General features: G+C 58.2%; 43 protein-coding genes (2 of these 43 only partly in view). 20 read left to right on the top strand and 23 right to left on the bottom strand.

Annotation, left to right across the window (positions count from 1 at the left end):
• Positions 1 to 688, bottom strand: the 5' portion of a protein-coding gene (locus tag Mal65_RS13340; RefSeq protein WP_145304896.1) for an alpha/beta hydrolase family protein. 122 nt of this gene lie to the left of the window's left edge; the window shows 688 of its 810 coding nt (coding positions 1-688); its start codon is at positions 686 to 688; its stop codon lies beyond the left edge, outside the window.
• 241 nt (positions 689 to 929) lie between these two features.
• A complete protein-coding gene (locus Mal65_RS13335; RefSeq protein ID WP_196784820.1) occupies positions 930 to 1,277 on the bottom strand; it encodes a hypothetical protein in 348 nt (115 codons plus the stop codon).
• Between the two features lie 556 nt (positions 1,278 to 1,833).
• Here Mal65_RS13335 and floA point away from each other — a divergent pair.
• Complete coding sequence (gene floA / locus Mal65_RS13330) at positions 1,834 to 2,853, top strand: flotillin-like protein FloA (protein ID WP_231131363.1); 1,020 nt, start codon at positions 1,834 to 1,836, stop codon at positions 2,851 to 2,853.
• 109 nt (positions 2,854 to 2,962) lie between these two features.
• Here floA and Mal65_RS13325 read toward each other — a convergent pair whose 3' ends face one another.
• Positions 2,963 to 3,331, bottom strand: a complete 369-nt coding sequence (locus Mal65_RS13325) for a DUF1499 domain-containing protein (RefSeq protein WP_145298364.1) — start codon at positions 3,329 to 3,331, stop codon at positions 2,963 to 2,965.
• Positions 3,332 to 3,474: 143 nt separating this feature from the next.
• Here Mal65_RS13325 and Mal65_RS13320 point away from each other — a divergent pair, with 143 nt between their 5' ends.
• Positions 3,475 to 4,761, top strand: coding sequence for a replication-associated recombination protein A (locus Mal65_RS13320; RefSeq protein ID WP_145298361.1), 1,287 nt, complete (start codon positions 3,475 to 3,477; stop codon positions 4,759 to 4,761).
• Here Mal65_RS13320 and Mal65_RS13315 read toward each other — a convergent pair.
• Positions 4,715 to 5,836: a hypothetical protein gene (locus tag Mal65_RS13315; RefSeq protein WP_145298358.1), complete on the bottom strand. Its 1,122-nt coding sequence runs from the start codon at positions 5,834 to 5,836 to the stop codon at positions 4,715 to 4,717. The two genes, Mal65_RS13320 and Mal65_RS13315, sit on opposite strands and share 47 nt — an antisense overlap.
• Positions 5,790 to 7,310, bottom strand: coding sequence for a zinc ribbon domain-containing protein (locus tag Mal65_RS13310; protein WP_145298355.1), 1,521 nt, complete (start codon positions 7,308 to 7,310; stop codon positions 5,790 to 5,792). The genes Mal65_RS13315 and Mal65_RS13310 overlap by 47 nt, the downstream gene beginning before the upstream one ends.
• Before the next feature lie 427 nt (positions 7,311 to 7,737).
• Here Mal65_RS13310 and Mal65_RS13305 point away from each other — a divergent pair, with 427 nt between their 5' ends.
• On the top strand, positions 7,738 to 8,997 hold the full coding sequence (locus Mal65_RS13305) for a dockerin type I domain-containing protein (protein ID WP_145298353.1): 1,260 nt from the start codon (positions 7,738 to 7,740) through the stop codon (positions 8,995 to 8,997).
• A gap of 181 nt (positions 8,998 to 9,178) precedes the next feature.
• On the opposite strand, the gene Mal65_RS13300 is transcribed toward Mal65_RS13305, so the two are convergent.
• The 5 genes from Mal65_RS13300 to Mal65_RS26495 form a co-directional block, all read right to left on the bottom strand.
• Positions 9,179 to 10,471 (bottom strand): IS4 family transposase, encoded by a 1,293-nt coding sequence (locus Mal65_RS13300; RefSeq protein WP_145298350.1) that lies wholly within the window; start codon positions 10,469 to 10,471, stop codon positions 9,179 to 9,181.
• 578 nt (positions 10,472 to 11,049) lie between these two features.
• Complete coding sequence (locus tag Mal65_RS13295) at positions 11,050 to 11,583, bottom strand: hypothetical protein (protein ID WP_145298347.1); 534 nt, start codon at positions 11,581 to 11,583, stop codon at positions 11,050 to 11,052.
• A gap of 36 nt (positions 11,584 to 11,619) precedes the next feature.
• Positions 11,620 to 12,693: a hypothetical protein gene (locus tag Mal65_RS13290; protein WP_145298344.1), complete on the bottom strand. Its 1,074-nt coding sequence runs from the start codon at positions 12,691 to 12,693 to the stop codon at positions 11,620 to 11,622.
• A 74-nt stretch (positions 12,694 to 12,767) separates the two neighbouring features.
• Positions 12,768 to 13,841, bottom strand: a complete 1,074-nt coding sequence (locus Mal65_RS13285) for an Ig-like domain-containing protein (RefSeq protein ID WP_165701251.1) — start codon at positions 13,839 to 13,841, stop codon at positions 12,768 to 12,770.
• A gap of 61 nt (positions 13,842 to 13,902) precedes the next feature.
• A complete protein-coding gene (locus Mal65_RS26495) occupies positions 13,903 to 14,610 on the bottom strand; it encodes a hypothetical protein (protein ID WP_165701250.1) in 708 nt (235 codons plus the stop codon).
• A 679-nt stretch (positions 14,611 to 15,289) separates the two neighbouring features.
• Between Mal65_RS26495 and ltrA the strand changes: the two genes are divergently transcribed.
• The 4 genes from ltrA to Mal65_RS13265 all read left to right on the top strand — a co-directional run bounded on the left by ltrA (position 15,290) and on the right by Mal65_RS13265 (position 23,725).
• Positions 15,290 to 16,696 carry a group II intron reverse transcriptase/maturase gene (gene ltrA, locus Mal65_RS13280; RefSeq protein ID WP_231131361.1) on the top strand — a complete coding sequence of 469 codons (1,407 nt, stop codon included), beginning with the start codon at positions 15,290 to 15,292 and terminating at the stop codon, positions 16,694 to 16,696.
• Between the two features lie 1,137 nt (positions 16,697 to 17,833).
• The gene (locus Mal65_RS13275) at positions 17,834 to 20,215 is read left to right on the top strand and encodes an arylsulfatase (RefSeq protein ID WP_145298339.1); all 2,382 of its coding nucleotides are present in this window, start codon (positions 17,834 to 17,836) and stop codon (positions 20,213 to 20,215) included.
• Positions 20,216 to 20,332: 117 nt separating this feature from the next.
• Positions 20,333 to 21,991, top strand: a complete 1,659-nt coding sequence (locus Mal65_RS13270) for a sulfatase family protein (RefSeq protein ID WP_196784819.1) — start codon at positions 20,333 to 20,335, stop codon at positions 21,989 to 21,991.
• Positions 21,992 to 22,102: 111 nt separating this feature from the next.
• On the top strand, positions 22,103 to 23,725 hold the full coding sequence (locus Mal65_RS13265) for a hypothetical protein (RefSeq protein WP_145298336.1): 1,623 nt from the start codon (positions 22,103 to 22,105) through the stop codon (positions 23,723 to 23,725).
• 100 nt (positions 23,726 to 23,825) lie between these two features.
• Here Mal65_RS13265 and dnaB read toward each other — a convergent pair whose 3' ends face one another.
• The 3 genes from dnaB to Mal65_RS13250 all read right to left on the bottom strand — a co-directional run bounded on the left by dnaB (position 23,826) and on the right by Mal65_RS13250 (position 28,879).
• Positions 23,826 to 25,271: a replicative DNA helicase gene (gene dnaB / locus Mal65_RS13260; protein ID WP_145298333.1), complete on the bottom strand. Its 1,446-nt coding sequence runs from the start codon at positions 25,269 to 25,271 to the stop codon at positions 23,826 to 23,828.
• A gap of 116 nt (positions 25,272 to 25,387) precedes the next feature.
• Positions 25,388 to 27,298 (bottom strand): DnaA/Hda family protein, encoded by a 1,911-nt coding sequence (locus Mal65_RS13255; protein WP_165701249.1) that lies wholly within the window; start codon positions 27,296 to 27,298, stop codon positions 25,388 to 25,390.
• 552 nt (positions 27,299 to 27,850) lie between these two features.
• A complete protein-coding gene (locus tag Mal65_RS13250) occupies positions 27,851 to 28,879 on the bottom strand; it encodes a GNAT family N-acetyltransferase (protein ID WP_146438563.1) in 1,029 nt (342 codons plus the stop codon).
• A 233-nt stretch (positions 28,880 to 29,112) separates the two neighbouring features.
• Between Mal65_RS13250 and Mal65_RS13245 the strand changes: the two genes are divergently transcribed.
• Positions 29,113 to 30,477, top strand: coding sequence for a PDZ domain-containing protein (locus Mal65_RS13245; RefSeq protein ID WP_165701248.1), 1,365 nt, complete (start codon positions 29,113 to 29,115; stop codon positions 30,475 to 30,477).
• A 381-nt stretch (positions 30,478 to 30,858) separates the two neighbouring features.
• A complete protein-coding gene (locus Mal65_RS13240; RefSeq protein WP_196784818.1) occupies positions 30,859 to 32,979 on the top strand; it encodes a carboxy terminal-processing peptidase in 2,121 nt (706 codons plus the stop codon).
• Positions 32,980 to 33,442: 463 nt separating this feature from the next.
• On the opposite strand, the gene Mal65_RS13235 is transcribed toward Mal65_RS13240, so the two are convergent.
• Positions 33,443 to 33,934: a thioredoxin family protein gene (locus Mal65_RS13235; RefSeq protein ID WP_145298321.1), complete on the bottom strand. Its 492-nt coding sequence runs from the start codon at positions 33,932 to 33,934 to the stop codon at positions 33,443 to 33,445.
• A 337-nt stretch (positions 33,935 to 34,271) separates the two neighbouring features.
• Here Mal65_RS13235 and Mal65_RS13230 point away from each other — a divergent pair, with 337 nt between their 5' ends.
• Complete coding sequence (locus tag Mal65_RS13230; protein WP_145298318.1) at positions 34,272 to 34,673, top strand: carboxy terminal-processing peptidase; 402 nt, start codon at positions 34,272 to 34,274, stop codon at positions 34,671 to 34,673.
• Positions 34,674 to 35,187: 514 nt separating this feature from the next.
• Positions 35,188 to 37,872, top strand: coding sequence for a peroxiredoxin family protein (locus Mal65_RS13225; protein ID WP_145298315.1), 2,685 nt, complete (start codon positions 35,188 to 35,190; stop codon positions 37,870 to 37,872).
• 493 nt (positions 37,873 to 38,365) lie between these two features.
• Here the strand turns inward: Mal65_RS13225 and Mal65_RS13220 are convergent, their stop codons facing one another.
• The 3 genes from Mal65_RS13220 to Mal65_RS13210 all read right to left on the bottom strand — a co-directional run bounded on the left by Mal65_RS13220 (position 38,366) and on the right by Mal65_RS13210 (position 42,084).
• Positions 38,366 to 39,421 carry a hypothetical protein gene (locus Mal65_RS13220; RefSeq protein ID WP_196784817.1) on the bottom strand — a complete coding sequence of 352 codons (1,056 nt, stop codon included), beginning with the start codon at positions 39,419 to 39,421 and terminating at the stop codon, positions 38,366 to 38,368.
• Between the two features lie 255 nt (positions 39,422 to 39,676).
• Positions 39,677 to 40,999 carry a DUF58 domain-containing protein gene (locus tag Mal65_RS13215; protein WP_145298312.1) on the bottom strand — a complete coding sequence of 441 codons (1,323 nt, stop codon included), beginning with the start codon at positions 40,997 to 40,999 and terminating at the stop codon, positions 39,677 to 39,679.
• Between the two features lie 8 nt (positions 41,000 to 41,007).
• Entirely contained in the window at positions 41,008 to 42,084 is a 1,077-nt protein-coding gene (locus Mal65_RS13210) for an AAA family ATPase (RefSeq protein WP_145298310.1), read from the bottom strand.
• A 116-nt stretch (positions 42,085 to 42,200) separates the two neighbouring features.
• On the opposite strand from Mal65_RS13210, the gene Mal65_RS13205 reads away from it, so the two are divergent.
• The 4 genes from Mal65_RS13205 to Mal65_RS13190 all read left to right on the top strand — a co-directional run bounded on the left by Mal65_RS13205 (position 42,201) and on the right by Mal65_RS13190 (position 45,701).
• Entirely contained in the window at positions 42,201 to 42,584 is a 384-nt protein-coding gene (locus Mal65_RS13205; RefSeq protein ID WP_145298306.1) for a response regulator, read from the top strand.
• Positions 42,585 to 42,896: 312 nt separating this feature from the next.
• On the top strand, positions 42,897 to 43,829 hold the full coding sequence (locus Mal65_RS13200; protein ID WP_196784816.1) for a polysaccharide deacetylase family protein: 933 nt from the start codon (positions 42,897 to 42,899) through the stop codon (positions 43,827 to 43,829).
• A 95-nt stretch (positions 43,830 to 43,924) separates the two neighbouring features.
• Positions 43,925 to 45,085, top strand: a complete 1,161-nt coding sequence (locus Mal65_RS13195; RefSeq protein WP_145304890.1) for a glycosyltransferase — start codon at positions 43,925 to 43,927, stop codon at positions 45,083 to 45,085.
• Positions 45,086 to 45,095: 10 nt separating this feature from the next.
• Positions 45,096 to 45,701 (top strand): lysophospholipid acyltransferase family protein, encoded by a 606-nt coding sequence (locus Mal65_RS13190; protein WP_145298303.1) that lies wholly within the window; start codon positions 45,096 to 45,098, stop codon positions 45,699 to 45,701.
• A 223-nt stretch (positions 45,702 to 45,924) separates the two neighbouring features.
• On the opposite strand, the gene Mal65_RS13185 is transcribed toward Mal65_RS13190, so the two are convergent.
• Positions 45,925 to 46,683, bottom strand: coding sequence for a metallophosphoesterase family protein (locus Mal65_RS13185; protein ID WP_145298301.1), 759 nt, complete (start codon positions 46,681 to 46,683; stop codon positions 45,925 to 45,927).
• Positions 46,684 to 46,794: 111 nt separating this feature from the next.
• Complete coding sequence (locus tag Mal65_RS13180) at positions 46,795 to 47,553, bottom strand: metallophosphoesterase family protein (protein ID WP_145298298.1); 759 nt, start codon at positions 47,551 to 47,553, stop codon at positions 46,795 to 46,797.
• Positions 47,554 to 47,976: 423 nt separating this feature from the next.
• Here Mal65_RS13180 and tsaB point away from each other — a divergent pair, with 423 nt between their 5' ends.
• The gene (gene tsaB / locus Mal65_RS13175) at positions 47,977 to 48,855 is read left to right on the top strand and encodes a tRNA (adenosine(37)-N6)-threonylcarbamoyltransferase complex dimerization subunit type 1 TsaB (RefSeq protein ID WP_145298295.1); all 879 of its coding nucleotides are present in this window, start codon (positions 47,977 to 47,979) and stop codon (positions 48,853 to 48,855) included.
• Between the two features lie 46 nt (positions 48,856 to 48,901).
• Here the strand turns inward: tsaB and Mal65_RS13170 are convergent, their stop codons facing one another.
• The 3 genes from Mal65_RS13170 to Mal65_RS13160 form a co-directional block, all read right to left on the bottom strand.
• Positions 48,902 to 49,201 carry a hypothetical protein gene (locus Mal65_RS13170; RefSeq protein WP_196784814.1) on the bottom strand — a complete coding sequence of 100 codons (300 nt, stop codon included), beginning with the start codon at positions 49,199 to 49,201 and terminating at the stop codon, positions 48,902 to 48,904.
• 512 nt (positions 49,202 to 49,713) lie between these two features.
• Entirely contained in the window at positions 49,714 to 50,340 is a 627-nt protein-coding gene (locus Mal65_RS13165) for a hypothetical protein (protein WP_231131360.1), read from the bottom strand.
• Between the two features lie 23 nt (positions 50,341 to 50,363).
• Positions 50,364 to 51,527 (bottom strand): peptidylprolyl isomerase, encoded by a 1,164-nt coding sequence (locus tag Mal65_RS13160; protein ID WP_196784813.1) that lies wholly within the window; start codon positions 51,525 to 51,527, stop codon positions 50,364 to 50,366.
• Positions 51,528 to 51,911: 384 nt separating this feature from the next.
• Here Mal65_RS13160 and Mal65_RS13155 point away from each other — a divergent pair, with 384 nt between their 5' ends.
• From Mal65_RS13155 to Mal65_RS13140, 4 genes are all read left to right on the top strand, one after another.
• Entirely contained in the window at positions 51,912 to 53,900 is a 1,989-nt protein-coding gene (locus tag Mal65_RS13155) for a tetratricopeptide repeat protein (protein WP_165701246.1), read from the top strand.
• A 92-nt stretch (positions 53,901 to 53,992) separates the two neighbouring features.
• Entirely contained in the window at positions 53,993 to 54,946 is a 954-nt protein-coding gene (locus Mal65_RS13150; protein WP_390621848.1) for a MotA/TolQ/ExbB proton channel family protein, read from the top strand.
• Between the two features lie 30 nt (positions 54,947 to 54,976).
• Positions 54,977 to 55,417: an ExbD/TolR family protein gene (locus tag Mal65_RS13145; RefSeq protein WP_145298278.1), complete on the top strand. Its 441-nt coding sequence runs from the start codon at positions 54,977 to 54,979 to the stop codon at positions 55,415 to 55,417.
• Complete coding sequence (locus Mal65_RS13140; protein WP_196784812.1) at positions 55,414 to 57,387, top strand: prenyltransferase/squalene oxidase repeat-containing protein; 1,974 nt, start codon at positions 55,414 to 55,416, stop codon at positions 57,385 to 57,387. Before Mal65_RS13145 ends, Mal65_RS13140 begins: the two co-directional genes overlap by 4 nt.
• Positions 57,388 to 57,415: 28 nt before the next feature.
• On the opposite strand, the gene Mal65_RS13135 is transcribed toward Mal65_RS13140, so the two are convergent.
• Positions 57,416 to 57,671: the final stretch of a right-handed parallel beta-helix repeat-containing protein gene (locus Mal65_RS13135; RefSeq protein WP_145298275.1), read on the bottom strand. Its footprint extends 1,997 nt past the window's final position; the window shows 256 of its 2,253 coding nt (coding positions 1,998-2,253); its start codon lies beyond the right edge, outside the window; its stop codon occupies positions 57,416 to 57,418.

The following is a 57,671-nucleotide window of genomic DNA, read 5'->3' as shown; positions in this document are numbered from 1 at the left end:
CGGCACCGGGCCGTTGGTTGATCAGCGACTGGATGCGAATCGCCTGGTCGTAACCGACGGTCTCGTCGACCGGCGAATGCAGAATCATCGTCGGCAGATCGATCGACGCGATCGCGGCGGTCAAATCGTGCGTGCGAAAGTCTTCCACCATCTGGCGATCGATCGCGTATCGAAAACCGCCGATCGTGACTTCGCCGCGACCTTCCCTTTCGATCCGGCCGTCCATGTGCACCAGCAAATCCGCCAAGTGCCGCGTGTCGCTCGGGGCGGCCAGCGTGACCAGGCAAGCCAATTCCGCAAGCGGCCCGTCATCGGTCCGATTTCCAGCCGCCATCATCGATGCCGCCCCGCCGAAGCTGTGCCCGACCATGGTTCGTACCGGACCAAGTTGATCGGCGGCGAACCGGGCCGCTGCTTGCAAATCGGCCAAGTTGGTGGCAAAGTTGGTCTGCGCGAAATCCCCTTCACTGCCGCCCAATCCCGTCATGTCGTACCGCAGCACGGTCAATCCGGCGTCCGCCAAACGCCTGGAAATCCGGACGATCGCCTTCAAGTCCTTGTTGCAGGTAAAGCAGTGATTGAAAAGCACCACCGGAGCGTCCGGATGCGAATCGTCACGATCGACGATCCCGGCCAACGGAAAACCGGCCCCGCCGTCGAAGCGGACGCGAAATGAATGACGTGGCAAAACAGGCGTGATGGGTTTGGTGGATCGCAGGAACGGAAATCGGCGCGGCAATCGTACACCCAAACCGGCCAAACCACCGCCCCCGACCTGCGGCTATCCGCAACGCCATCGTTGCCGGCCAGGCGAACTGCGGGTCCAAGAAGCCCTCAGCTTCGGAAGCAAGCCGGGGGACGGATGCCCGCCGCGACCTATTGATGTCGGGCGAGTTCCGATGAAAACGGATTTCCCTGGCGAAGCGAGCCTAGGAAGGGTCCGGCGAAGAATCCTGTTGATCCTGCATCTGTTCTTCGATGAATTGGAACCGTTCACGGAACAGAAAGCGGTCCCACAGGCTGGGACGACGCAGATTCGGATCGTCGCTGTCGACCAGATTCTTTTTGCCACCGGGCGTCCGCAGAACTAAGCGGCCGTCGGATTTGACCTGTTCAACCACCCAGTACTTATCGACCAAGTAGTTGTACGATTCGCCCTTGGGTGTGGCCACAACTCTAGCCGCTCTCAGTCCGGGTTTCGAACTGATCTTGCTCTTGCGATACACGGCCCAATCCCCGGCCGTCCATCCCATCGTGTTGCTTCGTAATCCAATCATTTGGTTCACCCTTCGATTCACGCAGCGTCATCCGCGCTGGTGTGTCTATTGAAGCTTACCCCCTTGACAGTTTGGGGACAAAGCTAAATAGCGTTGAATCGACAAAATGCATGGAATCCTCACCTTCTTCGCCAGTTTTTCCACACGCCGCCAACGTCTTCGTCGTTTCTTGATCCTGTCTTGGTCGGAATTTTGCCGGACAACTGTCAAGGCGAACACGAATGCAACGAACCACAAGGTAACGAACGTCCTACGAAGGCGTCGCCCCGTCGGTGCGGCATTGTCAACATTCGCTCCCTTGGTTGTCGTTCAAACGTGGTCGCCTAGCATTGGCAAACCGCAGAGCAGCAAATCGCAGACCGGGCGCAGCAAATGAACAATGATTGCTTCAGTACTCGCATTCCGTTCCGCAAGCCGCTTGTCGTCACCGTGGCGACTGCGGTGACCGGCGATGGTGTACACTTCCCCTTGATTCGCCGCGAACAATGCATCGAAACCCCACCGCGGATCAATGCCATGATCCCGAACACGCCAACCATTTCGTTATGAGACCCCGATGACCATGTTGACGACTTCGTTGATCGACTGCTTGCAAAGCGCGCAATTGATTGCTCAGACCGGGCGCGGCATTTTTGGCGTGATTGTTTTGGCCGCCATCTTCGTCGGCGTGTTCTTGCTGGCCGTCCTGGGATTCTTTTTCATCCGTTACGGCAAGCTCTGGTTCCAGGCTTACATGTCGGTCGCCGACGTCAGCCTGGTTTCGCTGATCCGCATGCACTTCACCAAGGTCAACCCGAACGTGATCGTGCAGGCAAAGGTCATGGCGGCCCAAGCCGGGTTGAACATCGATCGACGTGACGGGATCAGCACACGTCGCTTGGAAGCCCATTACTTGGCCGGCGGAAACGTGATGAACGTGATCCATGCGATCATCGCCGCCCACCGTGCGGAAATCCCCTTGGATTTTGATCAAGCCAGCGCGATCGACTTGGCGGGACGCGATGTCCTGGACGCGGTCCAAACCAGCGTGTACCCCAAAGTCATCGAATGCCCAGATCCCAAACGCAGCGGCAAAGCAACGCTAAGTGCGATCACCCAGAACGGGATCGAATTGAAAGTCCGCGCCCGCGTGACGGTGCGAACCAATCTGGAACAGTTGATCGGCGGGGCGACCGAGGACACGGTGATTGCCCGCGTGGGCGAAGCCATCATCAGTTCGATCGGATCGTCCGATACGCACTTTGATGTGCTGGAAAACCCCGACATGGTCAGCCGCGTGGTGTTGGAACGCGGCTTGGACGCCCAAACCGCTTTCGAAATCGTCTCCATCGACATCGCCGACATCGACGTCGGTGAAAACATCGGCGCCCGTCTGCAATCCGATCAAGCCGAAGCCGACACGCGGGTCGCACGGGCTCGGGCAGAACGACGTCGAGCCGAAGCGATCGCGGAAGAACAGCAAATGAAGGCTCGCGTGGCGTCGAATCGTTCGCGTCTGGTTTTGGCCGAAGCGAAAGTGCCCGAGGCGATGGCCGAAGCATTCCGCGCCGGACGCGTCATCGGCGACAACAACTGATCCCGTCGACATCGTCGGCTTTCGATCCGCGAAAGCAGCGTCCCCAAACGGTTACGTTTTTCGAAACGCGATACCACGTCGTCGTCACTTTCGAAAACCGACGGCCGCCTTAGCCCATGATTCCGTGACGCAGTTCTTTCAGATTGCGTTTGTTTTGGCCAAAATCGCCTTTGCCGACTCGTGATTGGCTTTCCGCGTGAACCAGGCAACCGTTGGCATCGGGAACGATTTCCACGTTGATGTCGTCGACGAATCCGAACAGCTGGGTCTTCCGCGTCAGGTGCAAATGACAACGACCGTCGCGGCCTTCGTGTCCGATCACCGACCAGTGACTTTGCAATTGCGTCCAGCTTTCCAGGCGTTGTCGCATCGCATCGACGGACAACGCCATCGCCACCGGACGCAAATCATGGTCCTTGGATTCCGCGTCATAGCGGGCGTAATTTTGGGTCAGCCCTTTGATCCAGTTGTCCAACATGATGTTTGCCGTGACGATGGAAAGCGATCAATTCATCCTATGTCAGAAACACCGCTTCTGACCGTTCCAACCGTACGGGTTCGCAAACCTTGGCCGCCAAAAAGCAATCGCCTTCGTTATTCGATGACGTCGAACAAGACAACATGAACGCCGTGGCGCCGCTGGCGGCCCGCATGCGACCGGACAGTCTGAATCAGTATATCGGTCAATCCCAGATCCTGGGCGACGGCAAATTGTTACGTCGTATGATCGATTCGAAACGGCTGGGGTCCATCATCTTGTTCGGGCCACCCGGCACCGGCAAAACCACCCTGGCGTATTTGTTGGCGAAAGAAACGGGAACGGAACTGCGTCAGTTAAGCGCGGTGTCCAGCGGCGTCAAAGATGTCCGCGAAGTCTTGGCCGAAGCCGGTGACCGAATTGCCGCCGGCGATCCGCCCTTGGCATTGTTCATCGATGAAATCCATCGCTTTTCCAAGTCACAACAAGACGCCCTTTTGCCCGACGTGGAAGCCGGCATTGTGTCGCTGATCGGCGCGACCACCGCCAATCCACACTTTGCCGTCAACGGTGCGTTGATCAGCCGCAGCCAGTTGTTTCAATTGACCTCGTTGACCCCGGACGACGTCGAAACCCTGCTGCGACGTGCCCTGCAGGATCCCGTCAAAGGTTTGGCCGATCACGACGTCCGTGTCGACGATGACGCGATCGCTTTCCTGGCCGAAGCCTGTGAAGGCGACGCGCGTCGGGCGCTGACCGCACTGGAAATCGCCGTGGGCAGTGCGGGTGACGGCAAAGTCGATCGCGCCGCCGCGGCCGAATCGATGGGCAACCGTTTGGCGGGTTACGATGCGACCGGTGATGACCATTACGACCTGGTCAGCGCGTTGATCAAATCAATCCGTGGCAGCGATGTCGATGCCGCGATGTACTGGCTGGCGCGAATGCTGGAAGGCGGCGAGGACATTCGGTTCCTGTGTCGGCGTTTGGTGATCCTGGCCAGCGAAGACGTCGGCAACGCGGATCCCCAAGCACTGACCATCGCCGTTGCCGCGATGCAAGCGTGCGAGTTCGTCGGTTTGCCGGAAGCCCAACTGACGCTCAGCCAAACCGTCGCCTATCTGGCATTGGCCCCGAAAAGCAACGCCGCAACGCGAGCCATCGGTGCGGCCCGCCGTGATGTCCGCGATCGACCGATTCTGGCGGTTCCGGCGGCACTACGCGACGCCCATTACAGCGGTGCGAAAACGCTGGGGCATGGCGAAGGCTACGTCTATGCGCATGATGCCGAGGGCGGGATTGCCGCGCAAGATTACTTGGGTGAAGACCGGCGATATTACGAGCCGACCGACCGCGGATTCGAAGCCACGCTGGCCGAGCGTCTTACGAAGATTCGTCAAATTTTGGGCGATCGCGGAGCGTCTGGCTGACCCGACGAAGCACTTGTTGTTCGTCATCGCTCAGACTGTCGAACCCGTCGCGATGCAGTCGATCCAAGATGTCGTCCAACCGCGCCACGTCCATCGCTTCGCCGACTTCGCGCTGGTGTGCGTCTCGCAACCGACGCTCGTTCTTGCGATCGGTGATTCGTCGCCGCACTTCGTCCAACAACGTTGCACAGGTCTCACTCTCTTCGCGAGACAACGTCGACACCGCAAAACTGTCCAGCCAAGCCGTCAGGTCTTTCCCGCCGGACGATCCCCACAAAAACGCGCCCACCAAAGCCACCACCGACCACATCGGCAACCGTCCGCCCGGTGATCCGGTCGCCATCGCCAGTGCCGCGACGAACAACAGAAACGCAAGAACGCGGATCAGCTTTCGCATCACGACCAGCTTGGGCTCAATCTGGATCGACTGGTTCAACGTTCCGACCATCGACAGCAAACCGATCCGCCCAAGCGTTCGCGGCATCGGGATCAGCTGGCACAGCATCTGAAACCAAATCAATGCACCGGAGGCTTTCCATGCATCGTCGGCGCGACTGAATCCCAACGCCATCCACGACACCCAGCCACCAGATTCACCGGCACCGTCAAAACTGGATTCCGGATGCGACGCGCCGACCAACCACAACACGAATCCCATCGCCGCTAAAACTTGCAAGACGATCACCACCAACAGTGCCGTCCGCTGGGGATGCCACCGGTGCACCGGCAATTCTACGCCGATGATGCCCAGCACCAACGAACGCAGCCGCAAACCGGCGAAAGCACAGAACCCGATCGACACGGCCGCCTGGACGATCAGACCGCTGAACCAGACCGCCACGCCCGTGATCGACGCGGCGACCAGATCGGAATTTCCCGGCCGACCGGCCAGCACGCTGACAGCCCCGAAAACGGCCGCCGCGGCAAAGAAAACGCCGTACGAAATTCCGACTCGTGTTCCCGCGATCCGTCCGGCGGGGATCGAAGCCGTCGAATCGTCGACCGACCAATGCGACGGCCGATCGCTGTCATCCGGCTTCGCCGTCCGGTTCGGGGATCGTTTCGGAAGGCTCATGGTCGTCCGGGGAAGAGATTTCGTTAACCGTTTGGCCGATGCTGTAAGCCAGCCGGCCAAGCATTGCAAAGTACAGGAACGTGACAACCACCGTCGCCGACACCGCAGCGAACACGCCGTAGGGCGATCCATTAACGGTGAACATCAGATACGACAGGTATAGCACGACGAAAAGCAGCCCGGCCGAAAAATAGAAGCCGCCCCAGGCTTCCCGGCACCGCGTCGCGCTACGGGCAACCTCCGGCGAAAACGGGGCGAAGACACTTTGCATGTCCAGCATCGAAAGCAATACGAACGGGAACAACGCATAGATCGACGCCATCACCAAAAACAACGTCACCAGCGCGTTGCTGCCGAAAACGGCCAGCCCCAAAAATGCCGCCGGGGCACTGACCAGCCCGATCGCCGCAACACACGTCACCAACGGACCGAACCACGTCATCGGGTCCAGCACCTCGGGCCACCCCGTGATCTCATCCGCCTCGTTGGCCACCGCTTCCATGATCGCGAACCCACAAGCCAGGGTCATCGCGGCAAAGATGATCACGCCGACGAACAACCCCATCGGCAAAATCGGCACCATCCAAAAGGCCGCCACCAATGCGGACGCACCGCCACCCAAAACGCTCATCAGAACCGCGTACATCACCACCGACGGGTCCTTGAAGACGCCGAAAACGTCGGCGAACCAGGCCATGATGTCGGGCGTGTCGTAGTTTTCCGGTTCCTCCTCGATCTCTTCTCGCTCGGCCGAATCCAACAACTCCTTGGCCGACTTCATGAACGGATCCGCCGGTCGTGAAGACTCCGCCGTGTTGCTAAAGGAAAACGACTCAACCTGGTCCAAGTCCACCTTGGGCTTTTGAACGACCTTGGGCGGCGGCGGAACGACAATCGGCGAATGACAGTCGTAACACTGAATCGTCTGGCCGGCTTGGTCCGCCGTCACATCGGTCGGCGAATCACACACCTTGCAGCGGACCCGATACTGGGTTTCGTACTGCACCGGCACCGCGGTGGGTGACGTTCCCGGCGTTGATCCCGATCCGCGAGTCGTACTGGGCGGCGGCAAATCAGGCAGATCCGGAATATCCCCGAACAGGTCATCCCCATCGCCGCCCGATCCGTCCCCGAACAAATCGTCTCCCTCGGGTAAGTCTCCGAACAACGGGTCGTCATCGACTGGCGCATCCGGCGGCGTCGGCTTTGGTTTCGCTTTCGGCGTTGCGGGTTTCTTCGATGCCGTGGCAGGATTCAGGGGCTTTTTCGCTTTGGCCGCTGGCGGGGCGTCGGCCTTCGGCGTCACGTCATCCAGATTCAGCCAATCGTCATCATCGTTGGCTTGCGGCGCGGCGCCGGGGACCAAGAACGTCATCTGACAATGCGGGCAACGAACCTTCTTTCCCGCATGGTCGCTGCTGATCCGCACCGACTTGCCGCACGAGGGACAGGAAAGTCGTTGCTGGGTCGACATGGCCGAGGATGAGTTTTCGGGGACGAAGAGGCGAAAGAGGAGATCCGACCTGCCCGAAAATGAGCGCGGTTTCAATCGGATCGTCGCGAAGTCGCCATTGTAAGGCCGTCGCGTGGTCGCTCCTACACTTATCGGGCCGAATCCGCCGGCCAAGGGGGCGCTGAAACGGGTTTGCCTGGGCCAGATTGGACCGTCCAGACCAAACCGGCGGTCAGAAAATGAAGCCATGGGGAAGAAAAAGCGTTCACCGGCCTCTGCCCCACAGGCCGGTCGCTGCGAGACCTTAGCAACATCGGACGCCCAGCACCACCCACACGGGGTTTTTGGCCACCCCGAAAATTGACATTCTTCTCAGGCTGCGGTACCGTGCGCGCCAGGCGGGACAGGGGTTCCGTCGATTCGACTCGAAGCACGGGAGAACATCGGGATGTTCATGAAAGAGTCTTTGACCAAAGGTATTCGTTCCTCGGCCGCCCAACGTCGTCGCCGCCGGCTGCGTTTGGAATGTCTTCAGGGCCGACTTTTGATGGCCGGTGACTTGACCAATGAAGTCAATCCGCTGGACGTCAACGGTGACGACCAAGTCAGCGCGGGCGACGCACTGCTGGTCATCAATCATCTGCAACGCAGTGCCCACGCCGAGGGCGAACAGGCATCGCTGTACTACTTGGACGTCAACGGTGACGAATCGGTGACCGCTGGCGACGCCCTGATGGTGATCAACGGGATCGCCCGCGACCAATCGGATCCGTCGCCGCCACTGAGCGTGGACGTGGAAGACGGCACGCCCGACGAAGTGATGCACAGTGGCAATGTCGAAGTTAAACGATACGGCAAAGACGTGCATCTGAATTTCACCGGTGACGACGGCGACTTCGTCGTCACGATGCCGGAACCGGGAATCTTGGAAATCGATCGTTTCCGTGATTTCGAACCGACCCCGGAAATTGATTCGCAGGCCGAAGGCGAACAAATTGCCGAAGAACAATTCCCCTATCGCGTCCCGTTGGGCGACGACCTGTTCATCAAAATGTACGGCGCCGGGACGATCGTCGAACTCAGCGGTGTCGATGTGCCCGACGACTTGATCGTCGATGCCAAAGCGGAAGACACTATTTTCCTGGTCTATGGGACCCGCGTCCATGACGACTTCATCTATCGCGGAAGCGAAGGCAACGACGTGGTTGATATCGACGCGATCGATGAAACGGATGAAACAGGTAGCGAATTTGGCGACGTCGTCAACATTCGCACCAAGGGCGGTGACGACGAAGTCTACGTCTATCACACGCGAGTCCGAAATGATTTCTTTGCCGACCTGGGCAGCGGCAACGATTCGATCGAGTTCTGGCGCGCCGAACTGGGTGACGACGGCAAAGTGCTGGCGGGTTCAGGAGACGATTTCCTGCTGCACTATCAACTGCGGGTTCATGACGATTACATCGTTCACGGACAGGACGGGGACGACGGTTTGTTTGCCGAAGAGATCGAAGTCGGCGACGACGCGCTGCTGTTCCTGCAAGACGGCAACGACGAAATCGGACTGAATTTCATCCGTGTTGGCGATGTGGGCGAAGTCAACGGCGGCGACGACTATGACACCCTGCTCGTCGACGAAGACACCCTGGAAATCCGCAAGCCCCGCATCCGCAACATCGAAGAAACCCTCCCCGTCCCCTCCTCCTGAAAAAGGGGTCAGGCGCAATACTGTTCGGCTCACCTTATGCACTGATGCGGTTTGGGCGGCTTTTGCGTGGGAGGCAGTGCGACGCCGCAAATGCGACGAAGGGTTTGGCAACGCGAACACGAGTCGACCGCGCAGCAGGGAACCGCCCAAGTGGCTTCACTTCGGTCGGTGCGCATTGCTCCTACAGAGCCTTCGGTTTCAATTTTTTGATATGAGCTTCTAGTTCCTCCAAGCTCGCCCAGCCGAGTAAATAAAAGCAGATCATCTCGTAGGTCCGTTTGTTCGGTTGACCCCCGGTGTAGATCAGGATCAGCAGGCAAGCGATGATGGCTAAGTACATTTGAATCTCGACGCCTGCCGGCTTGGTGCTCAGTAGATGCCGACAGCCCAGAAGCTGTTTGATCATTCGGAAGAACAGTTCGATGAGCCAGCGAAGCCGGTAGGCTTCGGCAATCAGTTCCGCCGGAACGTCCATTAAGTTCGTGACCAATCGCAGTCGACCATCGCAGTGAGAGCCTTTGCTGCCAGTGCGGACATGCGGCGGGACTTCGATTTCGATGTAACGAACCGGATGATCGCTTGCGACCGTTTTGCGGTTGCTGGTGTGAGCTCCCAAAACGACTTCTCGGTCGATGCGGACACCGGCGTCGCGATCTGCTGCGGTTAGGTCTCGCTCACAAAGGATCTTCGGCGTGCTGTTGTCGCGGGCTCGGCAAATGTAGCTGCTTCGGGCGGCGTTGATTTGGTTGAACAATTCAAACTTGGCATACCCACGATCAATCACATAGCAGCGATCTGGTTGCAAGACGGAAGCCAGGACTGCCTTTTCGTCATCTTTCCCCTTGGGCTTGGCTGGCGTGGCATCGATTCGCTCGGGGATTCCGCGAAGGATCTCGAAATGAGTGTGCATGCGGTATCCATCAACCGACCTACCTTCAGTCGTTCCGCCTGCCTTATCAGGCAGCCAAGCCAAAGATGCCACACGCACGGCCGTCTTGAAGACGCTGCCATCGACGGCGGTGAGTTGATGTCCGATCACATCAAACTTCGATGGGTCGGCCGAGGGCACTTCGGTAGCAAGCTCCGCGGCGATCTTCTTGAGCGGCTCGGGGTCAAAGATGCTCACCGACTCGGAGAGCGATCCCAGCGAAGCTCGCCCGACGCCGAACTTCTTCTGGACATCTTTGAGTGTGCTGGCTTGCTGTAGTCCACGAAGCGATGTCAGGATCGGATTGAACATCCACATAAGAACTAGCACGCCGTACTGGTCCATGTGCAAATCACGATTGCAGGATTTGTCGCGTGCAGTACCGATCTCGTGCAGGGAATCCAACAGTGGCCGGATCTTCTTGAAGAACTTCAGGCCCTGCAGTTCCGCGGCGCGAATATCAGGCGAGTCTTCCGAGGCCGCATCCCTGTCGCTGCCGAGGCTCTCGGTCGTTGGGCTTCGTTGTTTAGGGGGTCGGTTCGGCACTGACTCATCCGCTGCGTGTCAAACTGGCGGAACATCCGCCAAATTTGAATGCTTGCGCAATCGCCGTGCCAAAAGTCGTTAAAATTCAATGTGCAACTTTCGTGCCGAACAGTATTGCGCCTGACCCCTTTGTCGTGTTGACCCCTTTGTCGTGTTCGCAATCCCCGCCGCTCCCGCGGCACGATCCTGGGAGATGACGCGGAGCGTCGAACACTGCGTGACCACGCAGAGAGTGGTCACGAGGTGGGCGCGTGGGCATCGTCTACATCGCTACGATGTTCGCCCAATGTGACAACCCAAAATCGACTAAAATGGCGTTGCCATGGTATGACGGATCATTGGTAATCGTCCCCGGCGTCATCATCATCATCTTTGTCGTGTTGACCCCTTTGTCGTGTTCGCAATCCCCGCCGCTCCCGCGGCACGATCCTGGGAGATGACGCGGAGCGTCGAACACTGCGTGACCACGCAGAGAGTGGTCACGAGGTGGGCGCGTGGGCATCGTCTACATCGCTACGAAGTTCGCCCAATGTGACAACCCAAAATCGACTAAAATGGCGTTGCCATGGTATGACGGATCATTGGTAATCGTCCCCGACGTCATCATCACCACCTTGCTGACACTCACCAAAGCACGGTGTCGACTCGAATTCCCCGTCAGGATGCGAGAAGGTGGGGACCGTCGACGACTGACAGTAAGCAAGGCGAATCATGGGGTTATTTGGGTCTGTCTGGTTGGTTTCCTCGCAACCCGCTTTGCAAACACGAAACTTGACACACTGCACCGTCTCAACGGGCGCAATGCCGTTATATGTTCCGTCATCGTTATCAACCATGCAGTCGTAGGTTTCGTCGTCTTGGACGACACCCTCAATATGATCCCCAGGGCAATCATAGTTCAAAACATAAAATCCGTTCTGAACCTTCCTGTTCGCGCCCTCCATCACATGTTCATACAAACAAGGCGTCGCATTGCACGCGAACAGAAATTCAAGTCCGATCTGATCCTCGCACGTCGCACCGGCATCGATAAAGCAGTTTTGCCCAATGGCCCAAGGACCGCAGGCAGCCGCCCACACGCAGCATAGCATCTTCAAATTCAACTTCAACATAACAAATCTTTCCTTCAGTAGAGGAACAAAAAACAACTACTTCGAATTGATACGGCCCATTACGTCGGCAACGTGATTGGCCAGGGTAAGATGATTGAATGGTTCGAAAGGCTCGGCAGGGTTGCACTGGGACCACTGCAAGGCAACGACGTGCGATCCAGACGTTCCTGAATAACGAAAATCTTTGGGCACCCATCGGCCATTGAATAGCTCTAGGTCACATTCGTATTTAGTAACCACCTGCGTCCCATTTTCTCGGAAACTTCCGTCTTTCTTTTTCACATAACGCGTTCGCTCGTAGAGCCCGGCGATCGGCCAGTAGTCTCGATTCGTATCGATTGCCAGCACGTATCCTCCTGCATTGAAAAACTCGACCGCATTGTTTTTCAGGGAATCAACTCCCCCGTTCAGTTTGGTCTTCTTCAACACATCGATCCCCGCTTCTGACGAAAGCGTTTTAATGGACGGATAAGTCAGGTACGGCAGGATGGCGAAATCCAGGTCATCTTTTCGCAGGAAGTTCCCATAGAACGAAAACCCCAAGCCGCGAACGGCGAATGGCACCGAGTATGAAAAGCCGCTGGGTTCCCCATTTCGAACGAGACGAACACGCGGCATCTCAGGGCTGCAAATCCAGAGGCCCTGGTCGGTTTTCACAACACCGCCGGGCTGCCAGCGACGCGATCCCTCCGATGCCGTTTCTTTGTTTCCCCTCAGTGCTTTCGCTTCCACCGGGCTTGGTTTTTCAATTCGTTGAAACAGGTGTGCGAAAGCGTCTGTCCTTTCGTCAACACTTAATTCGCCTGTTTGTCGCCAAGTGATCGAGTCTTCGCCAGCCTCTGTGTAGTTCATTTGGTACTTGAAGCTCACGGAGATCAACTTCCCCCGCTGCTCCATCGCATGAAACAGAATGTTTTCGAAGTCCCGGTTTGCCGAAACTTTGATCGGCCGATCTTGAGCCACAACGGTTCCCGAGGTAGACAGCATCGACAAAGCCACGGCAACCAACGAAGCTCGCCAAAAGAAACGGCACCACCTTCGTGCAACGCTTGTTTTCACAACTTTACTTGGTGTTTCTCGGCAGGAGGGCATTTGCTTTTTTAGGTTCATTGCCAGGATCGCTTGAGTGAGAGGACGAACGTGCATTAATTAGAGCTTGGGCACTTACGTGCGAGGGACAAGAATCAATCCTCGGCATATCGCGCGAGAGGAAACTCATATGTGGATTCTCTGTTTGCTCCCGTCGAGACCCGGAACAGGGCGTTGGCCAAAGCGTCGTTCAAACCGCCTGGAAGCTCGGAACGATACAAACGGGAGTTCAGCCGCACTGCCTTTATCGCCTTTTTCCGCCCTGCCGACCTGTCAACGAAATCGATCTCTGTTTTCGGGGCGGCAGACTGAGGTTTCGAAAAGCGACTATAGATTTTGAGGACACCTCCTTGCCTTATTGCCGTGATATCAACCTCAACAGCTGCAACGGCGACCATCGGAACGCTCGCTATGGCTTTATCACGTTGCTTGTTCTTTAAATGGATCGAGAAATGTCGGGGTAATTGTATTGAGCGTTTGCCATCACTCGTCAGCGTAACAACCACTTCTCGAACAAAGGATTCACCTTCGCGTCTGACATCCTTTACAGTTAGGGCGATATCCGTTCGTGAGGTCGCCGCCACGATGGACGACAAGTCGTCACGTACATCGCTACGCAGCACGATCACCCTGGTCAAAGTTCCCCTGTCGGTCGCATCGACTTCCCATGCATCTCGCTCAAACTCGACAACGACGCGTGGCTTGGATAGGTAGGTAAGCAGGACGGTCGTTTCCTCGCTCGAAGTTTCGTCGGTGTCACGGTAGACGAACTGAATGCTCTCGCGGTGAGTCCCAGCTTTCGTTGATGGCGTGACCTTAAACTCAAGACGCGTGTTTCCGGGATCTAGCGACAACGCATCCTTCGTGACCGCAACACATCCGCACGAAACCAACACTTCTTTCAACGGACGAGCAATCGTTTCCGTGTTCGAAAGCGTGATGCCGAGGGAAACTGGCTCCGCAGGATCAAGTTTGCCTAAGTCGATTTGGTGAAAACGGGCCTGCGAGTCAACTTGGTGGACCTGAGTGGCGTTCAGGGCGGTGGGGCGTCGAGTCGCGCTGGGAGCGTCTTCCTGAGCCTGAGCTTTTAGGGGTGTTGCAGCGAGCACAATAATGGCTACGAGGATTGACAGCTTTGCATCGGTTGCTGCGGTGTTTTTTGTTTGCACGGTAACTTCCTTCCCTCGAAACTGGCTTGGAACGTCCAGAATTATGCACACACCTGCCGAATCACCTCGGGGTGCTTTCCGGGTGCTTCTTCGGCTTTTCGTTTTGTACCTTGTTTGGCTGTTCTTGAGGTTCGAGGATCCATCCGATGAAGTGAGGACTCTCGATCGTCTCGAATCGAATAAGCTTGACGATGCGACAACGATTCAACGACCGAACGGTTTCATAGAGTTGGTCGACGCGATCGACAAATCCTTCGTCGGGCAGTGGATTCTCAATTTGCTTCGACCATTGTTGCGATTGAAAAGCACGCAGCACACACTTTTGCGTTTCGGCTGGTTGCCTGTAACGTTTCACCAGGACGCCCGCGAAAGTCAAGCGATTTCCCTCATCGTCCCAGACTGGCTTTGCAAACGGGTGCATTGAAGAACCAGGCCTTGCGATCTCGCCAGTGAGCGTAACGAGCCCGCTGAGTATCCGTCGACCCTCGACGCTCAAAGCGAAGCAACTTGACTCGGAGAACGACATCGAACCATCGAAGGAAAAACGTCGCTGCGAAGCGTTGTCAGATACGATCTCCAACGCGTGTTCGATCCAGTTTGAAGAAACTAGTTTGCTCAACTGGTCAGATGAAAAGCCCTGCTCATGCAACTGCTTCATCGGAAGTGAGTACTGCCACCGGTCCGCGTCGTCGTGGAGACAATGCGAGAAGACTTCAGCGATCCTTAAGAGCTTGGATTCATCCAGATCCAAGCTGCTTCCGTTCAACATTCAACTTCCTCTTTCGCTTGTGTGCGTCCGATACGGGATTGCCAACGACGATTTGACCAACCACCCCGGGGTTTGCCCGGGCATGCGAGTCTCGACATCAGTCCACGCATTCGGCAAAACAGCTCATGTTGCGATGAAGCCGTTTGAAGTTGGCTCTACTTGGGAAGAGCACGATTTCGGCTCGCTACCCGCCAGAAAAATCGCCAAAAGGCATCAGAATCTCCGAAATCGCCCTGGGCGACTGATGCGATCCGCTACGAGTGGTTCGACGATGCATCGCACGGTCATCTGGATAAGACAAAGGGGTCAGGGAGTGCCGGGATAAAACCGGTTTGGAATAGAAAGTGAGAGTCTTTTACGAAGAAGGTTTAGCCAACTGCTTCGGCCCCTGCCGGAGGTGCGATGAAGGTAACGACGTCGTGCTGAGCATCCGATCCGGGGGAAACGTAGGCCAGCTATTGAGCTCCGGAATCTTTATGCTTCCGTGTGCCGACTTTGTCCTGACAAGGGGAAGGCAACATCGGGTCGATCGCTACTTGGGCGAGATCGATGCGAACACGGCGGAGTCTGTGAACCTGTGCATGCGTGGACATTCCAAACGCGAGAACCGGGAGATCCTATCGGCGGCCAGGCAGCAAGCTTGGCCCGGTCAGGGAACCACTCAGTGGGAAAGCCTGACATGAACGCCGATGGGAAGTCAGACGGCTTCGTAGTACCGCCGACTCGGATGAACAACGCGGGGGCTGAACCCTCGGCGGAGTCCGCCGAGGGAAGGGAGCCGACGAAGAAGAACGCAGGTCAAGCCGACGTGTCCCGCGCACCGAAGCGGAAACGTGGCAGGTCTTACGGTTTGGCAGGCGTGCGTGAGACGGCTCGGGCGCAGCCCGAGTTGAAGTTCACGTCGTTGCTGCATCACGTCAACGAGAACCTGTTGACCGAAGCCTTCTTCGATTTGAAGAAGACCGCGGCGGTGGGCGTCGATGTAGTGACGTGGCACGACTACGAACAGGGCCTGGAAGATCGCATCGCCGATCTTCACGGTCGCGTTCATCGGGGAAGCTACCGAGCAAAGCCTTCGAAGAGAATCTACATCACCAAAGCCGATGGGCGCGAGCGTCCAATCGGGATTGCTTCGCTGGAGGACAAGGTCGTCCAGAAAGCGGTCGGTTGGGTTTTGCAGTGCATCTACGAGCAGGACTTTCTCGGCTTCAGCTATGGCTTCCGGCCCGGAAGGAGTCAGCACAAGGCGCTCGATGCGCTCAGTGTTGCTTTGACGAGCAAGAAGGTGAACTGGGTATTGGACGCCGATGTGAAAGGTTTCTTTGACAACATGAACCATGACTGGTTGATGAAGTTTCTGGAACACCGCATCGCGGACAAACGTGTGCTCCGTTTGATCGGCAAATGGCTTCGTGCCGGTGTCAGTGATGACGGGGAGTGGTCCGAGACGAAGGTGGGGACGCCACAGGTAGCGGTGATTTCCCCGCTGCTTGCGAACATATACCTTCACTACGTCTTAGACCTCTGGATTCAAAGCTGGCGTAATCGTCGCGGTCGTGGCGACATGGTCATCATACGCTTCGCGGATGATTTCGTTGTCGGGTTTCAGCACAAGTACGAGGCCGAAGCGTTCCTGGAAGACCTTCGAGAACGTTTTGCCAAGTTCAGTCTGGAGCTTCACGGCCAAAAGACTCGGCTGATTGAGTTCGGTCGGTTCGCCATGAGCAACCGCAAAGAGCGCGGGGAGGGTCGACCGGAAACGTTCGACTTTCTCGGCTTTACGCACCGCTGTGATGTGACCCGGTCACATGGCTGGTTCACGATCCGTCGCGAGACGATCGCCAAGCGAATGCGTGCAACGCTTGCGGCGATCAAGGCGAAACTGCGTCAGCGTCGGCATTGGCCGGTGGGTGTGGTGGGTAAGTGGCTTGGTCGCGTGATGCGAGGCTGGCTGAACTACCACGCGGTGCCGGGGAACATGGTCCGGTTGCAACAGTTTCGCAATGAAGTCGCTAAGCTTTGGCTTGCCGTGCTTCGTCGCCGAAGCCAACGCAGCACGTGGACTGGACTCGAATGCAACGTCTAGCACGCAAGCATCTGCCAACACCGAGAATCTTACACAGCTACCCTCAGCAAAACTTTCACGCCCGATTCGACGTAGGAGCCGGATGAGGTAGACACGCAAGTCCGGATCTGTGCGGGGGGCGGCTGGCAACAGCCGTCCCTACCGCGATCGTGAATGGCACTGTCGAATTTCTGCCGGCGCGGACACTGAGCTTGGCTTGGCGGGCCTTGCTTTGATAAGCTCCCGCTGGCCTGACGATCTTGCGAGCTCCTAAAAGGGGTCAGGCCTCTTTTCGGACCCTGGAGGACAACAAAGTCGATCACTCGCTCATTGAGGTGTGTTGCGGTGGAGACAGGGCGTGATGTTCGGGACCAATGGAAGGGGCGGTGTCTGAATGCTGGCGCATCCAGCAACGGGACGAAACACCAGGTGTATCGATCGCCACGCCAACCGATACGCGAAGCCGGAGTCCTGCTAAAATCGTTTCACTTCAATGCTCCGGCTGGATTACTCATCGACGAGGCCAGACCTCCTTGTTTTCCTCCGGGCTAGGCAAGTTGGAGTCCAGGCTTTAGCCGCCCGAGCGAAATGCCAACATGAAAGAATCGGCTGAAGCCTGGACTCCAACGGATCCGGAGATGAGGCAGGCCTCTTGTTGATGGTCTGACTTGCATCGAGACTGGTTCGAGTGAGATGGCAATCTTGTCGGACGCTTTGGTTGGAAAGCCGTGACTTTTCCGTCTTGCTTCTTGGTGCGTGGGTGGGCCCGTGAGCGATGCTCCAGAAAATCCGTCGACAAGGATTGCTATCTGTTGCTCCGTAGGGGTTGCGTTACGGAACGCTGAGTTTGCGGTGGGTTACGATTCAGAAGCCAGCATCGCAACGACACGAACACTTGGGGCCACAACGGTTCACTTGGTGTATGAAATTCTTGTGGCGGTATCGTGTATTCGTCGCATCCGGCGGAGTGAACAGTCGTTTGTACCGTAAGACTCTTGATATAACGGTCATCTGCCTACGTGTTCGCCGCTCCATTCGTCTTGACTCAAATGAAGGGCGAGAAACACGATTCTCGTCGAAGTCTTTTCCATCCTAATCAATCCATGCTTCCTTTCGTCACGACGCCGTCGACGTAAGGTGGCAACAGAGGGCACTCTTATGAAAGCGGTCATCCGCCAGCTAGTCCCCACCACCATCATTTTGTGGGGTGCCGTTTGCTCGGCTCAGGAAGTCGAAAAGGTCAAGCCGCCGACACCGACGTTTGAGGACCGCGAGGTTCTGCCGATCAAGTCACCGTCCATCCCGCCGATCAAGACGCTGGACGCGCGCGACATGGGCACGCCGTCGGTCTTTGAGGTGAAACCGCCCAAGGGGGCACCGAATGTGATCATCGTCTTGGTGGACGATCTTGGGTTTGGCGGAACCAGTCATTTCGGTGGTCCGGTCAGGACAGATACGTTCGACAAGCTCGCAAAGCAGGGGATTTTTTACAACCAATTTCATTCCACTGCGCTTTGTTCACCGACACGCCAGGCTTTGAAAACGGGCCGCAATCATCATTCCGCCGCGATGGGAAAGATTACCGAATTGGCCACATCGTTTCCGGGGTACACCGGGGTTCTGCCCGATGATGTCGCCGCGATCGGAAAGATGATGAGTTACAACGGCTACAGCACGTCCGCGTACGGGAAATGGCATGAGACGGCGGTGTGGGAAATCAGCCCGTCGGGGCCGATGTCACGTTGGCCGAACCGCCAAGGATTCGATGAATTTTACGGCTTCCTGGGCGGTGAAACCAACCAATGGACGCCGACCATCTATCACAATGAAAATCGCGTCGAAACGCCGGACCAGCCGGACTACCACTTCCTGTCCGACATGACGACCAAGGCGATTGATTGGATGCGATTTCAGCAGTCGCTGACGCCCGACAAACCCTTCTTCATGTATTTCGCACCGGGCGCGACACATGCCCCCCACCACGTGCCAAAGTCGTATATCGAAAAACAGAAAGGACGGTTTGATCAGGGATGGGATCAGTTGCGAGAACAGATTTATCAACGCCAGTTGGCCAGCGGCGTGATTCCCAAGGGAACGAGGTTGGCGCAAAAACCAGACTGGATCAAAGACTGGGCGAACTTGTCGGCGGACGAGAAAAAGCTGTTTTCGCGACAGGCCGAAGTGTTCGCGGCGTTTATCGATATGACCGACACGGAGATCGGTCGCTTGGTACAAGCCGTGGAAGACTTGGGTGAGATCGACAACACGTTGATATTCTACATCGCCGGCGACAACGGCACGAGCGCCGAAGGTATCGAAAACGGGTTGTACAACGAGATGACCTACTTCAACGCCGAACCGAAGGGATCGGATGTTGAGTTCATGCTGCAGTACTACGACAAGTGGGGCGGTCCGGAAACCTATCCGCACATGGCCGCAGGCTGGGCGGTTGCCTACGATTCACCGTTCGCTTGGACCAAGCAAGTGGCATCGGATTACGGTGGCACCCGACAGGGAATGGTCGTTCATTGGCCTGACGGAATTCAATCCAAAGGTGAATTGCGGAGCCAATGGCATCATGTGATCGATGTGGTTCCAACCATCTTAGAAGCCATCGGTGTCCCGCAGCCCAAAGTGGTCGACGGAATTCCGCAACGCCCGATCGAGGGCGTCAGCATGGTGTATAGCTTCGACAACCCGGACGCCGCGGACCGTCACACGATTCAGTATTTTGAAATGTTTGGAAATCGTGCGCTATACCAAAATGGGTGGATGGCACGCACGATCCACTCGCCGCCCTGGGGCGAGCCCCAGAATCGAATCGCGGATGACGTCTGGGAGTTGTACAACGTCGCCGAAGATTTCAGCATGTCGACGAATGTTGCCGACCAGCACCCCGACAAGCTTGCCGAACTTCAAGATCGTTTCATTGGCGAAGCGATCGCCTACAACGTTTTGCCGATGGATGATCGACGGATCGAGCTTGCGAACCCTCAGATTGCCGGCCGCCCCGATCTGATGTTCGGTCGCACCAAGCTGGAGTTATCCGAAGGCATGTTCGGACTGCTGGAGAACGATTTTATCAACACGAAGAACACGTCCTATAGCATCGAAGCCGACTTGGAAACCAATAACGCGAGCACTCATGGAGTGGTGTTGGCCCAGGGTGGACGATTCGGTGGTTACAGTCTTTATCTTGACAAGGGCATTCCGGTCTTCGTCTACAACTACCTGGGACTTCAAGAAACAAAGGTCTCTGGCAAGTCTGCCCTTCCCGCTGGCAAATCAACGTTGAAGATGAGCTTCGGCTATGAGGGTGGCCGCGGCGGAGGCGGAACGGTCACGCTATCGGTCAATGGTCAATCGGTCGCAACTGGGCACGTCCCGAAGACGGAGCCGAACATCTATTCGGCTGACGAAACCGCCGGGGTGGGCGTCGACCTGGAAACGCCGGTCAGCGGAGCGTACACGCGGGAAACGAGCAAGTTCACCGGCCAGATTCACCGCGTTGTCATTGAGACCCATCCGGAAAGCCATTGATTAGATCGGGTCTATCAGATACACAGCGTTCATCATCGGCTAATCCATCGGACCGCCCGATCGGTCCCCCAGAGTCGCATTCGCGAGGCCATGATGAACTGTGCAAGATGTTTCGTATTGACGCTTTTGACATTGCTGTCGGCGACGGCGTGTCTGAAAGCAAGCGATTGTGCCGCCGATGACCAGGCATCTGGCCAACCCAACATCCTGTTCATCATGTCGGACGACCACACGTCGCAGGCGATCGGGGCCTATCAGCGACGGCTTGCGAAAGTGGACCCGACGCCGGTTTTGGATGAACTGGCCGAGGGCGGAATGCTGTTGGAGAACAGCTTTTGCAGCAATTCCATCTGCACTCCGTCGCGAGCCAGTGTGATCAGCGGCCGGTACTGCCACACAACCAACACCCGCGACTTGGACGACAGTCTTTCGCCGGAGTTCCACACGTTGCCACGGCAATTGCGTGCGGCGGGTTACCAAACCGCAGTGATCGGCAAATGGCACCTGACCCATGAGCCCGTCGATTTTGATCACTACTGTGTTCTTCCGGGACAAGGCAAGTATTTCGATCCATTCTTTCAGGTGCGTGGTGAAACGGCATGGCCAGACAATCTGATTCAGATCAAGGGCAAGCATTCCAGCGACGCGATCACCGACCTGACGCTGGACTGGCTTGCCAATCAGCGTGACGCGGATCGTCCCTTCTTCCTGATGCACCACTACAAAGCGCCGCACGACTTCTTTGAGTACGCGCCGCGCTATGAAGACTACCTGCGTGATACTGACATCCCGATTCCCGATTCGATGTGGCGACAGTCGGCCGGATTCGGTTCCCTGGCGACTCGGGGCGTGAACGACCAGTTGTTGCCACATATCGGTACATCGGTCACGCGTCGAAATCCGTTTCGCAATTACACACACATGTATGCGGACGATCCGTCGCTGTCGGACCGTGCCGCCGCTGAGAAGGCGTATCAGACCTATCTGAAGAATTATCTGCGTTGTGTCAAAGGCGTCGACGATAACTTGGGGCGATTGTTTGATTATCTGAAACGCAACAATCTGTTTGAAAACACGATCATTCTTTACACGTCGGACCAGGGAATGATGCTGGGCGAACACGACTATATTGACAAGCGATGGATGTTTGACGAATCGATGCGTACCCCGTTGATCATCCACTACCCTCCCGCGATCCCGGCCAATGTGCGATCGGATGCGATGATCGAAAACATCGACTTGGCACCGACGTTGTTGGATTTTGCAGCTGCGACGATTCCGCCTGAGGTTCAAGGACGGTCGTTTCGCGAGTTATGTGAAACGGGAATCGAACCCAAGGACTGGAAACAAGAAGCCTATTACCGCTATTGGATGCACATCGCCCATCACGATGTCCCCGGCCACCTCGGTATTCGAACCAAGAGATACAAGTTGATGTTCTTCTACGGGATGGATTTCCGAGACCGTGGGAAACCGCGGACGCCGCCGGCTTGGGAGCTGTACGATTTGCAGTCCGATCCGCTGGAGCTGACCAATGTCGTCGACGATCCAGACTATGCCGATGTGGTGAAAGACCTGAAACGTCGGCTTGCTGAAAAGCGAGAATTGATCGGTGATACGGGGTCGGAATCTGCCGAGGCCGAAGCGGTCATTCAACAACACTGGGACGATACCCCGGAAGATCGTGCACAGGCGCGTAAGATCTCCGCGGCTTATGCAAAATCGCGGCAAGGTCGACGACGCTATATCCCTGGGGAGAACAAGCACGATAAGTGATTGTCGGGCCGCAATACGGCGCGGCAGGGCGAGTCCCATCACGCAAAGCGAAGCCTATCTGCTAGCCTTGTGGGCTTACGAAAGTCAACAGAGGCGGGATGGGTTGATCGAATGAGTTCGAAGTCGGAGCGTCCGAGCAAACGCAGGTGGTTGGGTTGTTTACAGAAGGCGGTGATCGGCCTTTTCGTCATTGCCATCGGTATCGTTGCATCGCTTTTGATCGTCGTCGCGATCCGGCAGAGCGGTGCGAAAACGCAAGTCGCGGAAATGAAACAGGCGATCCGAGATGCCGGAATGCCCATCGATCCGGATTCTTTGGAAACGTACCGACAGGAATTGGCATCCGACGAACAGACCGAGTCGTGGGTGGATGTGATCCGCCAGTTTCGCCCCGACTCGGGCTATCGCGATCGTGTTGCCGGTGTTCCCCGGGTCGATGTGACGGCCGCATGCCAACCGTTGTGGGCCGGTGAACCGTGGGGCGAGCGAGACACGGTGCGGCGGTTCTTAGAAGAAACCGGCACGCTGCGTGATGATCTGGCCGAGGTGCTTGATGGGGCTGGACCGATTCATACGCCGATGACGTATGCCGGCGTCGATACCATTCCACCGGCGGCCGATGTGGCTCGCGAGATCGCTTCTATCCTTGCGTTGACGCATCTTGAAGCGATCGATCGCGGTGACATTAACGCATGCGTCCAAGCCGTTGGGCAACTGTTTGCCTTGGAAAGTACGTTGCAAGGCGAGCCGATGGTGTTTCCCCAGCTGATTCGACTGGGTGTGTTCAACGTCGCGTTGGAAGAATTGCGGCGTGTCGTTCAGCTTGGCCAATTGAACGCGGATCAGATCGACAATCTTCTAGCAAACCTGGATCGCGTGCTTCCTTGGGACAAAGCCTTTCAACGGGCGATGATCGGTGAACGGGTGGTCGCGGTGACTGTCTTTGAAGATGGGACGTTGCCCGATGGCATCACTCGCAAAATGCTGGGCATGGCGGGTCCCCGCGACCAATTGGAAACCCTTAGGTGGTATGAAAGATTCCTCGCCTTGCCGACCGATGATCCGGTGACCTTTCTGCGTGCGGCGGCGGAAACCAACGCCGACATGGAGTCCACTCTTGAATCGGCAAACCTTTGGCGACGAGTCGAAACCATGACGACGGGCATGACGCTGCCGGCGTTAAGAGCAATCGCCGTGACGGTGATTCGAACCGAGGAGAATATTCGCTTGGCCCGATTGGCACTCGTTTGCCAACGATTCGAAATCGACCGAGGTCGTTGGCCGTCGTCTTATGACGAGGTTCTTGCGTTTGCCAAAGACGAGATGGATTTGTCCCGCGACGCAATCATCGGCATTGGCCCCCTGCCCTTTGGCGTCAAGCCGGATGGAACGAGACTGGTTCTATGGGGACGACGAATCGAAGGATTCAATGTCGAGTTACCAGACGAACCACCGGAGTCTTACTGGCCCGATGCGTGGCGGGGATTGCCGCCGAAGCAAGATGACGATGACGCCGATCTGGCCGTGAATGAGTCCGACCAACTGGGTTTCGATAGCGAGATGGACATGTTCGACAGTTCGATGGGATTGGATGCCGCGGATGATGCATCGACGGTGCCTGACGAATTGCGTGATCCCGATGTGGACCCGCTGGACCGTCATCTGCGGTTGATCTTTCATCGTGACCGACCGTCGGACAGCTTCTACAAATGGGTGCTTCAGCCGTCGAAATGAGTCGGTGTCAATCGCGCCGGCTACAGGTTTTCCACTAAGTATTTAACACGCACAGCGTGACGTGCGGCATTGGTTCGGCGTGGTGTGAATCCGCGCGGGATCAGCCGCCGGGGGAAGTGAATTCGGCGTAGTCGTCAAATTCGCTGTGGTGCTCCGGCGCTCGGTTGGTGAATCGCGTGAAGTCGGATTCCCATGTCAATTCGACTTCACCGACCGGACCGTTCCGCTGTTTGGCGATGATGATTTCAGCTTGGCCCGCGAATTGCGCTCGGTCTTCGCCGCGATGATAGTATTCTTCGCGGTGCACGAACATCACGACGTCGGCATCCTGTTCGATGGCACCGGATTCCCGCAGGTGCGAAAGCTTGGGACGGTGATCCTTGCTGTCTTCGGCCTGACGGTTCAACTGAGACAGACACAACAGCGGGACGCCCAGTTCCCGTGCGACGCCTTTCAAACGCCGCGCGATCTTGGCCACCTGTTCTTGCCGTGGGTCGCGCGAGTTGTCGGGTTCGATCAGCTGCAGGTAATCGATCACGATCATGCCAAGTTCGTCTTCACGGCGTTTGATCCGCCGGGCGGCCGCCGCGATTTCGCTGACCGTTCGGCTGGGTGAATCGTCGACGAACAGCGGAGCCTGGCTGATCTCGTTGGCCGTTTGGACCAACCGTCCTTGGTCGTCGGATGAAATGGTTCCGTTTCGCAAGCGGTGACCGTTGACGCGGGCCAGCGAACACAGCATCCGGTCGGCCAATTCGATGCCCGACATTTCCAGGCTGACGAACAGCACGGGCAATTTTTGTTCGATGGCGACGTGTTCGGCGATGTTCATTGCCAACGCCGTTTTCCCCATCGACGGTCGAGCGGCCAGGATGATCAGTTCGCCGTTGTGCAGCCCACCGGTCATCTGGTCAAAGTCGGTCAGTCCGGTTTCCGCCCCGCCGTCGGTGACCTCGTCTCGCATGCGTGCTTCCATGCGGTCCATCGCTTGGTGAAGCACTTCGCTAAGGCTGTGCAGCGATTGGCTGGACCGGCCGTCCATGATCGCAAAGACTTTTTGTTCCGCCTGGGCACACAGTTCTTTGGCGGTGCTGGATTGATCGTATGCGTCGCGGAGGATTTCCGTGCTGGATTCGATCAGTCGTCGAAAGACCGCTTTTTCTGCGACGACTTCGCCGTAGTACGACGCGTGTGCCGCATTGGGGACTGCGCCGGACAGCTTGGCCAAGTACGCGGCGCCACCGATCTTGTCGTAATTGCCGGCGGTCCGCAGCTTGGACACCAGCAATGTGATGTCGATCTTTTCGCCCGTGTCGTACATGTCACGACAGGTCTGATAGATCATCCGGTTGGCGTCGTCATAGAAGTCTTCGCTGCGCAGCGATGCCAGGTCGTCCAGCACGTCGGGCATCAACAGAACGCTGCCCAGGACGCCCATTTCGGCTTCCAAATCGAAGGGCGGGTTACGCTGCAGAATTTCCGCGGCGGACTGTTTGCGTTCGGGTTTGTCGCGACGACTGTACGTGTTGGAAAAACCGGCGCTCATGTCGATCCTGTCATCCTGAAATAGCAAAGAATCCTGGGTCGGCTGCGTCCGATCTTGCCGTGATCGTCACGGCGCTGACCGGCGGGGCCGCAACCGAAAAACCCGTCCGTGGTGAATCAGCCGGTTCGCAGCACTTGTTCGATCCGCTGGACCGCTTGTTCGGCCGACAAAGCTTTGGGACCGCGACCGATCAGTTTGCCTGATTCGATCCAAGCGGTCACCTTTTTCGATGCCGCGATCGCCGTGCTGTGGCTGCGGCCGCCGTAGTGCTTGGCGATTTCGGAAAAGGCCGACGATGTTTTCTGGCGGGCCAAGTACATCGCCAACATTCGTGGTTCGCTGACCGTCCGTGTTTGCGCGTTGCTGCGTAAGATCGCGTCGTCCAAATCGAAGACTTGGCAAACGGCGCGTTCGATCGTCGACAGTGTGACCGGCGGTGCCTGGCTGCGAAGGATGTCGCCACCGAACTGGCGAATTTCATCCATCGTCGGCATCCGTCCGTACATCCGTTGCAGCGTGTCGACCAAGTTGACCACGCCGCGGACCAGACGTCCGTCACCGTCAATCATGCCGGCGATTTCGTCGACCACTTCGGAGGGCCACTGGATGTTGCATCGTTGGGTGATCAATCGCTGCATCAACGGCACGCGGATCGCGTTGTCCAGCGGCAACAGCGGGCAAACCAACCCCGACGCCATGCGTCCGACCAATTCACCGGTCAGCCCGTTGATTTCGCTGGGGGCACGGTTGGCGGTGAAGATGACCGGGCGTCCCTGTTCCATCAACGCTTCGGTTGTGTACAGCAATTCGCGAAGCGTGGCCTTTTTACCACCCACAAATTGGATGTCGTCGATGATCAACGCGTCGACTTCGCGATAACGACGGCGGAACGCCGACAATCCGCTGGTCCCAACGAACTGGATGAAGTCGTTGGTGAAACGCTCGGCCGACAAAAACGAAACACGTCGCATGCGGTGACGCTGACGCATGTGGGCGGCGATCGCTTGGGCCAAGTGAGTCTTGCCGACACCGCTGGGGCCGTGGAAATACAACGGCGTAGCCGATCCGGGCGACTGGCAGGCCATTCGTGCGGCGGTCAAAGCCAGTTGGTTCGACGGGCCGCCCAAGAAGTTGGCCATCGTGAACTCCGCTCCGGTGCAACCGCCTGTAGCGGGCGTGGGAGCCGATGCCGAGCTTGCCGCTGCGGCATGGTTCTTCGCCGAACGGTTCTTGGCGGGCGGAGTGTTCGCCGAGGGGTGATTACCCGACGGATCCGCCACCGAGGCGGCTTCGTCGATCGACGTCGTCGTCGCGACGTCGGTCGATGCAGCCGCAGCGGCAGGGATTTTGTCGGTGTTTCGCGACGATTGCGGCTGGGAATTCAGCGGCCGCGGGGCGTCGTGTGCTTGGACGGCACTGGGTTGCGCGGCGTTCTGTTGCCCGGCGTCTCGCTGCGGGGGGGCGTTGCGATCGTTGTCTTTCTGGTCGCGTTGTTGTTGGCTGTGATCCCACAGCGTGGCGATCGATTCGGACGAACGTCCGCCGCGACGATGCCGTCGGCCGGCCGGGCGACGATCCGTGTGGGATGCGGAACCGGCCGGTCGTGCCGCACGTTTGGCGACTGCGGGCGGCGCGGGATCGACGATATCATCGGCCAGGGTTTGTTGAACCGCGGGCGGACGGACTTCGATCCGATAGCCCCACATAGGCGGTGGTGAACCGTCGGTCGGCTGGGGCGCGGCTGCCATGGCGGCGGCACGCAGTTCACGCTGCAACTTGGACTGCATGCGGTCGGCGGCGAATTGTCCGCGGACGTTCAAGACGATCGCGGCATCGAACCGTGAATCCAGCTCGGCGGGCTGGTCGACTTCGGACGCGCTACTTTGGTCATCGCCGTGCTGCACTGTGATGTCGACCCCTTGGCCGAACCACAGACGAAATCGGTCTTCGCCGATACGTCGCATCAACGCTTCCTTGAATCGGTCGACGACTTCCTTATCGTCGGTGCTGCCATGCGATGAAGACATACCGGTAGCGCAATCCTCCTTCAATGCTTTGTCGCCGAAGAGAAACATCCGTTGGAAACCACGCGCCAGCCCTCGTTGCTGTTGCGTGATTTCGAAATCCAGTGGTGACCGGTTGGGGTCCGGCCGGAATCTTTCGACGACACACCAAAGCGTTGGCAGAATGACCTGACCAACCTAGCTCCGCCGGGCGGCTGACCCGCCGTCGCAGACTCCTTCACGTGGTGCTCCGGCGACTGCCTGAGTGCCACGTGGAGGCAGATTCTAGGATTGCTAGCATTCAAGTCAAACTCGCTTACTTGCGGCTCGAAAACGTGTCTTCGGCGGACCCAGTCGGCGCGTCGTGCGGCCCCTGAAATTACGTCGGTCCGGTGTGTTGTGGCGTGGCGGATTCGCGACCACCACAGGCACGGCTTTCAGTTTATCGACCCGTGGATAATCTGTCGCCGGTTGAAATGGGCTGAAATATTCACGCAATGTTTACTTTTGCAAACCGCTTGGCGACAAGGACTTACGACGACCGCGTGGAAGCGGAGCCAGAACGAACGGCCGACTTCATCGTTTTTCAATTTTTCTGCCCCAGATGGACTCAAGCAAAATCGGTCGGAAACCGCGTTGCCGATAGATCCGGCCGGCGGGCTGGTTCTCCGTGTCCACGGCCAGCAGCAGCCGGTCACACTGGTGGTCAAGCGCCCAGGTGACCGCCTGTTCCAAGATCTGGGCCCCCAAACCGCCCCCCCGAAATTCCGGCAGCACCCCCATGTAGGTGACCTCGGCGGCCGGCGGCTTGTCGTCCTTCGAAGCGTGCAGGGACATCAGCAGGACGCCGACCACGGCATCGCTTTTGGTGATCAGGTGCCAGCCGGAATCGCAGAACGAATCCGACCGCCGATAGCTTTCCAGCAACTGGGCGGCCGAGCGAAAGTGAGAAAAGCCGGGACAGTCCAGGCTGTCCGTATAGGTCGCTTCGACGACACGCCGAAAGTCATCGTCCACGGGTTGGCCGATGGGGGCGGGGACGACCCGCCGGCCGATCCGCCGCGTGATTTCGGGGTCATCCGGGATCGTGATCCGCAGCGGTTGCAGCGCCATGTACTGCAGCGTGCCCAGCGGCGTGAAGCCCATCTGGACCGGACGACAGCGTTGCCGGGATTCCGGATCAACCGCGTCGGTGGCCCACTGGGCAAAGACGATGTTGCGTCGTCGCAGCAGCCGGTCCAGCTGAGTGACCAAGTGTCGACGCAGACGGTGGACCCTTTGGGTGGGAATTTCGGGGTCCCCAGAATCCACGATCTGTTCGGCGGCGAACAACACGTTGGCGACGTCGGAATCGTCGGCTGCGATGGCAACCGCGGTCGCCCAGCTGGCTTGATCGGTGGATTCGGATTCTTTCACTGCCGCGGCCACGATCTGATCGCTGCGTCCGCTGCGCAAGGTGGTCATCCACTGATCCGCGATGATGTGCGAACGTTGGATCGACACGTCCTGTAATAGACGTGGCAAATCCGTTGCGATCCGTTGCATCGCGGCGGCCGGCGGCATCGGCCGGGGCGCCGCTGCGTCCTGCGGTTGGGCACCGTTCATGGTTGGTTCGACATCGCTGGGGTGAAGAATCGAAAGACAAGTGGGGCAGCGAAAAATCGTGCCACCGATTGGGGCAAAGTTCACCCAATGGGGGCGGTCATTCGTTTCCCGAAACGCCATTAGACTTTATTATGTGCTGCGGCGGCGACACGTTCGGCGACACGGGCGAACCTACCAGACAAGTTTGAACGACTCGATTAGCGAATGGATGGATGCGAGTTCAACGGAAACCAATGGGCTCCCCGATCAACCGGCTGGCCGCGGTCCTGCTTGCCGGCGTGATCGGCAGTCTTCTGACCCCCGCCCCGGCCGACGCACAGGGGCTGTTTCGGCGCCTGGGCAACCGCATCCGCGGTATCGCCCCCCCCACCGTGCCGCCGCCCCCGGTCCCCGGCTATGACGCATCACGTCGGGACCGCGGTAATCTGATTCGCCCAAACACGACATCCGGCAACGGCCCGGTCGTTCGTAACCGTGTTCCGGTCAGCCCGACGCCGGACACCGACAGGGGACTTCAGCGGATTTCGCCGCGAAATGATGGCGGTGGAAACCCGGCAGACTCAAACGTCTTTGAGGCTCCGATTTCGGAAACGGATTCCGCCGACAATCGCGGGAATGCGTCCGGCAAAAGCCCTGGGCGTTTGGGTGTGGAAGCTTTGGCGGTCACCCGACCGGTGCGTGGTGTTCGGATTCATCGGATTTTGCCCGGATCGAATCTGCGGCAAAGCGGGCTGGCCGAAGGCGACATCTTGGTCCAGTTCAACAATCGTTCGGTCACCGATGTTGACGAATTGGCGGTGGCTTTGCGGTCCACATCGCCCGGCGAAGACGCTCGGGTGCGAATCGTGCGTGGCTACACCGCCTATGACGCCACGATTCGTCTGGTGGGACAACGTTCGCCTTCGCCCGAAGCCGTCGCGGCAACCGGCAATGCTGGCGACGAAGACGCGACGACCCCGCCGCCACGATTGCCGCAACGCATCGACGAATCGGCTTGGAAATCAGCGGTCGGATTGACCGGCACTTCGTCCGTCGACGCGGTGGGTTTTGAAATCGAATCGGTCACCCCCGGCGGCGTCGCGGCGGGTTCCGGTTTGCGTGCCGGCGACCGAATCGTCTCGGTCGATGGCATGGCGTGGCGTGACCAAGCCGTGGCGGCGACGCTGGCATCGGTCGACCGTTCCAACCCGGTCGTGGTCCAAGTCATCCGCGACAACCGGCTGATCGAACGCCGGCTGGCTGCGGCTGGCAACCCCGATGGCAATGGAAACTCTCGCGGCTCCGATGTGAAAGACAAAGTCGCGGCGGCACAGCGGGTCGAATCCGAAGCGGCCAAGGCATCGGATTCGGCTTCGACGATGATCAGCGGGCTCGGGTCCGTCTTGGGCGGCATGTTCGGCGGTTCGTCCCAGTCGTCGGAATCGAAAACGACGCCGAAGCCACCACCGTCGGCCTCCACGGAGTCCCCCGTGCCGGTCGCCGGCGACGCGGTGGAGGAATTACCGGCCCCGGCGGGCCAGTCCGACACGATGGATTTTGGTGACGACGAGCCGATCGATTCTGACACTTTTGATTTTCCGCCCGAACGGGAACTGTGATCAACGGATAGCACCTGCCGTAAACCTGCGGCGATGACGGTGGCGTTGCGCCCCGGCTGGTGGCGGTTGCCGCCGCGAATCGCCCATGGATGACGGGGACCTTGGATTTCCCGGCCCCCAAAGAGCACCGTTTCGCTTGATGCGACGCACGACTGTGCCGGGCGATACACTGAACCTCCCAGGCGTTGGTCACGAATAACCTTGATCGAATGCTGCGCTAAAACGACGTTGCGACGGGCTGCCGCGGGTCCTACGATCGCGGTGTACCCCATCCGCGGCGCCGCGGATGCGGCAACGAATCCGCCTGCCGGTCGGAATCCGCTGACGCGACTCGCGTCGTTCCGGCAACTTTTACTTGTTTGATCCGTCTAGGAAAACGCCATGGATTGCTGCGACTCCGCAACCCAAAACCTGACACATCGCCCATCGTCGATCGTCGCTCGATGTCGAACGGGCATGGCGATCGTGATGCTGTTGGTTTCGTCATCGGTCACCAATCCGATCGCGGCTCAGGAAGCCGCCCCGGCGAATCCGCCTGCCCGCGGCCCGTCCATGCAAGACCGCCAGCTGGCACAGATCATTTCCCAGCTGATGCCTCGCCAGCACGTGTCATCACGCGAACTGGACGATCAAATCAGCCAGCGTGCGTTGGATCTTTACCTGAACATGCTGGACCCGCTGAAGATTTACTTCCTGCAGGGCGACGTCGACCAGTTTCGACAGTACGAAGCGTCGATCGACGACCTGGTCAAACGTGGCGATATCAATCCCGCATATGTGATCTTCAACCGCTTTACCAAGCGTGTCGATGAACGCGTCGCGATGGCGATGCAGTTGCTGGATCAAGATTTCGATTTCACCAAAGAGGAATCGATCGTCGTCGACCCGGACCAAGCCCAATATGCACGAAACGACGCCGAGGCTCGCGACCGCTGGCGCAAGCAGATCAAGTACGCGATGTTGTTGTTGATGGACGACGACAAGACCGCTGAAGAAGCCAAGGATCAACTGCGTCGCCGTTACCAACGTTACGCACGACGCTGGAAAGACACCGATTCGGACGACTTGCTGGAAATGTACCTGACCAGCGTCACCAGCGGCTTCGATCCGCACAGCACCTACATGTCGCCCGGAACACTGGAAGATTTCCGCATCCAAATGCGACTGAACCTGGAGGGTATCGGTGCGGCTTTGCGTGAAAAAGACGGGAACACCGTCGTCAGCAGCGTGATCCCCGGTGGTGCCGCCGACAAAGATGGCCGCTTGAAGCCCGATGACGTGATCGTGTCGGTCGGCCAAGGCGACAACGGCGAATCGGTCGACATCGTCGAAATGCCGCTGAAAGACGTGGTCGACTTGATCCGCGGCAAAGCGGGCACCACGGTCCGCCTTGGCGTCAAACCTGGCGGCGTCAGCGCGGTGGAAGAATACAAAATCATTCGCGCCCAAGTCGAATTAGAAGAATCGGCGGCCCGTGGCGAAGTCCTCGAACACCAAGTCCCCGGCGTCAATCAACCGCTGAAGATCGGCTACATCAATCTGCCCAGCTTCTACCTGGACATGGAAAAGGCTCGTGACGGCGGCGACGCGGATTACCGCAGCAGCACGCGGGACGTCCGCAAAATCTTGGATGATTTCCGAGCCAAGGGCGTTGCCGGTGTGGTCTTGGATCTCAGCAAGAACGGCGGCGGCAGCTTGACCGAAGCGATCACCCTGACGGGTCTGTTCATCGATCATGGCCCGGTCGTTCAGGTGAAGGATTCACGTGGAAACGTCACCAAGTATGACGACGATGAACACGGCGTCGCTTGGGACGGTCCCTTGGTCGTCCTGACCAGTAAGCTCAGTGCAAGTGCCAGCGAAATTCTGGCCGGTGCGATCCGTGATTACCGCCGTGGCATCGTGATCGGTGACCCGAACACCCACGGCAAAGGAACGGTGCAGACCCTGGTGGACATCGGCGAAGCCTTGTTCAGCAACCAGCGAGCAAACTTGGGTGCCTTGAAAGTGACGTTGCAGAAGTTCTATCTGCCCGACGGTGAAAGCACACAGCTGAAGGGTGTGCCGGCCGACATCGTTTTGCCCAGCATCATCGCCAAGATGGACGTCGGCGAAAGCGATTTGGATTATGCGATCGAATTCGACCGTGTCCCGGCAAAGCGTCACGACCTGTACAGCCTTGTGCCTCGCAGCATGGTCGACCAACTGCGTCGCAACTCACAAATGCGTGTTCAGCAGAACGACGAATTCACCGACCTGCTGCGTCGCATCGAACTGTACGTCCGCCAAAAGGAACGTGACACGTTGTCGATCAACGAAGAAGAATTCAAAGCACGCCGCAAGGAACTCGAAGCCGCCGAGGAAGACGACAAACTGGCCGAAGAGATGAGCGAACCGAGTGATAAGATTTATCCCGATTCGTTCTACTATGACGAAGTGATGAATATCACTTACGAGTACATCCAGGCCTTGCGTGCCCAGAACTTGGCTCGGCTGAATTAGGCCCGCCGCCGGGGCTCACGACAATCACTCAACGCGACCTCCCAATCCGGCAGGTCGCGTTTTTTTTGCGCCACACGAATCGCCACCTTTCGCATCGCGAAGAAAACGTCCGCCCCGCCCTCGCTCACCGACTGCTGAATTTACCCCCGTCCCCCTTATTAGCGCGTCCCCCTTATTAGCGACCGGCGTACCCAAAGTCGCCTTTCGCTCCGCGAAAGTCTTTCGATCCAGCGGCGAAGCGAAATAGAGATCACCGGACTGGCGTGCGACGATCAGCCGCCGACGGAACGAACTGAGTTCGGATTGAAACACGGGGGCTTCCTTGCTGCGTGTGTTTAGGTCGTTCGATAACCAAACTCATCGCAAGTGAAGCCCCCTGCTGTCAGTCGGCGCTAAGTGCCGACATTACAAGACCTTGCCGTGGATTAGGTGCCATTCCGCCCTGACGCTTTTCATCTCCCAGCTAATGCGACGAATCAAGTAATTCGAGGAAGACCGTTTTGCTGATTCGTCCTGCTCGCCAATCCAAAGCGTGCCCTTGTGAGTCGCAAACGATGGTGACCGGCGGACCTTGAATGGCGTAAGCCGCCATAACCTCAGCGTTTTCCGGATCGCCCACGTCGATTGCTACCGGAACGAACTCTGCATTCACCAATTCCTTTACCTGGAAATCGGCCCAAACTTGCCGCTTCATGACGCGGCACGGAACACACCAGTTGGCAGTAAAGTAGAGAAGAATCGGTTTGTCAGTTTTGGCTGCTTGCTGCTTCGCCGAGTCGTAGTCAGTTGCCCAAGCGATCTCGTTCGCGGGAACGTAGAAGCAATGCCAGGCATAGGCCAGCGACACCACAAGAAAAGTCAGCCAGAAGCAACGCCAAAAATGAAACAGCGGCTTTTGCTGCGGGCGTGGATCCATCGTCTCAACGGTTGGGTGGTCCGATTTGGTGTCGTTCATGATTGTTCTCGATTGACGGTCGGGTAAGTCCTCTACCTGACACCCGTCATTTCTCTCCGCGGCCCGGCACCGATTTTCAGAAAAAACTCTTTCGTCCTCTGCGAAGCTAGATCCGCCCGCCGTTCAGCGACTAAGACTTCGCCGCTCTCCGACCGTTTCTGATGCAGAATGGCGGGCGAAACGGAAACAGGCAACGAGACTTGGAGCGTCGTTCCGCCGTGGCTGTCAAAACTTCGTACCCTGGTGTCGGCCGCCGGTGCGCGGACTGCCTATTCACTAGAACAGGAAAGAATGAGTCCGCGTACCTTTTTCCCTCCTGCCCAGCATCATCGCCAAGATGGACGTCGGCGAAAGCGATTTGGATTACGCGATTGAATTCGACCGCGTTCCCGCGAAACGGCACGACTTGTACAGCTTGGTGCCTCGCAGCATGGTCGATCAACTGCGTCGCAACTCACAGATGCGTGTTCAGCAGATCGACGAATTCACCGACCTGCTGCGTCGTATCGAACTGTACGTCCGACAGAAGGAACGTGACACGTTGTCTATCAACGAAAAAGAATTCAAAGCACGCCGCAAGGAACTCGAAGCCGCCGAGGAAGACGACAAGCTGGCCGAAGAGATGAGCGAACCGAGTGATAAGATCTACCCCGATTCGTTCTACTATGACGAAGTGATGAACATCACTTACGAGTACATCCAGGCCTTGCGTGCCCAGAACTTGGCTCGGCTGAATTAGGCCCGCCGCCTGGGCTCACGACAATCACTCAACACGACCTCCCGATACGGCAGGTCGCGTTTTTTTTTGCGGTACACGAATCGCCACCTTTCGTATCGCGAAGACAACGTCCGCCCCCTCGCTCACCGACCGCCGAATCTCCCCCCCGTCCCCTTATTTGCGACGAAATTTTCGTTTGCTTTGACGGAGCCGTTTGCGTAACTTGGCGTACACTCGAAGCCGTCCTTTTCGTGAGTGGGTTGAAGTTGTGATAACCTCCAATTCACCGCGGAAACGCCGAGGGTTTTCGAGTTTTTCAGATCATTTTCGACTTAGGCCTTGCTTGATTGAGGACTAGGCACTGTTTATCAATTGGTAACCCGAAGCGTCAGCGAGGGGCCGAAGTTATTCATTCATCAAGAATCCCTCGCTGACGCGTCGGGTTACCGTTTTCATTGGCCTTCGTGTTGAATTGATAAACAGTGCCTAGCCTCGCAGATGCTAGCGTTAAATAGTTCGGGATTGTGGTAAATCGATGTTGCTTCCAGTCTTGCCGCGTGTGGCTCCAGCTATCGCGTTTGCTGCCTGTTGTGTGCTCACGCCGGGAGTGTCAAATGCCCAGATACATCTCTGGTCGCATCCGCTTTTGGGAATCAAGCCGCCGCCTTGCCAAATTGAATTGAGCGACGGAAGTCAAATCACGCTTCCACAGTTTCGATCAGATAATGCTGTATTGCTCTACTTCTGGAACACGAGTTCGGAACTGGGGCTAATGGGCCTGCCGAAAATCGACGCGATTGCCCAGCGGTTTTCCGATCGAAGAATTCGATTTCTTGCGGTCAATACGGGGGACGATCTCGATGAAGCGAACCGAAGCTATGAAGAGTTCCGACTGTCGATACCGACCGCGGTTGATCCGAGCGGAGATTTAAGACGCCTGTTGTCGGTTCCCTTTTTGCCGTCGATACTAATGATCGACAAAAGCGGCATCGTTCAAGTGGCTGACTACGGATTGCATCGAGACCTGAATTCAACTTTGGGTGGCAAGATTGAGGCAGTTTTGGCCGGACAGTCCCTGGCCGCTGAGTCTTTGCGACGAATCAGAGATGAATCGACCAAGGTCTATGTCTTACCGCCTGGCGACGACGCTTACACGGTCCGGCAACTTTCCGAGGACAAGTACCAGTACCATCACCGCACGTTAGTAGATTCATACAAGAAACTGGGCAAAAGAAACGCCAGGTGGGACACGGACGCGATCGCATTTTTGGACGAAACCGCAAAAAGTTTCGCGTCAAAGGTGGATCGAAAAACAGACGAAGCTTTGGAATCCATCGGGAAAACCCTGATGGATCGAGATTGTGATGATCCGGTCGTCCGCTACGCCTATGCGGTCATGCTGTACCGCAATAATCGAGACAAGCATGCGCGTCCCAAGGCGATCACTATTATTGAACAGAGTCACGGCGATTTCTCGGTACTGGGGTATCCGACGCATCTGAAACTCGCCGCAGCACGAATGCTGTGGAACTTCTATCGCGATCAAGACAACAAAAAGCAATATAACGTCAAGAAGGCAAAACGTTATCTTGATCGATGTTGGCATCAATCGCTCGAAGCGATTCCGATTGACGACCCGGAGAGTCAACAATCACGAGTCGTTGGCGAAAACGTGCTCGGATTCTTCAGTGAGTTGCCACCTGGTTTGCGCGGAAACTACTTCTTTACTGCGAACAAGATGAAAGATCTGTCGCCGTGGCTAGTCAACCTGATCGGAGGTCAAATGCACCTGGACAAGGCATGGCAGGCTCGAGGTAATGGGTGGGCATCGGAGGTCACACCGGAAGGATGGAAAGGATTCGAGGACCATCTTCAACGAGCAGAAAACTGTTTAAGAAGGGCTTGGAAAGCCTGCCCTGAGCGGCCTCACGCTGCGACTGAGATGATCACGGTTGCAATGGCTGGTGGGACCGATGCCGATGAGGGAGTGGATTTTTGGTTTCGACAGGCCACCGAGGCACAGTTTGACTACTGGCCAGCGTATGCAAAATGGTTGCATGCAATGCGTCCTCGCTGGGGTGGTTCACATAATGAAATGTTGGAGTTTGGCCAGCAGTGCGCCGCGACCGGTCGTTGTGACGGTGATGTTCCGTACGCGCTGTGCGACGCCGTTATCCGGATCATGCGAGATCGCCATAACCCCGTTGGCGAACGTTACATTCAAAAGCCGGGCGTCTATCAAGCCGTGCGGAATGTTTGCAATCAATACCTGGACGAAGCCCAGAACAATGAAACACTTCAAGACTGGCAACGTTCCAATATGAAACACTGGTGGCGATCCATGTGGTTGGCGTTTGCCTATCATGCTGGCCAGTATCAGGAAGCCCGGAGACTCCTGGAGTTGATCGAGTTCAAGCCCCATGATGATCCGTTCGGCAAGTTTCCACTCGATGCAGACCAAGTGATCTTTGCCGTGATGAGCCGCACCGGACCACGGAAGAATCAGATCGCTGAAGCAGTCGCGGCGATTCAGTCGAAGCAATATTCGGCAGCGGTCGAAAAGCTCGAGGCCGTCTTGCAGAATGATGACCTTTATCCACTAGTGGCCGATCGATTGGAATCACTGCAAGTCGCGTTGACATGGCGGGTGGCTTTGGATCAGTCAGACCACGGGACGGAAATTAGCCTGCTGCCAAGCGACGATCGCGTGTTGGGATGGGAAAAAGTTTCCGGCGAGTGGATTCGTCGGCCCAGCGGAGCAATTCGTGGGATCTCACAAACAACCGGCATGATCGCTCGCTGCCAGGTGGACTTCGGGCCTCGATGGGAACTCAGTGGCGAAATCGTTCATGGTTCCAGTCCGTACGCTGCGTGGGACGCAGGAATCTTTCTTTACGATTCCAACGAGGTGACTCATGCGGTGTTGTTCAATCCAACAGAACGTTGGGTGGCCGTTGGTCCGATGGATGATTTGGATGACCACCAAAAGCCTTTCAAACCCAAAAACAACGAAGTCCCCTTCGTGATTCGCATGAATGATGGCGTCGTCAATGTTTGGTTGGACTATCGCCGTGTGGTGAAGGACAAACAGCTTGAGGAGTGGAACCCGGCTGAATCTCACTTCATCGCGATTGGTGCAAAATATCACTACGCGGATGCCGTGCTAAATTTTCGTGATCTCCGCATTCGCTCTTGGAAGCCTTTTGATGCCCAGGAATAGTTATCACGAGCAGAGTTAGAGTATTTTTAGGGGACGGAGGTCCTTTTCGGCTTGTTGATCGGACGGAGAATGATCGCGATGCTCGTGCATCTGGGCCATGGTTGCCTTCCTGAGTAAGTGCATTCCTTCAGTCCAGTAGGTCATGCTCCGCATGATGGGGACACCCCGATCGCGGCCGGCGATGATAGCGTCCGCATTGAAGTTCGGCCTTTCGCCGACGCGATTGAGCTTCACCGGTGCAATGCAAGCACTGAAAGAGATCGCCGGGTCGCCAAGGTTCGGTGGCGGAGGTTCCCGACAGCAATGGGAGAACCTACTCGAACCCATTGCCGAACTTCGTTTGGGAAACCGACCGGGGCGTCAGCACCCCAGGGAATTGAAACGTCGCGCCAAAAAATACAAGCTCATGCGAGATCCCCGTGATCCGGACCGAAACCGTTACGCCACGGGAGCTTAGGACCTAAGTCCGTGCCATTCGCCCCCGTCCCCCCTATTAGCGGCGGGACTTGGATGACGGTGTGCGGGCGACGCGTTGGCCGCCGCGAGGTCGCAGGACGAACACCTTGGGATCGTCCACGATGAACGCCGTGCTCCAGTTGCGGCCGTTGTCCGCACTGCAAACATTGTAGAAGAACGTACGGAAACGCTCGGCCCGATAGTCGTAGGGGAACTGGCTGGTGATGTAATCATCTTCGGTCAAATCATCCACGCCGGGCGACGCATAGTAATGCACCATTCCGTCGGGCGTAACACTCATCCCAAGCGTCCACCATCCGGTCGTCGTGACTTGAGGGCCACGGAAATCGGCGCCACGTCGGTTGCTGCGGATTCGCCAGTACGCATAGTCGTGCGGCTTGCCGGTTTGGCTCTTGTTTTCGAATTCCAAGAACATTCCGGGCCAGTAAATCTCGTTGCCCATTTCTTCGCGTTTCATGCCGAAGAAACCAGTTTCCTTTTCCACCATGGCCGTGGTTTCCAATGCCAAGCGGAAACCAAAGTGTGGGCCACTGCGGTCTTCCCACTGGTCGACCGGCGGCAGAAAGACGCGTGTCGTCACGCTGGGAACTTCCGATACCGACAAGCGTCGTTTCAGACGATACTGGACGTTGCAGATGAAATCGTCCTGGTGCATCTTTCCTTCCGGACGACCGGGGATGCCTGTCATCTTGGACTGCAGCAACAACGATCCCTTGCTGCCCGGCAAACCACCTTTGGGCGTGTCGACACGTTTGACGACATCGGGATGGCCTCGCTTGATGCCTTCGTACCACCGGCCATTGGTGCTTTTGCCCAACGGCTGGCGTTGATTTTCATCGATATCTTCGGTGCTTTTCGGATTGTTCGGAACGTAGCCCCAGTTGGGGTCTTCGAAGTCATCCGCGACGCCAACGATTTCCGATCCCGTGCCCGGCAGAACCGGACGCTGAGCATCGGCTGGATTGCCGACCACGGTCATCCCCAGACCGATCGCAGCGACGATGGCGGCACGTCGGGCCGACCACTTGGCGGCGCGACAGAAACTGTATTGGACGCATAAAGTCAACGACATGGCGTTTGATCCGTAGGCTCGCGGGAATCTTCGGACGAATGATTCAGCGAAGAAGGCCTAGGAATCTGACCGGATCGTTCCGGCGTTTGCGTCGCGTCCGCTGTTGCCGGCGAAGCGTTCGCAACCGGCGCACGGGCATCATTGCGTGAAACCCACACGGCGTCGGCAGTTTTGATTGTTCGAGGCCCCCCTCGGTTGAACAGGATCGGCAAACCAGGGCGTCAAAATCAAAACAATCGATCGAATCGTCAAAGATTACCGAATCGCGACATTACGACACACATCCGCCACCGAATCGAAATCGGCCAAGTGGAACGTGGCGATCCGTGCCGCGATCATTGGACCGGCGATGGCGGAGTAGTCGTTGATGTCGTGCGTGTTGACGATAACCGCGACTTCCCATCCGCGGCGAGATAGCCCAATCAACGCCGACGCGGTGGCTTCGTCACACTGTTGCAGAATCACCAACACGGTCGTCTCGTTGGACAAACGTCCTTCGCATTCGGCCAATAATTCCGGCAGTGTCAGGCCGTCGGTGGGTTCCAAACGCGCCAGGCGACGCATCACGTCTTTGAACTGAATCACACCTCGGTCCGGCTTCATGATCACCGGACGCATCCGGTCGCTCTCGGCCAACATCTGTCCCGCCCGCGTCGCCGAGTCGCGGACACGATGATCCCCGCGCCATCCGTCGTGGCGGATCCGGTCGGCCGCATCACGTCCGTTGCTGATCAGTCCGAACGGTTCGTTTTGGTCGTGCAGCATGGCGGAAATCGATGCCGCCGCGGTGACCGCCAAATCACCGCGAACCGGTTCGTGTTTGACCGGGTTGGTTCGGCGGTGAAAGTCCAGCACCAAGGTCGCACCGGCGATCGATGACGGTTCATAGATTTTGCTGTGCAGCGTTCCCGTCCGCGCGGTCGCGGCCCAATGGACACTGCGCATCGGATCGCCCGGTTGCCATTGCCGGATGCCTCGCAGACGTGTCGGGTCGTCCATCACGTTGTCACGCATGCGGATTTCACCGATCGGTCGACGTGACGCGATGTCGTATCCTGACAGCGGAACCACGCGTGGCAGCACGGTGATGTATTGCGGTTGGGTGCCGACGCGATAACGACGAAACAATCCCAGAAAGTCCCCCGTTTCCAGCACCGTCGGACCGACTTGAAAATACCCGCGGCGTTTGACACGAATCGTGTAGTGCATCGATGTCGTCTTGCCGGGCGGCAACATCATCACGGCAATGCGGTCGCCATCGACATCCAAACCAAGCTCCGAACCTCGCATCGCCCAGCGTGGCAACAAGTCTTCGACCAACACCCAGCCGACCGGGACCTTTGATCGATTGGTCACGGCCAACTCGATCGGCACATCGGACCCCACGGCGACTTCCAAATCACCGCCGTGCCGAACCGCCGTCGTCGCGTGCGACCACAGACGTGCCAGGTATTGGTTGATCGCCAACAACAGCCCGACAACCACGGCGGCCAACAACCACAGCGAAGCGCCGAACAGCCACCCCAGCAAGACCAGTGCTGCGATGCCCGCCAACCAATCGATCCAGTGACCACGCATCACAGTTCCTAAGGACTTTCGATGGTGGGCACGGCGATCTGACCCAAGATGGATTCCAAGATTCCTTCGGCCGTTTGTTTACGCAACCGGCTTTCTGGGCGAACGATCAAGCGGTGGCTGATCACCGGCGCGGTGATGCGTTTGACATCATCGGGCATGACGAAAGCGCGACCGCGGATCGCGGCCATCGCTTGGCTGCAACGAAACAGAGCGATGGTCGCACGGGGGCTGGCGCCCAGGGCCAAGTCGTCGTGGGAACGCGTTTGCGAAATGATCTGCATCATGTATTCCCGCAGCCGATCGTCGACGTAGACCTTGCTGACTTCCGCCTGGGCTTCGACCAGTTCTTCCGCCTTGGCGACCGGCTTCAGCTTGTCGACCGGATGACCGTGCTGTAACAACGTCAGCATCCGCAGTTCTTCCTCCGCCGACGGATACCCCAAACTGAACTTCATCAGAAAGCGGTCCAGCTGGGCTTCGGGCAACGGGAACGTCCCTTCGTGATCCACCGGGTTTTGTGTGGCGACGACCAAGAATGGTGGCTTCAACGCGTGCGTCGTCCCGTCGACGGTCACGGCCGATTCGGCCATCGCTTCCAACAACGAGGCCTGGGTTCGCGGCGTGGCGCGGTTGATCTCATCGGCCAGCAAGATCTGGGTGAACACGGGGCCGGGCCGAAATTCGAACTCGGCCGTTTTCTGGTTGAAGATCGATGTACCCGTCACGTCGGTGGGCAACAAATCGGGCGTGCACTGAACGCGTTTGAAACGACAGCCCACACTTCGCGCCAGCGCACGCGCCAGCATCGTCTTGGCCACCCCAGGAACGTCTTCCAACAAAATGTGTCCGCCGCTTAGCCAAGCTACCAACGACAGAACCAATTGTTTTCGTTTGCCGACGATCGCTTGTTCGACGTTGGCGATCACGCGTTTGGACAATTCGCTGACCGCCGCCGTGCCGGGGGTCGATGCGGCGGGCGGATGCCCCGAAGCGGCGGACTTTTCGCGACGGCCGGTCTTCGCCGCGTCAGTGACCGGTCCGGGGGACTGGGGCGGTTGGGGGGCGGACCCGGCGGGTGAATTCATGCGTGGGATTGCCTAAGGTGGTTCTGGCACTGAAATTGCGGCTATTATGGTACAGTCACCGAGCCTGCCAGGGTGGCAGAGACTCGAGTGCTGGTTTGTTTGCGGTGTGATTCAAAGTGGTCCCCAACCTTTTGATCACCGACGACGACGCTGCGTTGCGCGGCGTCCTGTCGGATGCTCTGACACGCAGCGGTTTCTGCGTTCACCAAGCGGCCGATGGCCAACAGGCGCTACACGTCCTGGGCGACACGGAAATCCATTTCGCTCTGGTCGATGTGCACATGCCTCGCGTCACCGGATTGGAATTGTTGCGCCGTCTGGGTGACGTTCCGAAACGTCCGCCCTGCGCCTTGATGAGTGCCGATTGGAACGACGAAATCGAAGCCGAAGCCAGGCGTTTTGCCGCCTACAAAGTCGTTCACAAACCCGTGCGTCTGGGCCAAATTCGTGGGATCGTCGCCGACGCACTGTTGGACGTTTACGGCTGGAAACCCGCCTAAACGTTCGGGCTCGGTCGCATCCGACAATCCGAAATCATCTTCTTCGCTGACTGCGTTTGCCCTTTCGCAGCGACGCTTTCGCCCAGCAAAAGGCGACGACTGAGCCCATTCAATCGACACAGACCGCAAATTCTGTTTGTGCGGTCAGGGACCCCTAGCATCCCGCCGACCAAGAACGGCTTTGTCCCCCGCCAACGTGCAGTGGCAAGGTAGGAACCGGTACGGAGTTGACATTCTGTTCCCACCCGACGGCATCATGCGTCGAAGCCTCCCGCCCCGAATTCTGAACCCGAATTCCCAGCCGCTGATCCTTTGAGCCTTTTTAGACAAATCGCGATCGATGCCCGCGCCCATCTCATGGGCCCGCTGCGACGACGACGCTTGAAGCGGTTGGCCCGCGACGGGGCGGCACCGCTGAACGTCCCCTTTTATCATCGCGTTGCAACCAGCCACCCGAACCCGTGGACGATCCACCCGGATCAATTCCGGCGGCACATCGACTATTTGATGGATCACTTGCAACCGGTCGACCTTGCCACCGTCCAGCATCGTGTCGAAGCGGGCGTCAATCACCACCCGACATTCACGGTCACCTTTGACGACGGCTATGCCGACAACATGGACGACGCGTTGCCCATGCTGGCCGAACGCCAAATCCCGACGACCTATTTCGTCACGTCCGACCACATTTCAACCGGCCGTCCGTTCGCGCACGACGTCAAAGCCGGCCAGCCGTTGCCGGTGAACACGGTCGGTCATGTCCGTGAAATCTGCGATGCCGGCATCGAAATCGGACTGCACACCAAGCGTCACGTCGACTTTGCCAAGATCAACACGACGGCTCAGGTCGATGACGAGATCATCGGCGGCAAAAAAGATTTGGAAGACATGATCGGGCGTCCGGTCCGCTACTTTGCCGTGCCATTCGGCATGCCACCACAGATCACCAGCGCCGTGGTCGACGCCGCGCATCGCGCCGGGCTGAAAGGCTTGTGCAGCGCGTTTGGTGCCTACAACTTGGTCGGTCGTGACAGCTATCACATCCGACGCTTCCATGGCGATCCCCAGTTCGGACGCTTCGTCAATTGGCTCAGCTTTGACCCGCGCAAAGCTGCCGCCGAACCGGTCGTCGACGTCACGCCGTCAGTTGCAGATGAACAGCAATCCAACGCCGAATCCAACTTCACACTTCCATTGTCCACGGCCATCCCGGCGGCTTCGCTGCCGCCGACCGCATTGCCCTAGTAAGCCATCGTCATATGTTTCTTCGTCGACTGCTCACCCCATCGTCGCGATACCGCCCGCGGTGCAGCGGCAACCGCCATCGTCCGCTGCGGTGTCTGTTCGTCATCACCAGTATGCCCGTGGGTGGTGCCGAAACACTGTTGGTCAACCTGATGCGGCGGATGAATCCGGACGTCGTTTGTCCCGAAGTCGCATGTTTGAAAGACCCTGGGCCGCTGGGACAACAGATTGCATCGGAGTTCCCCGTCCACAGCAACTTGATTGGTGGCAAGTATGACATCGGCGTCATCCGTCGGCTGCGGCGTTTGATCATCGATCGAAACATTGATGCCGTGATCACGGTCGGTGCGGGCGACAAGATGTTTTGGGGCCGTTTGGCGGCCGCGGTCGCCGGCGTTCCTGTGATTGCATCGGCTTTGCATTCGACCGGTTGGCCCGACGGCGTCGGACGCGCCAATCGATGGCTGACGGGCATCACCGATGCCTTCATCGCGGTGGCGGATTCGCACGGAAAGTTTTTGCGTCAGTTCGAACGGTTCCCCGATGAAAAGGTCCACGTGATCCGAAACGGTGTGGATTGTGAAAAGTTCCGGCACGATGAATCGGCCGGTGTTTGGCTGCGGTCCGAGATTGGTCTGGACGAAACGAGTCGCTTGGTGGGGATCGTCGCGGCGCTGCGTGAGGAAAAGAATCACTTCATGTTGGTCCACGCCGCGGCACAGCTGCGCGAAAGCCACTGCGATCTGCACTGGGTCATCGTCGGTGACGGTCCCCAGCGTCCAGAGATCGAAAGCTTGGCGGATCAGTTGGGCGTTGCCGATCGCATTCACCTACTGGGCACCCGCCATGACACGCAACGAATCGTCGCAGGGCTGGATCTATTCACCCTATGTTCGCTGAACGAAGCGTCACCGGTTTCGATCCTTGAAGCGCTGGCTTGCCAAGTCGCGGTGGTGTCCACCGACGTGGGTTCGATCGGCGAAACGGTGATCGAAGGCGAAACCGGAATGCTGGTCCCCAGCGAAGACGTGGACGCTTATGCCGCCGCGATCGGTCGCTTGATCGACGACCCGTCGATGCGGGAATCGATGGGCACCGCGGGACGTGAACGAGTCCTTGCGACGGGATCGGTCGATTCGATGGTGACCGGCTATCAAACGCTGATCACCGATGGCTATGACGCGGTGATTCGTCCGCGGAAAGCAACGGCCCGAAAACCGCGTGGGCTGGTTCGCGAGGTCGCGGCGTCTCGCTAGACTGCCGTTTATGACACTGACCAGCCAAGCCATTGTCATTCTGGCCAAACTGTTCAGCGGATTCACCGTCCGCTGGGTGGATTGCCAGCCTGACACTTGCCAACGCATCTACTTTGCCAACCACACCAGCCACCTGGACGCGGTCGTGTTGTGGTCGGCGCTGCCACGCAACATCCGCGCGGTCACACGACCGGTCGCGGCCAAGGACTATTGGTCCAAAGGCTGGCTGAAGCCCCACATGGCACGCAGCTTCAACGCGTTGTTGATCGACCGCAAGAAGATCAAGGTCCACCACAGCCCGATCGACATCATGATCAAAGAGATCGGCGACATTTATTCGCTGATCGTGTTCCCCGAAGGCGGCCGATCGTCGGGCGAAGAGGTCGGTGAATTCAAAAGCGGGCTGTATTACCTGGGCAAGAAGCGACCGGATCTGGAATTGATGCCGGTGTACATCGACAACGTGAACCGCATTTTGCCACGTGGGGAATTCTTGCCCGTACCGCTGCTGAGCTGCATCACCGTGGGACCACCGATCTTCTTGGAAGCGGGGGAACCGAAAGCGGATTTCTTGGACCGGGCACGCAAAGCCGTGCTGAGTCTGAAGGAAGACTAGTGTCTGAGAAGAAGACTAGTGCGGCGATCGCGAGGGACTGTACGCCACATTCGCCGGGCGAAATGCGATGCTGTGTATGAGCCGCACAGCGCTAGCCGCGGGTCCGGCCGTTTGACCAGTACCACCCGACGCTAGCGAGTTCGGCTCAGGATCACCGCTGACACGGGACGCTTCGGTGCACGCTGCTGTCGCGTAGCGAAAATGCGACGATGGGTGGACGGAACTAGCGGCCGTCGCGGAGGCGGTAACCCAGGAAGTTATCCAAGTCCGGTTCGGCTTCGATCAAACCGACGGTGCGTTCGACGTCATATTCGACTCGTCGAAATTCCACCGAAACCCCGTCAAAGACCACGTAACAACCGCGTGGGTCACCGTCACGAGGTTGTCCGACACTGCCGACGTTGATCATCAATCGACGCGACGGGTTGTCGGTCCCGTACGGCGACATGAGCGCGGAACTGGCGATGAACTGCAGGTCTTGGGTGAAGATGCCCGGAACGTGCGTGTGCCCTTGAAAGCACAAATGCGGAATCATCGAGAACAGCTTTTCCATCTTCTTGCTGTTCTGGGTGTCCTCCGGGAACACGTATTCGTTCGTCGGTCCACGGGGTGATCCGTGAACAAACAACACGTTTCCTTCGCGAACGGTACGCGGCAGAAAGCACAAGAACTCCATTCGTCGCCGTGCCGCTTCGGGATCCCCGTCGGACTCTTCCAATCGATCGCGGGTCCAAAAGATCGCCTGTTCCGCGGCCGCGTTGAAGCCTTCTGGGTCGAACAAGGCGCTGCTGTCGTGATTGCCCAGCACACAAAATTCGAACTTGCTGACTTTGTCCAGACACTCACAGGGATTCGGGCCGTAACCGACCACGTCGCCCAAACAGACGATGCGATCACAATTCTGCGATTCGACGTCTTTCAGGACGGCTTCCAGCGCGGCCAGATTTCCGTGTATGTCGCTAAGGATCGCGGTGCGTGGCAACGGTTGAACCTAGTTTCGCTTTGACAAATGGAGCAGAGGGATCTGTGGGCGACGCGACGATGTGTGCGGCGACCGCCGGCCCCACATCATCAGAACTGCCGCCGCTGTGTTTCAACGTCCGTGCTTCAACCGATCGCCCAACGCATCGCTGAGATCGGGGATGTTGTAAATCTTGTTGGCCGTTTTATCGATGTCGTATTCCACACGACGAAACTCGATCGACTTGGCGTCTTTGTCCAGCACGACGTAACAAGATTTGTTGTTATCGTCCCGCGGTTGGCCCACGCTGCCCACATTGACCAAGACTTTGGCGGGCCCAAGGGCGTATCGGTGATCGCAATCTTCGGGCGCGATGAATTCGCACTGGGTCGTGAACACGCCCGGCAAGTGAGTGTGCCCCATGAAGCAATACTGTTCGACGCGTCCGAACAGAATCTCCATCTTGCGAGTATCAAAGACGTATTCGGGGAACACGTATTCGTTGGTCGGGTCACGCGGCGAACCGTGCACGAATTTGAATTCGCCTTCATCGACCAGTCGAGGCAGTTCGCCCAGAAAGTCCCAGCGTTTGTTGACTTGCGCTGGATTGCCCGGACCATTGTCCAGCTGATCGCGAGTCCAATAAATCGCCTGCAACGCCATCGGGTTGAAGCCATCGGGATCAAACAGGGCGGCCTGATCATGGTTGCCCAAGATCGTCACTTTGGCGTGCCGCATCACCAAGTCCAGGCACTCGCACGGATTGGGCCCGTAGCCGATGATGTCGCCGAGACAATAAATTTCATCCACGCCGACCGTTTCGATGTCCGCCAACACCGCTTGCAGGCCCTCGAGGTTCCCGTGAATATCGCTGATCAACGCTCGCTTCACGGATGAAAACCTTGGCTGCAAATGAAACGGGATGCGGAAGAAAACGGAATGACGGTGCCAACGTTTGCGCGATTCCAAACGCCGGTTTGGGATCGTCTGCGGCCAATTATTTTGCCCCACACGGCGTTAACGGTGTTGATTCATCGTCAAGCCGAATTGGTCCCTGGCCGATGGGCTGTCGGACCGTGTTGTGCCCCTGGTCGTCGATCCGTCGCTACGACATCGAACAAACCGAAAGTGTAACGGATACCAAAATTTAACGGCAATCCCACACAGACTTGAGCATCCCGGACTGCGACAACCCGGATTGCAACGCCGACCATCGACCGTAGCACCATAGTTCCGCACCATCGCCGCCGATAGAACGCGTCGCGGCAAAACGGCTGCCAAGCGTCCCGAACCATCTGAACGAACCCTGACGAAATGCCCCAGCGACCACCGCAGGCTGATCCCACGATGACCTTTGACGCATCGGTCCATCATCTGGCCATCGAAACGATCGGCACCACCGCCAGTCTGGCTTTACTGCGTGGCGACAAACCGATCCGCCTGGTCGACTGCAACGACGCCAATACGATGCCACCCATACAGTCGGATGCATCGTCCCAACCGGCAACCGGCGACCGAACCGCCCCCATGCAGTCTGCCCCCATGCAGTCTGCCCCCGCCGTGCGACCGGCCGCGCGGCTGGCGGTGGATCTGCAAGATCTGATGACGTGGGGCCGCGAAAATGACGCAATGCCAGAATTCATCTCTGTCGCCGTCGGCCCTGGATCGTTCACAGGGCTGCGCGTTGGGGTCACCACGGCAAAGACACTTGCCTGGGCCTTGCAGTTGCCCGTCGTGGCGGTTCCGTCTTTAGCGGCGATCGCAGCAAATTTCCTGTCCGCTGAACCCGACGCCGCCGAAGTCTTGGTCGGCCTGAACGCCTATCGCAAGATGGTCTACGCCGGCCGGTACACTCGCGATGACCTGATCGCAAACGGATCGGAACTTCGTGACGGCTGGCCGCAACACATCGCCGGCCTGACCTCCGTCCTGCAACGTGACGCGTGGCACAAAACGCTCGCGCAAACCGACGCTGTGACTCCGTGCATCGGCGATCGCATCGTCTTTCAGAATGCGGTTCTGAAAGACGCGGCATCGCCTCGGTACATCACGCCCCCGCGCCCGGTCGCCGCCGGCGTTGGCATGATCGCATGCACGCTGGCATCGATGGGCTGCGTGCTGGATCCAATTCGCTTGACGCCGGACTACTTCCGCGAAAGTGCAGCGGAAGAAAAAGCACGCCGCGACGTTTAACACTGCGTTTGTCATCGACGCATCGCGCGATGGTCGCCTCCGTGAATCAGCCGGCCTTTTCCAACATGGAATCCGACAGCAGCGGCAATTCTACGGTGTCTTTGCGGATCCCGTCCGGTCCGTAATACAGAATCGACTTACGCTTTAAGTCGCAGATCGCCGTCAGCTTCACGCTACGAGGTCCGTGCAGACAAAAATAGAATCCACATCGGTTGCCGCCGCGAATGACTTCTCGCATCGTCAACGGAAACTGTTGTGTCTCCAAATGCCCCAGTTCACACAGCCGGTGTTCCACCAGCATACGAAGCCGGTCCAGGTCGATCTTGGAGGGGGAGAAACCGATCATCAGCATCCGTTTCGAAAAAGTTTTTCAGCCGGGAAACCAACCCGCCACCATGGTGCCCCGAGGCCCCCGGCAAACGGTCCCGTATCAACGCGGCGTCACAATCCTTGCCGCCAGCAGCCTACGGTATCGGCGGGTCGGTGCCGGAAGATTAGCGTTGGAAAAAGGCTGAAGAACCACGGACGTGACTTTGACCCGACCGTGCCGATTGTGCGGTTTTGGTCCAGTGAACCAAAAAAGACTAGGCATCAAAGTCGGCCTATTCGGTGCGCCCCGCCCGACGCAGTTTCCCGTCACTGACCTGCCCCCCGACGCTTGAGGGATCCGCATGGGTCGCGGGCCGCACTCCCACTGGTTTCGGCACGGGGATGCCCTGTGGATGGCTGTGGCAAATGGCCCCGAGCAACCAAACAGACGAAATTTCGTGCGCGAAAATTTTGCGACGACAGTAAAGATTTGGGGCTCACCCGACACGCCGATCATTTCGACCGACGAAAGCAACGTTTGCCGCTGGGTTAGTGAAGCAAGCCCTGGGGCCGATCGGCTTTGGTGATTCGACCATAAATGTCCGCGACCATGCGTTGTTCCAACGCCGCATCGCGTCCCAACGGAATCCAACCCAGTGTCTGCGGCCCATCTTGGACTTCTTCCGCACCCGAAACCAGCGTACCGTCGTGGCGCACCCCGGCGGTCGTTTCGGTGGCGTACTGAACGCGATCAGGATCTTCCAAGTCTTTTTGAACGACCACTTCCAACCAGTACCCGTTGCCGCTGGGACGCAACGTCACGATGGCGCGACGTCGTACCGATTGAAACGTGCTTTGCCAGCGTTCGAACCCCGGCGTGCTGTCTTTGCGCCATGGTTCCAAGACGGAACTGCCGGTCCGGTAGGCCGTTTCCAGCTGTCCATCCAAAACAATTTGTCGATTGTTCTGGACCGGCTGTTCCTTGGCAATCCGAAAGTAATCGTCGACGACATCGACCACCTGCAGCCAAACGAAATCATCCGGCGAAGCGGGCAGTTCGATCGGGTTGGGCAATGGTTGGTCGGGCATCGGATTGGTCAACCGATAAGCCAACTGGCCGCATCCGGCAAACCAACACGTCATCATGACCGGAACGATCCAAGCGGGGCGAACCATCTGTCGCACAGTTGCGCTCCGGCTCACCGCAACATCCCCGTCGTCCCCGGCAACGGCAACGCACCAGGCGTGTCCTTGGGAAAGATCGACCAAACGGGAACACGCTGGGACAACTCTTTGATCAGCTGATCCTGCTTTTCGGCGACGATTTTGTTTTGCAGTTTCTTCTTGATGTCATCTTGGACGTCGGCCAAGGGTGTCACACCGGCGTCACGACGTTCTAAGACACGAACGATGTGCAGCCCCTCGTCGTCTTCGATAATCGGGCTCATCTTGTTCAGCGGCAAAGAAAAGATCTGTTTGTCCAGAACCGACGAACGCAGCGATCCCTGTGGAGTCCAATCGTGAACGCCACCATCGGCGGCAAAAGGTTCCTGGCTTTTTTCTCGGGCCACCGCCTGCATGCTTCCGCCGTAGTAAGCTTCAGTACCCATCGCACGAATGGCTTCCAGCGCCGCATCGCGATTGTCGAAACGATCAAAGCGGACCGTCAGTTGTTCCCAACGTGCCTGAGCCGAACGCTCGTACTCGTCGCGATGTTGGTTATAGAAACGAACGATGTCGGCGATCGGGACGTTGGGGTCACGGTCCAGTTTGCTGCTGACGTACAGCTGACCCAACATTTGATCGATGAATTCTCGCCGCTGGGCCTTCAGCGAACTGCCCTGCTCGCCCAGCTTGGCTTCTAATTCGGCCATGTCCTCGGTGCCGAATTGTTCCTTCAGTTTGGGCAACTGTTCTTCGAAAAAGTACTGACGCGCCTTGGCGGCAAGCCGCTGCTGGGCTTCTTCGCGTTTGTCGGCCGCTTCGGTGCCGACTTGGTCCAGCACAAACGATTCACGCATCATCTTGAACTGGATCGCTCGTGCCAGTTCGCCGCGGACCAAATTCACGCGAGCGATCTTCAATTGTGGTTCGGGGATCGTCTGGCCCGTTTTCGCGGTGACCTCGCGAATCTTCGCGTCCACCTTCGGCAAAACTTCGCCGGCCAGGATCGGTGACTTTCCAACCACCGCCAGCACGGCCGCCGGATCATCGGGCAACTGGATCGACGCCAGTTCGCGCATTTGTTCGGGCGTCGGACCTTGGGCAGCCGCCGATGCGGCCAGCCAGCACCACAGAGTCGCTTGGCCGACGACGAACGATGCCGTCATCACGCTTCGTGCCGCAGGATTGCGTGAAAACACTGGACGTGAATCCTTCCGATGAATGGTCCAATTTGGCTGCGAAACCGCCGTATACACAGGGTCGTCCCGTGGTCAGCACCAGCTGCCGCGCGGGCGCCCGGTTCCTGACAGCATTGGCCAGGGCTTCGGCGGGCTGATCGGCTTGTAAGCACTCGGTCGCGCCCGCCGCAAGATCGTTTTTGGACGCCCGCACCCCCAGCCGACCGAATCGCTTTTGTCGCTATTGATTGCGCCGGCGCAATTTGGGTAAGCATGCCAGGGGACGTCGATCCCTGCTCGATCGACACGAGGTGTGCGTCGCACCCGAGCTTTTCGAACGAGTCCACCGACCCGCCCAGCCAGTTGATGCACGAATCGATCCACAGGCACCGTCGCCCGCCAGTGATGACGACCGTCATCCTGGTCACGCTTGGATGCGTCCTGGCGATCGACTGGAAACCATCGTCGGCACAAGAAGCCGTCGACTCCACGCATGATTCCGCGTCCGTACCGGCCAACACGCTGAACGAATTGGCCGAAGTCCGACGCCTGATCCAAAGCGGCGAACTGAGCCAAGCGAACGACCGCCTGAGCAAAGTCGATCAAGCATTGGGGCCCGCGCAGTCCATCAGCGAAGCGGACCGCCGACAGATCGGACCGGCGATGATCCTGACCCACGTCATGCTGGGTCAAGCATTGACGCAGGACAGCCAGAATGCCGCCGAGACGTTTCGTCGTTGCCTGAATTGGTTACACCACGCCGGCGCCGACCTGCCGGCATCGCGTCGAAACGGCATTCGCATGGCTTCCGCGTCCGCCCTGGCCGCCGACGGTGATTTCTCCGGTGCAACACAGTGTCTTGAAGAGGCGTTAGCACACGCTGACGAATTGGACGAAACGCATCGCCAGTGGATCCACACGTTCCTGATGCGATCAGCCAAACGACAAATGCAGTCCGACCCGGCCGCCGCGGCCACCACCTTTGCACTCGTGGCAAAAACCGCTTCGGCGGACGTCGCGGCCACTGCCGACCTGGGCTCGGCCTGGTGCGTGCTGTCCAACCCGGACGCTTCGCCGGCCGAAATTGGCAACGCGATGGCCGACTTTGTTCGCAACCATCCCGATCACAGCGATGCGGTGGTCGCGGCCCATCAAGCGATCCAACACTTCATCCTGGCCGACGACTGGCGTTCCGCCGATTCCATGTTGCCTTTCGCGATGACAAGCGTTGTGGACGCTGGGGCCCCAACCACTGATCCGACGTCCGGCCTGACGTCAATGCTTGTCTCGAAGGCAAAATCAGGCGATTGGAATCCCACGGAACTGGCCGACAGTCACTGGCTGAAACATTTTCGCAGACAAGCCGAACCAGTCTCGGACAGTCAAGTCCTGGCGTTGCTTGTCCTGGTCGATGCGGGCGGCGATCAACCCGATGCGTTCGATGACGACGCCCAGCGTTTGATCCGTAACACCGACGACGCGGACACCATCCGGTGGGTCCAAAAGAGGCTATCGAATATCGGCGACGGCACCTTCGCAACCATCTTGTCCAGCAAGATTCTGACGGGCCTGACCAATAACGACATCTCGATCCCGGTCAAGCTGGCCGCTTGCCGGCGTTTGGCTGCGGCATCGGATTGGAGCTCCATTGCCGCCGCACTCGGCGACGCCACGGCCGATGACGTGATCGGAAAGACAAGCTCCCCGGCGGACGTGGCGGCCCCCAAAGACCACGACCTGCCCGAAGAACCAGCGCTGAAAGAACCCGCCGAGCTGCTATCGATTTTGGCGGAATCGTTGGTGCAAGACGGTCGCGGACAACAGTCGCATGCTTGGTGGATCCGAGCGGTCGATGATTTCGGGGACACTCGAATCACGTCGCTGCTGCGTCTGGCGGAGATCGCCTGCCAACACGGCCAGCGTGACGAAGCGGCGGCGCGAGTCTTGGCGGCGCGACAGGCCGCCGGCACCGACACGGCCAAACGGGTGTTCGTGGATCTGCTGGACGCGGACCTTTCGATCCGAGCCCTGCAGTTCGGGCACGCCCGCGACCTGTTGGAATCGGTCGTCCGGAACCCCCACGCGATCACCACCCTTCGCGGCCGCGCCCAGTGGTTGATCGGGGAAACGTATTTCTTGCAGCAAGACTACACGGCAGCGATCGACGCCTACCGACTGGTCGAAGGCATCGACCCGGAATCACCCTGGGTGGCGGCGTCGTTGGTCCAAGCGGGCAAATCGTTTGAACATTTGGGGAGGACACAATCGGCATCGATGTGTTATGGCAACCTCGTACGTCGCTTCGGCGACAGTCCCCACAGCGAATTGGCACGACGCCGGCTCGCCAATCTACCAGCAGCATCCTCGCAAGCGGATTCGACGTTGAAGCGATGACGAACAAAGGCGGAACCAGAAAATTCGTTGCGGCCGACGATCGACGCGGCAGCCCGGCATGGCGGGGCTTGGTGTCATTCCTGTTGCCACCGATGGTCCTGGCCTTCGGCTTGGTCGCATGGACCGCATGGATGCCGGTCGCCACCGGCCAGCAGATGCGTCCCCAGTCGCTGAACTTCCAGGGCGGCCAAGCGGGATTCAATGGCCAGTCGAATTTCAACAACGGCAACACCCAATACTACAACACAGCGGCCACCGGCCCGGATGCACGCATCGCGTCCGCGCCGTCATCGATCCCGTCGCTGAACCAGGAATTGCCGCAAACGCAACAAGACATTGCACCGGAGTCCGAAGACGAATCGGCCGCTTGGGAAATGCCGGCGATCGTCGACAAGATCTCCCAAGGTGGCGTGTTGATGATCCCACTGGCGATCTGTTCGCTGGTGGTTTTGGCATTGTCGATGGAACGGTTGGTTTCACTGCGTCGCGGCCGCGTGATCCCGCGTCCGTTCGTGCGCCGGTTCACCGAATGTGTCGAAGACGGACAACTAAGCTTCGACGAGGCGACCGAGTTGTGCGAAGAATTCAGTTGCCCCGTCGCGGAGGTCTTTCAAGCAGCCGTTCGCCGCTGGGGCCGCCCCATGTTCGAAGTCGAACAAGCGGTGATGGATGCGGGCGATCGCGTCGCCGACGGTCTGCGTCGTTTCCTGCGGGTCTTTCACGCGATCAGCAATGTCGCCCCATTGATCGGACTGTTGGGCACCGTCTTGGGCATGATCGAAGCGTTTGAAACGATCAGCAGCCAAGAATCGATCGGCCACCCCGAACTGTTGGCCAGCGGAATTAGCCAAGCACTGCTGACCACCGCCGGCGGTCTGTCCGTCGCCATTCCCGCTTACCTGGCTTACATGTATTTCAGTGCCAAGTCGGACGGATACTTGAACGAAATCGACAAGCTGTGCCAACGCGTCGTCGATTGTATTTCCGCCGAAGGCCTGGAAAGTGCCGGCGGCGGAACCAAGTCGCGTAAACGTCGCGCCGCCTAGCCACGCTGATTGCAACGCCGGAAAACTCCGATGCCCAAACGCAGCCGATCCGAAGACGCAACGATCAACCTGACACCCATGATTGATGTGGTGTTCTTGTTGGTGATTTTCTTCATGGTCGGCAGCAAGTTCAGCGAATCGGAAAGCCGGGTGAACGTCAACGTCGCCGGTGCCGCGGACATGCAAGCCATCAGCCGACTGCCCGACAAACGCATCGTCGATGTCGCCGGCGACGGCAGCGTCACGTTGGACGGACAAATGGTTGCACCGGATCAGCTGTACCAAAGTCTTCAAGAACAGTTTGCCGTCTATCCCGGTTTGCGTGTGCTGGTTCGCGCCGAACGCAACGCACCGTTTGACGTCGTCGACCAGATCCTGCGCACGATTCGCAATTCGGGAATCGCCAACATCAATTTGGCCGCCAAAGGTCCATCGGTCGCTTCGGTCTCTCCACAAGGCATGCGACGGTGATCGATCCGACGAACTTGTGGACCGATCCATGGGTGGTTTATCCCGTCGCCGTTGCAGCGATCGGGCTGTTGGTCATCACGGTTTGGTTGTTCGGTCGTCGAAAACGCAGCGGTCGACAAGCGGCGGTGGTCTGTTTGTTGATGTCGATCGCCCTGCACGCGGTGATTTTCTTTGCCGTGCCGTTGATCCAGAATCCCGGCGGCAGCACCAACGTCGATCCCGACAGCGACGACGATCCCGGTGTTTCGGAAGTCAATGTCGCCGTCTTTGATGCGGACCTTTGGACCACGGACGTTGCTGGTGACGATCCGTCGGCCATGATTGCGCCGCTTCCGGTCGCCGAACTGACCGATCTGGTCGAAACCCCGACGGCACCCTTGGATCCGCCGATTGATGACGCCGCGACGGATGTTGCCGATGTCGCGCCGGCCGATCCGATGCCACCCCAACCGGCCCCGGTTCCCGATTCATTGGCGTTCGAATCATTCGATGCTGCACCGAGACCCGAGGATGCCGAAAATCCAACGGAAAACACAGAGCCCAGCGACTCCATCAACGATCAGCCGATCGCGATGGCCACGCAAGCGTTGTTGGACGACTGGCTGAACGAGATCGACGCGACAAACGATATGGCCGCAGCCAGCCAGATCGATTCCACACAGTCCATTGCACCGGAGCCCGCCGTTAGTTCCGCCATGGATACTTCGGCGGCTTCATCGCCCGATCCATCAAAGCAGGCCGCGATCACTTCATCGACGCCATCGCCCGCCAGCGCACCGCCCCCTGGCACATCGGCCCCCGCGTCACATCCGACGGCGACCGTCAGCAGCGCGATCTCCAGTGCCCCCGCAGCCATGACGGCCGGCGCGCGCAAAGCCGACTTTGCCAACCGAGTCGGTTCCGCGAAACAGCTGGCACTGCAACAAACCGGTGGCGACCAGAACACCGAAGCCGCCGTGGGACGCGCTTTGAAATTCCTGGCCATGCATCAACGGTCCGACGGTGGTTTTGACAGCCGATCGGCCGGATCCGGCCAAGAACGACGGCCACTGGGTGAAGCTCGATCCGACGCCCACGGCGTGGTCGCCGGGTCACGTTCGGATTCCGCATCCACCGGGTTGGCTTTGTTGGCCATGGTCGGTTCGGGCAACACGCACGTCGAAGGCCCCTACAGCGAAAACGTCTATCGCGGCCTGGTCTATCTGATCCGTCAACAGAAATCCAGCGGATCCCTGGCCGGCAACGCCACGCTTTACGCATCGAACTACTGCCACGGAATGGCCGCGTTGGCCATGGGCGAAGCCGCGGCGATGTCATCCGACCCCAACGCGATCGAAGCCACGCGACGGGCGTTGATGTACACCCGGTCGATGCAGCATCCGACCACTGGTGGGTTTCGATACACGCCCGGCGATCCCGGCGACCTGAGCCAATTGGGATGGCAGGCGATGGTTATGGATGCCGGTTTCCGCGCGGGGCTGCCCGCCGATCGTCAAGCGGTCGGCGGTGTACTGCGATTCTTGCGGACCGTTCGTGCCGGCCGCAGCGGCGGCTTGGCCAGCTATCGCCCCGGCGAAAAACCGACGCGGACGATGACCGCCGAGGCGCTGGCCACCCGATTGCTGATGGGTGACACGGTTCCGCCGGCTGAGATCTTCGAAGCCGAACAATTCTTGCTGGAACAGCCGCCCGGTGTGGGCCAAGACAATTACTACTACTGGTACTACGCGACAATCGCATTGCACCAGTTGCAGGATGCCGCGTGGCAGCGTTGGAACCAGGCACTGAAGACACGTTTACTGGCGACCCAGTTGCCCGACGGCAGTTGGCCGACCGATTCGGTTTGGGGCGGCTATGGCGGCAAAGTTTACACCACCGCGATGGCGACGCTGTGCTTGGAAGTCTACTACCGACACAGTCTTCGCGGTTCAACCACCGACGTCGCCGGCAATGCAGCGACGCGTCGATAGCCGTTGACGATCGCGTTGCAACGTTACGCTATGGCAACGTTTTTCGGTAAGCGTCCTTTCGCAACCCGATCCTGTCCACCGGAATCGGTTCCCAGCCGTCGATCCCCATCCATCCGGATGCGTCTTGTTGTTTCAAATACGCGCCCACTTTGTCGTCACCGGACGCATCGATCTTGGCGTCTTGATTGGCAAAGCCAGCAAGGTCTGCGACCTTGACCGTTGACGCAGACGATCCGGTGCTGGTGACCGCCACATTGTCGGCAACGTCCAACTTGCCAAGCAAC

It is taken from the genome of Crateriforma conspicua (genome assembly GCF_007752935.1).
Taxonomy (GTDB): Bacteria; Planctomycetota; Planctomycetia; order Pirellulales; family Pirellulaceae; genus Crateriforma; species Crateriforma conspicua.
Note: the sequence above shows the minus strand (reverse complement) of the source record. Positions and strands in the feature narration are given on the sequence as shown.

What these genes read in the sequence shown, in the direction of transcription:
- Mal65_RS13335 (WP_196784820.1), bottom strand. Translation starts at nt 1,277, where the DNA reads ATGATTGGATTACGAAGCAACACGATGGGATGGACGGCCGGGGATTGG.
- floA (WP_231131363.1), top strand. Translation starts at nt 1,834, where the DNA reads ATGACCATGTTGACGACTTCGTTGATCGACTGCTTGCAAAGCGCGCAA.
- Mal65_RS13325 (WP_145298364.1), bottom strand. Translation starts at nt 3,331, where the DNA reads ATGTTGGACAACTGGATCAAAGGGCTGACCCAAAATTACGCCCGCTAT.
- Mal65_RS13320 (WP_145298361.1), top strand. Translation starts at nt 3,475, where the DNA reads ATGAACGCCGTGGCGCCGCTGGCGGCCCGCATGCGACCGGACAGTCTG.
- Mal65_RS13315 (WP_145298358.1), bottom strand. Translation starts at nt 5,836, where the DNA reads ATGAGCCTTCCGAAACGATCCCCGAACCGGACGGCGAAGCCGGATGAC.
- Mal65_RS13310 (WP_145298355.1), bottom strand. Translation starts at nt 7,310, where the DNA reads ATGTCGACCCAGCAACGACTTTCCTGTCCCTCGTGCGGCAAGTCGGTG.
- Mal65_RS13305 (WP_145298353.1), top strand. Translation starts at nt 7,738, where the DNA reads ATGTTCATGAAAGAGTCTTTGACCAAAGGTATTCGTTCCTCGGCCGCC.
- Mal65_RS13295 (WP_145298347.1), bottom strand. Translation starts at nt 11,583, where the DNA reads ATGTTGAAGTTGAATTTGAAGATGCTATGCTGCGTGTGGGCGGCTGCC.
- Mal65_RS13290 (WP_145298344.1), bottom strand. Translation starts at nt 12,693, where the DNA reads ATGAACCTAAAAAAGCAAATGCCCTCCTGCCGAGAAACACCAAGTAAA.
- Mal65_RS26495 (WP_165701250.1), bottom strand. Translation starts at nt 14,610, where the DNA reads ATGTTGAACGGAAGCAGCTTGGATCTGGATGAATCCAAGCTCTTAAGG.
- ltrA (WP_231131361.1), top strand. Translation starts at nt 15,290, where the DNA reads ATGAACGCCGATGGGAAGTCAGACGGCTTCGTAGTACCGCCGACTCGG.
- Mal65_RS13275 (WP_145298339.1), top strand. Translation starts at nt 17,834, where the DNA reads ATGAAAGCGGTCATCCGCCAGCTAGTCCCCACCACCATCATTTTGTGG.
- Mal65_RS13265 (WP_145298336.1), top strand. Translation starts at nt 22,103, where the DNA reads ATGAGTTCGAAGTCGGAGCGTCCGAGCAAACGCAGGTGGTTGGGTTGT.
- dnaB (WP_145298333.1), bottom strand. Translation starts at nt 25,271, where the DNA reads ATGAGCGCCGGTTTTTCCAACACGTACAGTCGTCGCGACAAACCCGAA.
- Mal65_RS13255 (WP_165701249.1), bottom strand. Translation starts at nt 27,298, where the DNA reads ATGTCTTCATCGCATGGCAGCACCGACGATAAGGAAGTCGTCGACCGA.
- Mal65_RS13250 (WP_146438563.1), bottom strand. Translation starts at nt 28,879, where the DNA reads ATGAACGGTGCCCAACCGCAGGACGCAGCGGCGCCCCGGCCGATGCCG.
- Mal65_RS13245 (WP_165701248.1), top strand. Translation starts at nt 29,113, where the DNA reads ATGGGCTCCCCGATCAACCGGCTGGCCGCGGTCCTGCTTGCCGGCGTG.
- Mal65_RS13240 (WP_196784818.1), top strand. Translation starts at nt 30,859, where the DNA reads ATGGATTGCTGCGACTCCGCAACCCAAAACCTGACACATCGCCCATCG.
- Mal65_RS13235 (WP_145298321.1), bottom strand. Translation starts at nt 33,934, where the DNA reads ATGAACGACACCAAATCGGACCACCCAACCGTTGAGACGATGGATCCA.
- Mal65_RS13230 (WP_145298318.1), top strand. Translation starts at nt 34,272, where the DNA reads ATGGACGTCGGCGAAAGCGATTTGGATTACGCGATTGAATTCGACCGC.
- Mal65_RS13225 (WP_145298315.1), top strand. Translation starts at nt 35,188, where the DNA reads ATGTTGCTTCCAGTCTTGCCGCGTGTGGCTCCAGCTATCGCGTTTGCT.
- Mal65_RS13220 (WP_196784817.1), bottom strand. Translation starts at nt 39,421, where the DNA reads ATGTCGTTGACTTTATGCGTCCAATACAGTTTCTGTCGCGCCGCCAAG.
- Mal65_RS13215 (WP_145298312.1), bottom strand. Translation starts at nt 40,999, where the DNA reads ATGCGTGGTCACTGGATCGATTGGTTGGCGGGCATCGCAGCACTGGTC.
- Mal65_RS13210 (WP_145298310.1), bottom strand. Translation starts at nt 42,084, where the DNA reads ATGAATTCACCCGCCGGGTCCGCCCCCCAACCGCCCCAGTCCCCCGGA.
- Mal65_RS13190 (WP_145298303.1), top strand. Translation starts at nt 45,096, where the DNA reads ATGACACTGACCAGCCAAGCCATTGTCATTCTGGCCAAACTGTTCAGC.
- tsaB (WP_145298295.1), top strand. Translation starts at nt 47,977, where the DNA reads ATGCCCCAGCGACCACCGCAGGCTGATCCCACGATGACCTTTGACGCA.
- Mal65_RS13170 (WP_196784814.1), bottom strand. Translation starts at nt 49,201, where the DNA reads ATGATCGGTTTCTCCCCCTCCAAGATCGACCTGGACCGGCTTCGTATG.
- Mal65_RS13165 (WP_231131360.1), bottom strand. Translation starts at nt 50,340, where the DNA reads ATGGTTCGCCCCGCTTGGATCGTTCCGGTCATGATGACGTGTTGGTTT.
- Mal65_RS13155 (WP_165701246.1), top strand. Translation starts at nt 51,912, where the DNA reads ATGACGACCGTCATCCTGGTCACGCTTGGATGCGTCCTGGCGATCGAC.
- Mal65_RS13150 (WP_390621848.1), top strand. Translation starts at nt 53,993, where the DNA reads ATGGTCCTGGCCTTCGGCTTGGTCGCATGGACCGCATGGATGCCGGTC.
- Mal65_RS13145 (WP_145298278.1), top strand. Translation starts at nt 54,977, where the DNA reads ATGCCCAAACGCAGCCGATCCGAAGACGCAACGATCAACCTGACACCC.